A 41,073-nucleotide genomic window follows, 5' to 3' on the forward strand; every position below is an offset into this window, starting at 1 on the left:
AAATTATTTAGAAGTTTTTAAGTTAAAATCTTTTAAATTTTTTGTTTCGCTTGAGGTGTTTACCCCGAAGCGGAGGCGCATTTTACAGTGTTTCGATTTACTGTCAACACTTTGTTTTTACTTAATTTTTTTCAGTTTTCACTGTCTAAAAACCAAGCACCTTTCCGGGATTTTCTTTGGCCTATTTCTAGATAAAGAAAACGCGCTTCCCGTTGAGGAGGCGCGCATTATAGGGAGATATTATTATGGGTCAATAGCTGTTTCGAATTCTTTTTATTGCCTAGACAATTTCAAACAGGTGGTGCTTCTTTTTACCCAGTTTTGTGATGAAAAAACGACCATATAGGGCGTTTTCTTTGCTGAATATTTGTTTTGCATCCATTAATGAATCCATCCCATAGGCCTGGCCGTTCACCACGACCGCATTGCGACCTAACGCATCTTTAATTTGCTTACCCTGACCAAGGCCTGCATCAGATAAAAGCTGAGTTAAAGGCGCTTCACCTAAACCACTGGTATCAAGATCACTTGATGGTAGGCCATCCAGTTTAATTTGCTCTAAATCTTGCTCGCTAAGTTTGGTGGCATCCCCAGAGAATAAGGCTTCTGTAATGCGCTCAGCCGCCGCTAAACCTTCTTCACCGTGCAATAGCTGGGTGACTTCTCTGGCTAATATAGGTTGAGCTGTTTTACGCCCTTGAATTTCTGCATCTTCTGCTTCAATGGCGCTAATGGCTTCAACACTTAGAAAGGTGAAGTATTTTAAGAATTTATAAGCATCGGCATCCGCTGTGTTCAACCAAAACTGGTAGAACGCATAAGGAGAGGTTTTCTTAGCGTCTAACCAAATGGTACCGCTTTCTGTTTTACCAAATTTGGTGCCGTCTGATTTTGTCACCAATGGCAATGTAAGTCCGAATACTTGATTGCCATTCATGCGGCGGGTTAATTCTGTTCCCCCTGTAATATTTCCCCATTGATCCGAACCGCCTATTTGCAATATGCAGTTTTCGATTTCGTTTAATTTAGCAAAGTCATAGCTTTGTAGAATCATATAGGTGAATTCGGTGAAGCTGATACCTGCGCCATCACGATCAAGGCGCTGCTTAACGGATTCTTTTTGTATCATTTGATTCACAGAGAAGTACTTACCCACATCACGCAGAAAGTCGAGCATGGTGAACTCGCCAACCCAATCTAGGTTGTTTACTACCTTGGCGCTGTTTTCACCCTTTTCACCATTCGAGTCAAAGTCCACAAAACGACTAACCTGAGCTTTTAACTTCTCAACCCATTGACCAACAACTTCAGGGCCATTTAGTTTACGTTCAGCCGCTTTAAAACTAGGGTCGCCAATGAGGCCTGTTGCACCGCCTACTAAGGCCAGCGGTTTATGTCCTGCCATTTGGAATCGCTTCAATACTAGTAATGGTACTAATGACCCTATATGTAGGCTGTCTGCAGTGGGATCAAAACCACAATATAAAGTCTGACAGCCTGATTCTAGGCGCTCAACTAATTCTGCTTCGCCTGTGCAATCGTTGTATAGGCCACGGGCCTTTAGATCTTCTATTAATGCTGCTGTCATGGAGCTACCCAGTGTTCTTGATTCCTAAATAAGGAGGGCAAATTAACGGATTTGTACAGATTTGCAAGTTGTAACAGCAATTTAGCTGCCAACTACCTCCTAAAGCCATAAAACGGGTCTACTATTTAAAATAGGGAATGTTATGCTTGGCCCACTCGAAGTACAGGCAATACTATGATTAACAAGGATTTATCCACCATTGAGTTTTTACCAAAGCGCCATTGGATTGCGCTTGGTTTAACCTGTTTATTTGTGGTGGCACTGCTGATATTGATTCCCGTCAAACAAGAATTAGAACGCCGCACGTTTGCTTACCAATTACCCCTACCCGATTCAGATATAAAAGTAGCGACCAGCGAATCTAGCTCAGTTTGGGATATGCAGGATATTAAACCCGGTGATACTTTGGCTCAATTATTTTCTAATGAAGGCTTATCCCCACAAGCCCTTTATCAATTAACCCAAACGGAGCATGGTTCTAGCCTCAACCAACTACACCCTGGGGATAAAGTCGGTTTCAATCTGGAAGAGAAAACATTGCAAAGTTTTCGCTTAGAAAAATCACTGTTTGAAAGCTATGTATTCAATCGCACAGAAAGCGGCTTTGTCAGCCAGCAAGTTTTGTTAGAGCCCGATGTGGTTGAGACCTTTTCTCAAGGCACGATTGATTCCTCACTGTTTGAAACTGGAATGGATGCCGGCATGAGCAATAACATCATCATGCAATTGGCCACCATTTTTGGCTGGGATGTGGACTTTGCTTTGGATATTCGTCAAGGGGACAATTTCAGCTTAATTTACGAAGAAAAATACCTAGACGGTAAACGAGTAGGAGACGGCGATATCTTAGTGGCTCGCTTTGAAAACCAAGGCAAGACGTATACAGCTGTTCGTTATATTGATAGCAAAGGATACCCTCAGTATTTCACTCCAACCGGTCTTAGTATGCGTAAAGCATTCTTACGTACCCCTGTGGACTTCACTCGTATTAGCTCTCGTTTCAATTTATCTCGTAAGCACCCTATTTTGCATAAAATTCGCGCCCACAAAGGGGTGGACTATGCCGCGCGCAGAGGCACCCCCATTCGCGCCGCTGGCGATGGTAAGGTGATCTTTGCTGGTCGAAAAGGTGGTTACGGAAAGGTTCTTATTTTGCAACATGGTGCCAGTTACACCACATTGTACGCGCACTTAAATGCATTTGGCCGTGGAGTAAAAGTAGGAAGACGAGTTAAGCAAGGGCAAACTGTGGCATATGTGGGCAGCTCAGGATTGGCCTCTGGCCCTCATTTACATTACGAATTCCGCGTTAATGGCGTTCACCGCGACCCATTACGAGTGCGCCTGCCTCACGCCAAGCCAATTGCTCCTGAACAAAAAGACACCTTTATGCATCACGCAGAGATCATGGTTATGCGTTTAGAAAGTCACATTTATGGTGATTATTTTGCATCAAGATGATCCTTGTTATTACATTGGACAAATGTCCGGTACCAGCCTTGATGGCATAGATACGGTACTAATTAGAATTAGCGGGGGCAATATTGAGCTCATTGACTCACTTCATCAGCAATTCCCTAACACCATTCAACAAAACATAATGGCCCTATGCCATGGCACTCAAGATGAGTTAGACCTAAGCGCACGTGTAAGCAAACAATTAAGCGAACTATACGCCAAGGGCGTCAATGAATTACTAATACACAGCGGTGTTAAAGCTAACCAAATAAGCGCCATAGGTTGTCACGGACAAACCGTTCGGCACATGCCTCCTCATTATACGGTGCAACTTATCAATGGATCCGTATTAGCAGAGCTTACTGGGATTAATGTGGTGTGTGATTTTCGCGCACGGGATATGGCCGCAGGAGGTCAAGGGGCCCCGCTGGTTCCGGCATTTCATCAGCAGGTTTTCCAGCAGTCTGATAAAGATACGGTTGTGGTGAATATTGGAGGCATGGCCAATATTACGTTTCTACCTCAAACAGGCAAAGTGGGAGGATTTGATACCGGCCCAGGCAATGTTTTGATGGATGCGTGGTTCCTAAAACACCATAAGGGTCATTATGATCATAATGGGCAATGGGCACAAAGCGGCTCAGTGAACAAAACCCTTCTACAACAACTGTTAGACGACCCTTATTTTAAGCTGCCCGCACCTAAAAGCACGGGACGAGAACACTTTAACCTGCAATGGTTAATGCAATTCCCAATCTCTAGTATCGCCAATGAAGACGTTCAAGCCACGTTATTGCAACTTACCAGCCGCAGTATCGTTCAGGAAATTAAACGCCTAACCCCTTCAGCCGAAGTGGTGATTTGTGGCGGTGGCGCTTTTAATGGGCAACTATTGAAATGCCTAAGCCACGATCTAGGCGCCGATTACCATGTGTGTCGCAGCGCTAAAATGGGCATTGATCCGCAGTGGGTAGAGGCCATGGCATTTGCATGGCTGGCTCAGCAAAATATGTTAGGACTTGGCGGAAATGTGCCAGATGTTACTGGTGCAAAAGGTATGAGAGTACTGGGGGCGCTATACCCTGCTTAGAATTGCTGGTATCCAGCTTCGATCAGGCGCTTTTCTTCACTTAGACCAAGCGGCACCGTTTCAACAAATGGCGGCAGTTGGTCACGTGTAATGCCATTAGAACCCATCCACGTTTCGCAGATTTTAATATCCACCACTTTGAAGGCATCTAGCTTTGCAGCTTTATCAACTAATGCTTGATGTTGCTTATAGTTTTGTTTGATAAACGGCTTGGCTTCATCACCATGTAGAACAATGGCAATGGGCTGCTGTTGATAGGATTTTGATTGATTCGACCATGCTTCTGCTTCATCTAGGATTCCCGACAACTCTTGCGCGGTATGGGCATGCAATATAGCCACATATGGCTGAATTTCAGCCCATGTTAAAGAACTAAAACCAAGCAATAGAATCAGTGATAAAACACTAGATCGTAAATGACGAGCCACAACCACAGGTTGCAGAGGCTTGCGGATTAGTAACCACAAAGCGAGATCCTTCTAAGCTTTCTTGATAATCCAAACTGGCGCCATCTAAGTATGGGTAACTTAATGAATCCACCAGCACCTTTACGCCTTCTTGCTCTACTTGAGCATCATCTTCGGCTACTTCGGTATCGAATGTGAATCCATACTGAAAACCGGAGCAGCCACCGCCTGTCACGAACACCCTTAAACAAAGGGTGTCGTCACCTTCATCTTCCATAAGTAATTGTACTTTCTGTACGGCCGATTGGGTCAGTGAAAGAACACTCATACTACAAAACCTTAACTGAATATGCGGCCATTATGGAATTAACCGAGTATTTTAGTCAACTTTAGTTTCAGTGCCTTCTGAGCCAACCGCTGACTCTTTGGACTTACGCCCTTTACCGTTTTTGTCTTTGCCTTGGTGAATTAAGCTTCCATTCACTTGAGCGCCCATGACCATTTCCATCATATTGTAATGAACATCGCCATTTACTAGGGCTTTTTTCGCAAGCTCTACATGTTGGCCAGAATAAACATTACCCACCACCGTGCCGTTTATGATGATATTGGGCACGCGGATTTCGCCTTCTACGACACCGGTTTCACTAATGCGGACCACTGCACCGCTTTGCTCGTCAGCAATTAAGTTGCCCTTAATGCGACCATCAATGTGTAAGCCACCACTGAAGTGTAAATCTCCAATGAACTCAGACTTATTAGAAACTAATGTATCGTAATGACCTGTCGCTTTATTCTTATTACCCAACATCTTTACTCCTTACCCGGCCAAGGGAATGATTGCTCTACCCGGTTGGCCTTTGAACCATTTGTTTGTAAAACTACTTCGATTGACTCAGCCACAAAGCCTTCTGGCAATACTAATTCCCCTTCAATTTCTTGGAAGTAACGGAATTTATACTTAATGCCATAATCTTGTACGTCATCAGATATATCGCGTAAACCGTAAATCACTTGTTTACCGTCTAACACACCAATCACATTGACAGCTGCCAAACCAGATACAAAGCGTTGATTCGTGCCCACTTGGGTGACAACAACTTTGTAGCGATAACGTCTGTCCTCTAGGCTTGGAGTGATATCTACCTTTTGAATTCGTAAATCTTGTTTACGGGTAGAAGGGGCCATAATCCCTTTATAAAACGCCACCTCTTCTTGCAATGTGGCGATTTGATTACGCAAATCTACTAGGTTTTGGCGCAGACCTTCTGTGGAGCGGCGATCTACTTCTCCCCCTTTTTCAAGCATGATGACTCGCTGACTATAGCTGGCCATTTCTTCTTGGGCGATTTGTAGATCTTGCTGTAATTGGTCACGATCAGCAAACGCTTGTGCTTGTGTCTCTAGTGCTTCATATCGGCCAAATAAATAAGACGCGCCAGCCAAAGCCGCAATAATCAACAAGACAAAAAAGCGTCTAAAAAAACGTGTCCATGGGTCATAGCTGACCACCATTAGTTTTTCTTGCTTGCTGCCTTTAACTACTGTCATAGCATGCAGTCCTTGTGTTTTTATCTTATTTTATGGAAGCATAGCCGGTTGTGTCATGCCAGTTGTTTCATCAAAACCAAACATAATGTTCATGTTTTGCACTGCTTGACCCGCCGCCCCTTTTACAAGGTTATCGATAACAGACAGAATAATCACAGTATCACCACCTTGTTGACGATGAACCGCTATTTGATTGTAGTTACTGCCTTTCACATTGCGCGTTGCAGGGTGAGAACCAGCTGGCATCACATCTACAAACGGCTCATCTGCGAAGCGTTCTTCAAATATCTTCTGTAAGTCGACACTTGTGTCTTTTAATTTTGCATACATGGTGGCATGAATGCCACGAATCATAGGCAATAAGTGTGGCACAAAAGTTAGGCCCACTTCTTTGTTCTTGTTGGCGTTTTGAAAACCTTGTTTAATTTCTGGTAAATGACGATGACCACTCACGCCGTATGCACTAAAGCTTTCACTGGCTTCACAAAGCAATGTGCCTATTTTTGCCTGACGACCAGCGCCACTGACACCCGATTTACAGTCGGCAACGATATGATCAACTTCAATCAAGTTTTGTTCTAATAAAGGTAATAGTCCCAGCTGCGCCGCCGTTGGATAACAACCTGGATTAGCAATCACTTTTGCTGTTTTGATTTGCTCACGATATACCTCAGGCAAACCGTATACAGATTGCTCAACAATGTCAGGGCACGTGTGTTCCATGCCGTACCATTTTGACCATTCCTTCACATCTTTAATTCTAAAATCTGCACCTAAATCGATAACACGCACGCCGTTTTTCACTAATTCTGGCGTCATATCCATGGCGACGCCGTGTGGCGTGGCAAAAAATACTAAATCGCACTCACACAGAGTTTTAACATCCGGTACACTGAAGGTGATATTCGTGAAAGGTCGTAAGTTGGGAAACATATCCGATACTGGTGTTCCGTCTTCACCACGAGACGTTACAACTTTTAAATTAACGTGCGGGTGTTGTACAAGAATGCGTAATAATTCAACACCGGTATAACCTGTACCGCCCACAATACCTACGTTAATCACAATATCACCTACTTTTTTGATTAATCTCGAAAGGCCTTATAATAGCGCCTTTAGTGAAAAGTGATAGAGCAATCATGGCATCTTTGATACATCAGTTGAGATTAAGCTTAGCCCAAGGGGATGCATTACCTCAATTGGCCATTCTTGGTGTGATTGCCGGCCTCATTACCAGTGGTACCATCTTGTTGTTTCGTTATGCTATTGAAGCACCGTTGGCAGCCTATCTTGCAAACGGGGATCATGAAAACTTTGAATCCCTTGCGCCATGGATCCGTTTTTTCCTACCTTTAAGTGGTGCGTTACTTGTGGCGTTTATCTTCGCCAAACTCAGCACTCAAAGCCGAATGGTGGGCGTGAGCCATGTGCTTGAACGAATCAAACATCATCAAGGGCACATGCCGTTAACCAATTTTTTTGCTCAGTTTTTTGCTGGCATCATTTGCATCTTAAGCGGGCAAAGCTCTGGACGAGAAGGGCCTGCGGTACACCTTGGCGCGGCCAGTGGTAGTGTCATGGGCCGTCAATTTGAATTACCCAGTCGACACATTCAATTACTGTTAGCCAGTGGAGTGGCCGCCGCCATTAGTGCATCGTTCAACACCCCTATAGCAGGGGTTATTTTTGCCATGGAAGTCATTGTTATGGGGTTTAACTTTGTCAGTTTAATTCCTGTGATTTTGGCCTCTGTAACCGGTGCATTAGTGACACGCTGGGTCTACGGCACTGAACCTGCTTTCGAAGTTCCACCACTTGAGATGAGGTCATTACTGGAGTTTCCATTTTTAGTCTTTGAAGGGCTTTTAATGGGTGCACTGGCTGCCTTGTTTATTTGGATTTGTGTACGCACGGCCAAACTTGCCCCTAAAAGTATATGGACGCGCTTTCTCATTATTGGATTATTAAATGGATCACTAGCACTGGCTTTACCTGCCATGATGGGAATCGGTTACGACACAGTAAACCAAGCCATTACCGGACACTTACCTTGGGTAATTTTACTAACTTACGCCCTAGCCAAGCTATGTATCACGAGTTTAAACCTAGGGCTAGGCCAGCCCGCTGGAGCCATTGGCCCCATGTTATTTATTGGCGCATGTGCTGGTGGTGCATTGGGAGAACTGGGGAATTTCTTTGCACCTGATGTGGCCAGTGCTAACGGTTATTACGCAATGCTAGGAATGGCAGCAATGATGAGCGCCTGCTTGCAAGCACCGCTGACTGCACTCATGACGCTGCTTGAGTTAACCAATAACCCGAATATCATATTGCCAGCTATGTTGGTGGTGGTCATTGCAAACTTAACCGCCAGCGAGCTATTTAAGCAAAAGAGTTTATTCCCCCGACTATTACAACTACGAGGCTTATCAACCGACACCAGTCCTGTTGAACAAATGTTAAGGCAAAATAGCGTACTAACCGTAGCCGAGAAAAATATAAAAGTTGTCCCCAAACACGCCACCATAGATACCTTAAGGCTCGCACTTAACGGCAACCCAACTTGGTTAGTCATTCATGGCGAAAAGGGGATTCTCGGTGCATTGACCGCCGCCGATTTAGCCAATTTATTAATGGATGAAGATCGCTTATCTGAGTGGCTAGAAAAAGATGAAGAAGGGAATCATGTCATTAATTTAATGGCCATCCCTGCACAACGACTCACCTGCAAAAGTATTTCCATGCGCGCAAATTTACAAGAAGCATTGGATATCATGATTGATGAAAAAGTGGAGTGCCTCACTATCCATTATGGAAAAGAAGTCAACACCGCCTCTGTCATGGGTATCATCGAACATGATAAAATCCACAACTATTATCGATACACTCATTAGAGTTTAAGGATGTTCATGCTTTGGATTAAAGCGTTTCACATTATTGCGGTTGTCTGTTGGTTTGCAGCGCTATTTTATTTACCGCGATTATTTGTATATCACGCCATGAGTGAAGACCAAGCCAGCAAAGAGCGCTTTAAAATTATGGAGCGTAAGCTCTATCGCGGCATAATGACCCCTTCAATGATTGCCGTGATTATTTTGGGTGGTTGGTTATTAGCGCTCAATCCAAGTTATTACTTTAGCCAAGGCTGGGTACACGCCAAACTGACTCTTGTATTGGTATTAATTGGCTATCACCACTACTGTGGTTATTTACTCAAGCAATTTAAAAGCGACATTAACACCAAAAGCCATGTGTTCTATCGCTGGTTTAATGAAGCACCCGTTCTTATTTTAATCGCAGTGGTTATTCTTGCTGTGGTTCGCCCGTTTTAATTTTAGTAGGTTTTATTCATGGATATTTCGCGTTCTGAATCGTTATTCTCTCTGGCTCAAAAACATATTCCCGGAGGCGTTAACTCCCCTGTACGTGCGTTTAATGGCGTAGGTGGTAGTCCTATTTTCTTCCAACGGGGTGAAGGGGCTTACCTATATGATGAAGATGGTAACCGCTACATTGATTATGTGAACTCTTGGGGGCCACTGATTTTAGGTCACGGCGCACCTCAAGTGATTGAAGCGGTACAAAAACAATTGCTCAATGGTTTAAGTTTTGGCGCACCAACCGAAATTGAAATCACCATGGCAGAAAAAGTATGTGAAATTTATCCAAGCATGGACATGGTTCGCATGGTGTCCAGTGGAACAGAAGCCACCATGAGTGCTATTCGTTTGGCTCGTGGTTACACAGGCCGTGACAAGATGGTGAAATTCGAAGGCTGTTATCATGGACATGCGGATTCTTTATTAGTAAAAGCGGGTTCTGGTTTATTGACCCTTGGCGTGCCGAGTTCACCGGGTGTACCCAAAGCGGTTGCCGATTTAACCATCACCCTTACCCATAACGATTTAGACAGCGTGCGGGAATGTTTTGCGCAAATGGGCAGTGAAATCGCCTGTGTCATTGTGGAGCCAATTGCAGGCAACATGAACTGCGTACCGCCTGAAGGCGGCTTTTTGCAAGGCTTACGTGAGCTATGTGATGTTCATGGCATTGTGCTGATTTTTGATGAGGTAATGTGTGGGTTCCGTGCAGCAAAAGGCGGCGCTCAAGAAGTATATGGCGTCACCCCAGACATGACTACACTAGGTAAAGTCATCGGTGGCGGCATGCCTGTAGGAGCATTTGGCGGTAAAAAAGAGATCATGTCTCACCTTGCACCACTTGGCCCTGTTTACCAAGCGGGCACGTTATCAGGCAATCCAATTGCCATGGCCGCTGGTCTTGCCATGCTTGAAGCCATTAGCCAACCCGGTTTTTACGATGATTTAACCACACGAACCACCAAACTATGTGAAGGCTTAGAAACCCTAGGGCAAAAGCACGGTATTCCAATAAGCACCAACCAAGTGGGCAGTATGTTTGGTTATTTTTTCAGTGAAGAGAAAAACATCAGTCGCTTTGCGCAGGTGCAAAAGTGCGATCAAGAGCGCTTCAAAAAATTCTACCATGGCATGTTAGACGAAGGGGTTTATCTAGCACCTTCATCTTTCGAAGCGGGTTTCATGTGCGCAGCCATTACCGATGCAGATATTGAGTTTACCTTACAGGCAGCCGATACCGTCTTTGCTACATTGTAAGCCATCCATAAACGCCCAGAACATTCTGGGCGTTTATCTTTTAAATATGCCTTCTAGCACAGATTTCCTAAAAGATTATAGATTGTAAAGAAACAATCCTTTCGAGGACTTTCACAACATAATTGCGCAAGCTATGGCATCATTACCCAATTACTGACCCTCCATAAGAATGTTTACATAATGGTCTCTGATCTTACCCAAGGCTCCATATCTAAATGGTTATATCGCCTCACTGCACCTATGGTATTGGGCATATTGGCTATTTTCTTTTTTAACATAGTGGATACCTATTTCATTGGTTTGTTAGGCACCGAACCTTTGGCCGCCGTTAGCTTTACCTTTCCTGTAACCATGATCGTGATGAACTTAGCCATTGGTATTAGTATCGCAACCGGCGCTGTTGTCGCCCGAGCCTTGGGACAAAAAGAAGAAGCCCAAGCCCGTGCTTGGGTTACGGCCAGTTTGTATTTATCGGCACTAGTGAGTTTAACCTTGTCACTGATTGGCCTTTTAAATCAAGATCGCATTTTCACTTGGTTAGGTGCACCCGACAACATTCTGCATTTAATCAAAAGTTTCATGACATTGTGGCTAATGGGCTGCGTGTTTTTAATTTTGATGATTGTGATTAACGCCAGTATTCGGGCATCTGGTAACACCAAATTACCCAGCTTACTCATGTTAGGCAGTGCCACATTAAATGGCATATTAGACCCATTACTAATTTTTGGTATTGGCCCGTTCCCTGAAATGGGCATTCAAGGGGCGGCTTTGGCCACTGTGATTAGCTGGGGAGTAGCCTTCGTATTGGTGATGCGCTATATCCTAAAGCACAACTTAGTCACCCTTGCTTGGCCTGATGAGCTATTGGATAAATGGCGACTACTCATTAAGCTGGCCATTCCTGCATCTATTACTAATATGCTCACGCCATTGGCCAACGGAATATTAATAGCTTGGATTGCCACCTACGGCACTCATGCCGTTGCTGCATATGGTGTGGGCAGTCGACTAGAACCACTTGCCATGATTGTGGTGCTGGCATTTACCTCTAGCCTGACACCCTTTGTAGGACAAAACCACGGTGCCGGCGAGCATCAGCGCATCGAACAAGCTTTATTAAAATGCATGCAGTTTGTGTTTGTTTGGCAGTTGATCATTTATGCCTTATTAAGTTTGTTTGCCCACCCTATTAGCGCCGCTTTTAGTGATGAACCCGAAGTTCAAAATATCATCCGTACATTTATTTATATTGTACCAATGAGTTACTTTGCAATTGGATTCACCCTTGTGAGTACCGCCACTATGAACGCATTGCATAAGACGCAAATTTCACTGAATTTAAACCTCATGCGGTTATTTATGTTTTATTTACCTTGCGCTGCTATAGGCCAGTATTTAGGCGGACTAGAAGGAATATTTTGGGGCTGTATGGTTGGTAATCTCATTATGGGCATGTTGGTATTAGTGCTGTTTTTAAAAGTCCGCGCTAACCCTCACATGCAAGAACGATTACTGAAGGTTTAAAAACCCAAATAAACATGCACTTGGTTATTCGATATTTCCACATTTTTTAGTGTGGTCTTAATGAGTGACTGACGCATGTCTTGATCATCTAACTGATAAATCGGTTGTCGTTGTAAACTTTGCGCTAAGAGATCTTGAACTAAGGGCTGAATTTGCTCAACGACATCTGGGTTAATTTTATCTATGTGCAATTGTGTAATTCGAGGGCGGCTTAAATAAAACGCTCCCTTTTCGCTTTTGTAGACCAAGCTTCCTCGAATAGTGACATTCCCTGTACCGTGCATCCCTCCTAGAGCCGTTACATCTAGAAATGCCGTCACCTCTAACTGATTAGCACTTTCTAATAAATTAATATTGGCATCCGTCATTACAATATTGGCAAATAAGGTTTGTTTTTGTAATGGCGTTACCTGATTCAACTGTGTTTGTAACTCTTCTTCAGTGAATACCAAGGTTTGGGTAAACCCCAATGCGAAACTCGGTACACTACAAATAAGCACCAGCAACCATATTTTTAATACGCTGTTTTTAATCTTCAATTGACCTTCCCCCTACCATTTTCATCCATAGACACTCATTTAGAGCCTCTAGATAGCCTAAATCCGCCATCACAATCGAATTTTTAAGGCTATACTCTTTAGGTAATTCATGGAAGTACTACTGCACGAACCAAATAGCTAAGTTAAGCCCCATAATGAAATTGACTAACATAAAGCTTAAGGCAAAAAAGTCTTCCAAACGCTCTTCCATGAGACGCCAAGTATTGTCCATTGTTCTGATGTTTATCACTTCTAGTTTCGTACTCATCAGTTTAGGTTATGTACAATCCGAAACTTTTAATAGTGTAAGAGCCTTTGTGCGCGGCGAAGGACTTTGGGGGAAGGCTCAAAAAGACGCTTCCTTCCAGTTAGAGCAATACGCCGTAACCCGATCACACATATACTATAAAAAATTCCAAGAATCACTCAGCGTAAATCTTGGTGGTAAACAAGCCCGCTTAGCTCTGTTAGAACCTGAACCTAATATTGAATTAGCCAGAAAAGGCTTCTTGCAAGGAGGAAATCATCCTTTAGACATTGATAGCCTGATTCACTTTTTTCTGCGCTTTGAAGATTTTCATTACATGAAACAAGCCAAGCAAGTGTGGGCCCTTGGAGATGAAAAAATCTCTGATCTCATTACCCTTGGGGAACACATCCATACATGTATTCAATTAAATGATACCCAATGCCTACCACCACTATTAAAAGAACTTGAGACATTGAATGCTCAGCTTAATCAGATCGCCATAGAGTTCTCATTGGTCTTAAGCGAAGGAGCTCGCTGGATAAAAAATACCTTCATGACCATCAGTGTCATTGTTATTTTTTTACTAGCACTGGGTATGTTCTTCTACACTCGTAGAATTTTAATTGTCATAGATAAAAATGAACAAGAGCTGATAATCAGTGAAAATAGATTTTTATCTTTATATAACGCTAATGTCATTGGCATGATGGAATGGGATGTAGATGGTCGTATATTGGCCGCTAATGATGCATTTTTAAGCATGCTTGGCTATTCACGTAACGACTTAGCAACTGATTTATTAAATTGGAAAAACATCACACTCTATGATGATTCCCAAAAAGATAAACAAGCCGCTAAAGAACTTGCTGAATCAGGTTATTGCCAAGCTTATGAAAAAGTATTCATTCACAAAGACGGCCATCATGTTCCGGTATATATTGGCTCTGCGCTGTTACAAGGAGTAAATAATCAAGGGATTTGTTTTGTCATTGATCAAACCTTACAAAAAGAAAGTGAAACGCAATTAAAGCTCTCTGCTACTGTGTTTGATGCCAGTAGTGATGCCATGATCATTATGGATCAAAACAAACATGTTATTGCTGCAAATAAAGCTTATTGCCAATTAAAAGAAGTGTCTGAAAAAGAATTACTTGGTCGCACGCCCCCGATATTAAACTCAAATAAAATGCCCAAAGATTTTTATGATGATGTATCCAAAGCACTAATTGAAGATGGTTTTTGGAAAGGTGATATTTACAGTGAAACCAAACAAGGCACTGCACTTAGTTTATATTTAAGTATCAACACCGTTCGCGATAGTAGCTATCGAATCAGTCATTATGTCGCCAGTATGGCTGATATAAGCAAACGAAAAAATATGGAAGAACAGCTGAAAAAACTAGCACATTTTGATTTTTTAACTGGGCTTGCCAATCGAAGCTTATATCATGACCGACTCAATCATGCCCTATCTCGTGCTAAACGGCACCATACTCAATGTGCACTACTGTTTTTTGATTTAGACCGATTCAAGCCCGTAAACGATCAATATGGGCATGAAGTGGGGGATCTACTATTACAAGAAGTGGCTAAAAGAGTTCGCTTGCAAACCCGTAGTAGTGATACGGTAGCCCGCTTAGGTGGTGATGAATTTGCCATCATTTTAGAAGATATTGAAAACATGAAGCATGTAGAACTGTGCGCTACAAAGCTCATCCAAAGCATTTCCACACCTTTTGAGATTAAAGGCCAGAGTTTGCAAATTGGCTGCAGCATCGGTATCAGCCTCTACCCTAGTGATGGTTTTGATGGCACCACCCTAACACGCAACGCAGATATTGCCATGTATACAGCCAAAGGCTCGGGGCGTAATTGCTATTATTTTTACAACCCCGCTAACAAAAGCACTGCCTAATTCTCAGCCAGCTGTTAATTAGTACCCCATTGAAAGTCCCATGTATCAATTCAACTAGCGAATTATTTTTTAAAACGAAAAAAAACCGCTCGTTTTACGGAGCGGCCACGTCAAATTAGACAACTGAAGCCTGATGAGGCAGACATGTGCGTCAACTCAACTTACTACTGATTAGTTTAAACGAAAAAGAACCGCCCGTTTTACGGGGCGGCCACGTCAAATTAGACAACTGAAGCCTGATGAGGCAGACATGTGCGCCAACTCAACTTACTACTGATTAGTTTAAACGAAAAAAACCGCCCGTTTTACGGGGCGGCCACGTCAAATTAGACAATGTGATTAGCTTGATGAGAGAGAGTGTCACTCAACTTACTGCTACCCCTAGATCAAGGTAATGTGCGTTTCATGACAACAAGTAAATAATACTCATTATCATTTGAGTTATCAAGAACTATTCTCAATTAATTTCAAAAAGAATCTTAAACTGCCACTTCTTCTGTTAGTTGTTCATTTAATGATTGAATGCGACGGGACATATTCTCAAGTAAAGTCACCGCCACTTCAGGCTGGGCCTTAATCAAGTTAACAAACTCCACCTTAGGAATGGCTAATAATTGAGATTCCTCTCGCGCAATCACTGTCGCCGTGCGTTTTTCACCCGTAAAGGCGGCCATTGCTCCAAAGATTTCCCCTGATAGCACCTCGCCAACGGTGACGCCTTTAACAGTTACATCAGCACTACCTGATATCAACTGATACACAGTGTCAGCAAAATCACCTTCGCTAATCATTACGCCGCCCTTGGCGACGTTTTGAAAGCCAGTAGGAGCTTGAACATGGCTTTGTCTATGATAATGAGACAACATAACCTCATAGAAACCCATGCATGTGAGTAAGTAATTGCTAAAACGGTGTTGTCGATGAGGGTCGCTATTAATGTACTCCATGAAATCATCCCGGTGCACAAGCTCTATCTCCACCGTGTCATCTGCTCGAAGCCGCCCACAAGGTAAGCCAAATACACGGTGCAAACCAATAATATCTCCGGGCTCAAAACAGGCCACGTCCACATCATCATTTATGACCGTCACTAAGCCTGAGCGGATCAAGCCAAGTTGCTCCACATCAAGTTGATCCAACAAGTTATCTTGAGGTGCCAAACGACGGGTTTGAGTTTCCATTGTGTGGTCTTTAAAGATAAGCGCAGTCAAAGATGCTAGGCGCTCAAGCAATTTAAGGGCGGACACTGGCGCCTTGCCTAAAAACAACATAATACGGGCCACTAAAGAAAAAGAGGACCTATTTTTATCACAACTTGCGTACTATTTCCTAACAAATGAGTTAAAAAACGTCATTTTTTACCAGTTGACTAGGACTTAATGGATGGATGCCTTAGACGGGTGCCCTGCTGCATGGACATGAGGATTTCCTGTGCCGATATTTCACTAGGAAAAAAGCAGCCACTTATCTTAGCATCGGCTAAACTCGCGCCATTAAGCTTACAACCACGAAAATCCAACGATCTAAGGTCAGCTCCGCGGAAATAAGCATTGCTCAGATCCAAACCGCGAACGTCTAAGTTTCTAAGATCCAGCCCACGAAAGTCGCAGCCAGTTAAATCACAGCTACTACCTTGAGCCTTAAGCTTGTTAAACTCAGCTATTTTTTCATCCCTGAGCAATTGATACATAGGTTCAGGGGATATACGCGGCTTCATTACTCTCTCCTTAATGAGACATACTATAATTGAAGCCCAAAACCCCATAAGGTCAAACGTGCACGGTTTTATCCTTTCGCAAAAATGGCAAGACATCGAAGGTCAATTAGAACTCAGCTATTGGGTAACAACGGACCAAGGTGCCAAACTGATCACTATGTCAGCGCAAGAAAGCGTATGCTTTTGCCCTAGTTCTCACATGGATCAGATACCTGAATTGTCAGGCCTAAGGGTACAAACAGTTGAATTAAAACATTTTAATCAAAAGCCAGTTTGTGCCATTTACTGCAATAGTCATCAACTGCATTTAACCTTACGTAAATACTGTCAGCAAAATAACATCCCAATATGGGAGGCAGATATTAAACCTTCTCACCGGTATTTAATGGAGCGATTCATTAAAGGTAGCTTGCAGTGGCAAGGCCAGCACTTAGCTGACAACCCAAACCATTGGCAAAACCCCAAACTAAAACCCAGCCAATACCAACCTAATTTAAAGGTAATGAGCATGGACATTGAAACGTCTATGCCAACAAAAGAGAAAAAAGAAAAGCTCTATAGCATTGGTTTTGTTACTCAATGGCAAGATGAAAACGGCCAAATGTGCAACGAAAAACAGGTCTACATGCTAGGGCATAAGCAGGATGAACTCCCTGCTTGGTTAAACCTGTTTAAGACTGTTCGCGAATTACTTAATGCAGCAAATCAATACGTTCAAAAGGTAGACCCCGATGTAATCATCGGCTGGAACGTGATCAATTTCGACTTTAAAGTCCTACAGCGGATATACCATGAACATGGTGTTCCTTTCCACTGGACCCGTGATGGCTCACAAGTCAGCATTCGTGAAGGGCAAAACAACTTAAACTTTGTGGATATCGCTGGGCGGGTCATAGTAGATGGCATCGACGCGTTGCGAAACGCCACCTATCATTTTGAAAGCTTCTCTCTGGATTTTGTTGGCCACGAACTATTAGGAAAAGGAAAAAACCTCCAAGGACACCAAGGCCCAATTGAAGACCGCGGCAAAGCCATCTCTGACTTATTTGAAACAGACAAAATAGCACTAGCCACCTACAACGCAAACGACTGCCAGTTAGTACTGGATATATTTGAACATACACAAATTTTGCAGTATTTAATTCAACGCAGCTTTTTAACCGGCCATCTTCTAGATCGAGTAGGCGGCTCCGTTGCGGCGTTTGAATATCTCTATTTACCCATGCTGCATCGCGCAGGCTATATTGCTCCAAATTTAGGCGAAGGGTTTGATGGCTTTAAAGCCCCCGGTGGCTTTGTTATGGATAGTCGCCCCGGACTCTACAAAGATGTATTAGTTCTCGATTTTAAAAGCCTATACCCAAGTATCATTCGCACATTCAAAATTGATCCAATGGGGTTAATAGAGGGACTAAACGCCCATAAAAACCAGCAACCTGATGACACGATCAGTGGTTTCCATGATGCCTATTTCCATCGTAAGAAACACTTTCTACCCGACATTATCACTCAATTATGGGCCGAAAGGGATGAAGCCAAAAAGCAAAATAACGCCGCAACCAGTCAAGCGATTAAAATCATCATGAACAGTTTTTATGGAATTTTAGGCAGTACGGGGTGTCGTTTTTTTGATGCACGCCTAGCAAGCGCTATTACAGAGCGAGGTCATGACATCATTCAAACCAGTGCTAAATGGATCGAACAGCAAGGCTATGAAGTCATCTATGGGGATACTGACAGCGTGTTTGTAAGCTTACATACAGGCAAAACAGCAACGAACAAGCCTCTTTTAAGCCATCAAGCAAGTACCATAGGCCAAACTTTACAAGCAGGCTTAAATACATTTTGGCAGAACAAATTACATATTGACCATGGGATTCAAAGCCAATTAGAAATAGAATTTGAAAGCCATTATCAAACCTTTTTAATGCCCACCATTCGTGGCAGTGAGCAAGGCAGCAAGAAACGCTACGCAGGGATGACCGAAGGTAATAAGCTTATTTTTAAAGGACTAGAAGCGGTTCGTAGTGACTGGACTGCGCTGGCTAAAGATATTCAAACCCAACTATATACACGAATATTCAAAGATCTACCGTATAAGGATTATTTGAAATCCCTCGTCATGCAATTGCACAATGGTAACCGTGATGAAGAATTGATCTACAAAAAACGTATCCGCAAGCCTTTAAGTACCTACGTAAAAAACATCCCTCCACAAATTCAAGCGGCAAAACACGCTGATCACTACTATAAAGAAAAAGGCCTGAACAATCCTTATGAAAACGGCGGCTGGATTAAATACACAATGACAAAACAAGGGCCCATAGCCATTGAGTGCTTAAGTGAAGAGGCTTTTCAAATTGATTATAATCACTACCTTGAAAAACAAATAACGCCGGTTGTTGATGGTATTTTATATTTTCTCAATGAGCGCTTTTGCGACTTAATTAGCCCACAACAAGACATTTTTTCTTAACGTTATTCAAAGGCCCGTAATGCAATCGTTAAACACTTTAATTAAAACCATGTTGCCAGACGCACAGGTCAGCGTACAAGCATTACCCCAATGCCCTGCTATTTCACTTTATTTAGTTGATCCAATCACAATGACACGGCCTTTTACCATGGATGAAATACGTAGCATCTGGGAAAACACCGCGTATTGGGCATTTTGCTGGGCAAGTGGGCAGGTGTTAGCCAAATACATCTTAGATAACCCACACATAGTTCAAGGAAAAACTATTCTCGATTTTGGTGCAGGTTCAGGCGTTGTCGCCATTGCCGCCATGAAAGCAGGTGCTAAAAAAGTGATTGCATGTGATATTGATCAAGACGCTCTGATAAGCTGTGTAGAGAACGCCAAGTTAAATCAAGTTGAGCTTGAAATAAGTGAAGACTTATTCGCAATAAGCGATACTGACATTGACCTACTGATTGCCGCAGACGTGCTTTATGACAGGGAAAATCTCTCATTCTTAGACACTTTTTTTAATTACGCCCCACACGTGCTATTAGCGGATTCACGCATAAAAAACTTTCGACATTCGTGTTATCAGCACCTTAATAAAATCGAATCATTCACCGTACCCGATCTTGACGAATTAGATGAATTTCGCTACGTAAACCTCTATACAGGGCAGCGCACCTAAAACTAAGATAAAAGGCGTAGACATAAGGCACATGCATAACCTTTTATACTAGAAGTCAGGAACTCAAGGGCTATACTAAACGGACCAATATGTGATTCCCTAGGCCGCCATGCATTTTAATCCTAAACTATCCATTAAACGACTATATCTTATCTGTATAGGTGCTTGGTTAGTGATGATTAGCTCTCTGTTAATATCCTCTTATCAGGCGGACAAAGTAGATGCCTTTCACCGTTTGAGTTTTAAAGCTGAAGCCGCTTTCACCCAGTTTGAAAGACACTGGTTAGACTTAGAAAGTACAAGTCCCGCCATGAAGAATGATTACTTGCATCAACTGGCTCATAATTTCAAACCCACATTACATTTTTCAGCCTTAACGACACACGGCAAAGTAATCGCATCAAGCCTAAATAATCTCACCCAGCTATCTTATGGACCGGTAATCAAACAATTTGAAATGGCTATCGACCATGGCCAATCCTGTTTATTAATACTAAACGGATTACAACAACGCTCTGTAAGTGGCTGTGGTTTTTTACATGACAATATTTTTTTTATCGCAAGCCTTCAAAACAGCGATATATTCAAATACTGGATTAAAAAAGAAATATATTTTATATGTTTTTCATTCCTTAGTTTGCTTTTATTGTTAACCATTATTTTCTTAAATCACCGACAAAAACAAAACTCTCAAAAAGATTACAATCAGCTTAAAAGCAATATAAGTAAACAAGATGATGACTTCAAACGCTTGGTTAGTAATCTCCCCGGGGTTCTTTATCGTCTAAAACTCAGCGATCAATCTCTTGATTATTTAAGCCACGGAAGCGCTCAATTATTAGGCTACCCCCCTGAATACTTTTTAAAAAATCAAATAACCCCTTTTGATCTTATTGATAAAGACGATCAATCATCTTTTAAGCAGGAAAGTAAATCTGCGCACTTCTCATTAAAACCTTTTGAAATGGTATACCGCGTACTAACTGCCCAAAAAGAACACAAGTGGATTTTAGATAGAGGTCGCTGCTATGAACTCACTCCCGGCGATTACTACGTTGAAGGGGTTATGTTAGATATAACAGAGCGTGAACTTGTACGCCAACAAATAGAGTATCTAGCGGTTCAAGATCCACTCACTGAACTCTTCAACCGCTTTCGCTTTAATGATGAATTGGTACAAGCCGTGAGTCATGCAAAAATGACTAACGAAGTGTTAGCCATGTTATTCATTGACTTAGACCGATTTAAAACAATTAATGATTCCCTTGGTCACCAATTAGGCGACCGATTATTACAAAAAGTTGCACAGCGCTTGCAAACCATTTTGCCTGAGCACCACTTTTTAGCTCGAATGGGTGGTGATGAATTTGTCATATTAATGCGTAATGTGAAAAAGACGTCTGATATTGAAACCCTTGCCAATGGAATTAATCAACACCTAAGGCGTGTATTTAGAATTGATACCTATGAACTGCATACCAGCTGCTCTATTGGTATTAGTATTTGCCCTGAGCACAGCGAACACAGCCATATACTTTGGCGCTATGCCGATACTGCCATGTACCAAGTTAAAAACCGCGGCGGTGATGGTTTTCAGTTTTTTACACAAGAAATGGGCGATATGGTTCAACACCGTATCAATATTGAGCACAGCTTTATTCCTTCCTTTGAAAACCGGTATTTCGAGCTTTATTATCAGCCTCAGGTGGATATCAATACAAATGAACTACTAGGTTGTGAAGCTCTTATACGCTGGTTTCACCCTGAAATGGGCAGTATATCTCCAGTTGAGTTCATCCCTATTGCTGAAGAAACTGGCTTTATTCAAACATTGGGCAATTGGATTTTAGAGCAGTGTTTTGCTCAGTTAAAAATTTGGCACCAGTTTAAATCGGACTTTGTCATGTGTATCAATATCTCAGCGGCGCAAATCACACCTGATTTGCCAAACCGGTTACATAAACTCCTACAAGACAATGCTATTCCAGCTACTAGTATTGAATTAGAAATCACCGAAAGCCTATTAATGGAGAATATTGATTATATTCTTCCTATCCTTAATGAAATTCAAGATATTGGTATTCGATTCGCGATAGATGACTTTGGTACAGGCTATTCAAGTTTAAGTTATTTACGTTATTTACCCATCAATAAATTAAAAATTGACCGCGCATTTGTGATGAATATAGAAAATAATCAAGACGATATCGCCATGGTAAAAGCCATCGTCGCCATGGCAAAAAGCCTTAATTTAATTACTCTTGCAGAAGGCATCGAAACGGAATCACAATTGAAGCTTCTACAGTCCTTACATTGCGAACGCTATCAGGGTTACTATTTTAATAAGCCATTAGACTCTGACACATTTGAATCTCTATACATGAACGAATATTAACCTGTACAATATTTCATATTACCTTCATATATACTTGATATAGTATTTTTTGAATGCGCGTAAGGAAAGGCTGTGTCTAATTTAGAATCCATAATGAGTTTTGCTTCCGATATTGCATCACAAGCAGGCGATTTAATTGTATCTCTGCGCGCGCAGAATCGTTTACGCCATGACTATAAACAAGGTATAGAATTAGTAACCGACGCCGATATAGCAGCCGACAAACTCATTGCTGATGCCATTCGTCTTAAATTCCCAAATCATCAAATTTTAGCGGAAGAATCCAACCCAAACATGGACGCTATCGTTCATGACGATACACCCCTTTGGGTTATAGACCCTATAGATGGTACGGTTAATTATGCCCACCATCATCAAATGGTTGCGATTAGTATTGCCTATGTAGTGAAAGGCAAAATACAGGTGGCAGTGGTTTACAATCCGTTTTTGTCTGAGATGTTTAGCGCGATTCGTAAGCAAGGTGCTTGGTTGAACGACCAACCCATACGATGCAGCCAAACCAAAGACTTAAATCGTGCCATTTTTGCAACGGGTTTTCCTTACGACAAATCAACGCAACTGCCTCAGCTTATTACTCGATTACAAAGTATGTTAGAGCAATGCGCAGATGTGCGCCGCTTAGGCAGCGCGGCACTGGATATATGTTGGGTTGCGTTAGGTCGATTGGATGCTTACTACGAAACTGTTAGTCCGTGGGACTGTGCAGCAGGTTGGTTAATCGCAAAAGAATCAGGGGCTAAGTGCGGATACTTTATTCAACCTAACGATTCAATTACTCACGAATTACATAGTGAGAATTTATTAATTTGCACCCCAGCCTTATTTGAGCCAATTAAAACTATTCTTCAAAAGGCACAACTATAATTCGGTTATTCAGTTTTCATTAGTTCGTAGGCTTTTAAGCGTTTTCTTTCGTGATCATCAAACTCAGTAAGTAAGTCATTAAGTGCATTTTGCTTTTCACTCTCACTTTGGCTTTCGTCATTAAAAATCGCATATTTATTGGCAATAAATTGATTAACTTTGTTTTCCCATTGTGACCGCTTGCGATCAACCTCTTGTAACCGCTGAGCCGCTTCTTGACCAAATTCTTGTGTATTTAACTGGTAAATATCCTCTTCGCTGGCACCTTGGGTTTTCATCTTTTCACTTAGCTGAAACACTCTACCCACTTTTTCAGTTTCAGCACGCATCTGCTGAATATTAACGGGTAAAGTTTGTTCTAATGAATCTATTTGTGCTTGTTTTTCATTATCTGTTAATTGGTTATTGCTTTGTATTTCAAGCCGAGTAAGCATGAAGTCGTCATATACTTCGTCAAAACCGAAAAAAGCATCAACCGTTTCCTGATTAAAGTATTCGCGGCGCTTATCTCTTAATTGTTGTATCTGAAAACGCATATGGGTTAAATCTCCAATCTCATAGTCTTGTGGCGTTTGTAGAGACTGCTCTAAATCTGCCAATGCGTATTTATATCCAATATAGTCGTTAAATAACTGATGAGCTTGGCTACGAGCCGGTTCTTGTAAATTTAAATTAATGTCATCAGCAACCATATTTTTCACGTCATCAACGCTGAACTCCCCCATGGTTGATAAAAAATATTCAAAGCGATTTTTAATTGATTCGTTAAGTATTAAATATCCACTGTCATCAACAGGGTACAATCCGTCAATCGTTGTGCCTTTTAAAGAGCTATTCATTAACGCCTGCGGTAATGTATTTATCATGTGAGATGTCATCTCCCCCATTGAGGGTGGTGCACCTTTCAACATCACGCCCGGTCTAGCGGTTTCAATCTGATCAGTTACCATGATATTTGATGGAAACCATAATCCAAAAATCAAGTAGCTCACTACACTTAAAATTAATACATACTTCAACATAAATGACTTCTAATTTTTTAAGTAACAATTTTTATTGGTTATTGAACTAACATGCATGAATTTTAGCCTAAAAAAAGCGAAGCTAAGCTTCGCTTTTTAAAATTGGCTTATTTATAAACCCGCATTTTTTAAGCGGTTTGCATGGTTACGGTATGTGGTAATTGGGTCGGTTTCAAATAAATGGTGAATGCCAAATACTTGATTTACTTCATCAAGATGATTCATCCGATAGTCATCACGGATAACTTGGCCTAAATGGCTATCACACGATCCCACTAGGCCATCATTTTGCTCTGAGCCAAATGTCAGTGCGGTTAGCCCCATGGCCACGTCAGAGATATCCAGTACGTTAGTTAATGGGCTTGCACCACTCCAAGAATAATAGCGAATACCATTTACTAGGTAGTCTCCTTCGCCACAGGCTGTAGTGGGAACCCCTTGTGGATGCTGAGCGTTAAACGCTAATGCACCTTCTGTTGAAAGGGACGTCAACGCACCCAACGCATCAGGGGTATAGCCTCCACCACTTAGAAAATCCAATACCGTAGAAAAACCATTTACAATACCTAAAGCCAATCCTTCAAGTGCAGAATCTTCTGGAATTTTACGTAAAAAGTCAGCCGTATTTGAGCCTTTATTGACCCCAGCAACCGTAGTTACAGAGGCCACAAGGTCTGGCCGCACACTGGCTACATAGCGAATAGTGGGCCCACCATGACTATGACCGATTAAGTTCACTTTATCGGCACCACTTACGGCGATAATGTTTTCGATTTGCGTTATGAGCTGCTCACCACGTACTTCTGTGTAATTGGTATTACTCACTTGAGTCACGTACACAGTGGCGCCGTCATTACGTAAGTCTTGTGGAATTTTGTACCAGTATTCAACCCCTAGAAGTTCATCAAAGCCCAATAGACCGTGGGCCAATACAATTGGGTATTTAGTTTTTGTATAAGTGGATTGGAACCAGGAATCCCAGAACCAAGCTTGGCTTTGCATAGCAAACGTCATCGTTACCAACAAAGTCAGGCGCGTTATTATTTTTTTCATAGCCTTTCCTTATTATTTAGCACTGCTTATGAGTGCCTGAGAATGCGGCGACTTAAGCAACCAATGGTCGCTTTAGGGCCTCAAAGCAGTATAGGGTAAGGTAATGCTTGACCATCAGTCCGTTTCAGCCTTTGTGTATGAATTTATGCTAAAAAATAACCAATTCAAATAAATGACTTAATTTTGCAAAACCGGCGTACCAGCTAGATTATTTATTAACCGAGTCATGTATTAATATGTGCATAACTTTGTGGATATACAGTAGATATACAGAGGTATAAAAATAACATGGCTTATCTTTGTGTATAAAACCAACAAAATTTATTAAAAAACAGTGTAAATTCAGCGAGTTAAGTGTTTTCAACCGGTCTTAATAAGTGTTTGTATAAAGTTATATTTGCCCACAGAATCTGTGCATAACTTTGTGGATGAGTTGAAGATAGATGTCTACAGCAGGCATCAGCTCAGAGGAAAAGTCAGATTGACTAGAAAACAAACGTTTGTTTTAAATAAGAAAAAAGCGTTCTAAAAACAATCAGTTAGCGCGCTTGAAGTAGTTACTATTTAACCTTTACTCAAGCAATTATAGCCTTCACATCCACATCAACTGACAAGGTTCCATAGTAGTATCCGCCATATTGATTAAGCCTTGGATGGACATAGCCATAAGCCACTGCTTTATCCCCAAGTTGAATTAGGGTGCTGCCTTGCCATGATAAGGCCAGTTTTTCCACAGCCTGCGTGCGCGGTATTCCTAATGGGAAAACTCAGCTAATTCAGATTGAATAGGACTTAAATTTAGATTTGTATTTGTTAGCAGCAAACCCAGCTTCAACAGGACCACTGCTAACACGCTGGCCAAATTCACTTAATGATGGGGAGAGGTAATTACCTTGAAAGGTTTTCACCCAATGCCTAAGAGGCTGGTCAGCATCATAGACATTGTATGAATCTAGCACGGTGGGTTGGTGAAACACCTCGTGTGTTTCACCAAGACTTACGCTTGCAATAATGTGGATGGGTCTTTTTGAACATACGGCTTACCCCAAGGGCAAGTTACACCCTACCCGCCACTGCGCGTAATGCTAGTGATTTAATTTCACGAATCAAGGTCAGCTTTTCTTCTTCAGATAGAGCCTCTCGTTGACCTACTTGCTCTTCATAAGTAACCATTTGTGGTGCCAATGGTCCAACAAGCGCTTCAGATAACATCCCTACTAATGATGCCGCGGTGACGGTGGCGTTTTGCACCACAAACTCTCCAACACTGATGCCTTCGTTAACTACATCTTCGAAGGCCTCCGCATAAGCTAAGCGATAGCTTAAACGCTCTTTTTCCACTAGCTGATCCACAGGCTCGGCAATCAATGCATACGCTAAACGCGGTGATTGTAATGCGCGCTCAGCAAATGTTTCGATGGCATATATCAAACGATCCTGACAATTACCACTTTGCTGTGAAGCCTTGGTTACAGCCTCTAGCTCATGTTCCGTAGCATGGCGAAAAACCTCTGCCACTAATTCCCCTTTTGAAGGAAAATGCCGATAAATTGTGCCCGTTGCGATATCGCTTCTTTTTGCGACCTCAGCCACTGCCACTGTTTGAAAGCCGCCTTCTGCGACTAATAATCTCGATTCCTTGAGTATACGGTTGCGTGTCCCTGCCTTTTTTGCCTTGGTATGTTCAGTAGCTCTGTAAGCCATTGGTGTTTTCCCACGCAGAATAAGCGAATCAATATCCACTTCTTAGGTCAAATTAAATTGATTTCTAATATTAGGCAGTGAACCGGATTCACTCAAACATTTAGTACTAAAAAAACAAATAAATATAAGATTTAATTTTAAAAATACGATTAAAGTGCTAATAGAGTATAAAACATACATAATACAACCTCATATATAGGCCTGTAATGCGCATTTTACTTTTAAGTGCTTATGACACCGACAGTCATAAATCATGGTGTGAGGGGCTAATGAAGCACCTTTCACATCATCAATGGTGTTATTTAACCCTCCCTGGTCGCTTTTTTAGCTGGCGTATCCGAGGCAATGCACTTAGTTTTGCCTATGGTGATCAAGCAAAAGCCTTGCATCAACCATTTGATTTGATCATTGCTACATCTATGGTGGATTTGGCCACCTTGAAGGGGGTTGTACCTAATCTCGCTAATATTCCAAGTTTACTGTATTTCCATGAGAATCAATTTGCCTACCCTAAAAGCAAATCTCAGCACGCCAGTATTGAACCCCAAATGGTCAATTTATACAGTGCCTTAAGCGCTAGTAAGGTGTTATTTAACAGCCACTACAACCAGCAAAGTTTTATACAAGGGGTGGAAACCCTACTCAAAAAATTACCTGATCATGCCCCAACTCAAGCCGTTGAAGCCATCAAGCAAAAGTCTCAGGTATTATCTGTGCCGATTTTGAATCCTTACGCACCTGAGACCTCTATATTTGAGTCAGGCAAGCCTTTAAAAGTCATCTGGAATCACAGATGGGAGTACGATAAGGGACCGGATACATTAGCAAACACCGTCAAACTTGCTGAGCAACTTGGGCTCAATGTGTTGTTCACTATTTGCGGCATGTCTTTCAGACAAATTCCTGAATCGTTTAAGGCACTTAAACAAGATATGCCAAGCAACATTACCCACATGGGGACCTTTAAAAGCCGAGCTGATTATCTGCAACAATTAAGTCAGCATCATGTGGTGCTCTCAACCGCCATCCATGAGTTTCAAGGTTTAGCCGTTCTTGAGGGGGCCGCAAATGGCTGTATACCCTTAGCCCCCAACCGACTTGCTTATCCAGAATGGATACCTACAGACTACTTATATTCAAATACGAATGCAGAGCACATTCAAATTTGCCAACAACTGGAACACTGGCAACAACATGGCCTGCCCCCTGTTATTTCAGTTACTAAATATGACTGGCAAAAAATGATTCATGACTATGAATCCATTATTCAAGAACTTGGAAAGCACTAAATCAAAATGACAGCAAAAGTTTCATTGTTTTGGTGCTCAAATCCGTTTAGATTAGGCCCGCTTTTTTGATAGAGACACCAAAGCCGCACCAAAAGAAACACTCTATTAAATTTAATGCGCACTAATAATACGCATTTTGATACAATAGTATTGGTAAGAGGCCGCCAAGGCCCATAAACACTGCTATTATTAAGTTGGCAAGGTTTGTGCTTTATCGCTTGCACTGATATGCGAATCCCGCATTAAGTCTGCAAAGGTTTCACAAGAACCCAAGCCCTGCAAAACCACCACCCAAGTGGTTTTGCAAACTAATCTCCCTGAATCACGCTTAATGGAGCCATCATGGCGCAGATTATAAAAACAGAAATGACCGAACTGGTCACCCCATCCATGGCCAATTTCTCCGGTAACATGCATGGCGGCGAATTACTCAAATTATTAGATAAAGTGGCTTATACCTGTGCCATGCGTTACAGCGGCCATTATGCAGTAACCCTCTCCGTTGATAATGTACTATTCAAAGAGCCAATCCATATTGGTGAAATGGTTACCTGCCTTGCTACAGTCAACTATACGGGTCGCAGCTCCATGGAAATTGGTATAAAGGTAGTAGCAGAAGACATTCAAGCAAAAACCGTTCGCCACACTCACACTTGTTTTTTCACTATGGTTGCCATGAACGAAGGCAAAACTACTCCGGTTCCTGAATTAATAATTGAAGATGATGTTCAACGTCGTCGCTGGAATAAAGCAGTAAAACGCCGTGAAGCAAGAAAGCGTTTACAAGACATGATGAAGGCCATTGAAAACGAGGATGACGAAGCTCTAGCTAAATCACTAAAATAAATGGCTATTATTGGCGCAAAAAAAACCGAGCTCTAGGCTCGGTTTTTTGATTGCGGATCTTAGTTATGGAGTACCCGCAATTTCCTCTATGCTAGTAATAATATTCACCACTTCATCAATGATGCTTTTCTGCCTTTCAAAAAACGCTAACACATACAAAGCATTGCCATTTATTTCACGTCCCCCTGCCAACTTGCATACCTCAACGCCATCGTAGGCATAACATATCTCATTTAAGCTGCCTTGCTGTGCCTTGGTAAATTTAGACAATTCAAATTGAGAGGCTTCCTTATTGATCTGACTAAGGATTTCTCCAAGATGCTGTTGTGCATATTGCTGAGTATCAACCTTAGTATTTACGTCTAATTGCATAGTAATAAATGCTTTGCCGTCTTTGCGAACAAGCACTAAGTCATCCGTATACTCTTTATTTGGTGAGACTTGCTGCCAATCATTGTTCGGCGACATCAGTCTATAAGTTTCTGATTTAGGGATCACTGCACCACCAATATACAAAGGGGACTTTTTGCCCAGTGAGCTTAGCGTTAATACTTCACAAATATGATAAGGGTGTACTTTTAAACAAGCATCACTATCAAATCGAGCCGATTGAATAATTGTTTTTGTTTTTTCCTGTATTAACTCATTAAATGTTTGAGCGGCATTTGAAAGTGAATAACCCAAAGCAGAGGTGATAGTATTAATAAAATATTCAGCCCCAGCAGTTTGATAGTAACTCACCAACTGATCGAGCTCTTCACGGTTTAGTTTCGAATACGTGTAATAATGTGCATCCTTCATCGCACTAACTGCCATCGGAATCGCCACGGCAATATATTCATCTATTTTTTTATCTAGCAGTGCTTGATCGACGCTTTTACCTGCGTTTTCAATCATTGCACTGCCGTATACAAGCGGCCTTAGTAGAACATCTTTCAGTAAAACAAAAACCTCATCTTCCAGCTTCATCAGCACAAACAATTGATCTAACTTAGCCTGTAATTCAGGGTTATTTTTAACCAGTTGAACTTGGCTTTTAAAATCAGGTTCTTGATCTGGTTCTTTATACTGCCCTTCTAGTGCGGTTATTTTTCTCTGGAACTTTGATGAATATTCAGACGTCCACGCTTGAATATTAGTATTTGGAACATTTATTAAAAGGTATTCACGAAAATCTCTCTGAATCTTCTCACCATTAAATGCTTCAATAAATTCAACTTGAATACTAGGATCAATATCATCTTGTGCACTTTCAGTAATCTCAACCCCTAAACGATCCAGCGTAGTAATGCTTAATAACGCATCAACCGACTCCGGCTCACTTAGATAAACCGCTTGTTGCACCGTATTTGAGGCACAACCACTTAACAATATCAGGACAACTAACGTACAAAATAATTTATTCATAATCCCTCAAAAAAAAAGGCCGACAAGCGACCTTTTTATTATGCTTGTAATTGAATTAGATATATAACACTTCATCTATTTCGTATTCAATTTCGCCACTAGGTACTTTAACTACAACCACGTCGCCTTCTTCTTTACCTAATAAAGCGCGGGCAATAGGAGACCCTGAGCTGATCTTTCCTTTAGGAACATCGGCTTCGTCTTCACCTACGATTTGGTATTGCTTTTCTTCTTCGGTATCCACATCAATCAGTTTCACAGTGGTGCCAAAAATCACCTTGCCGTTTTGTGGCATGGTGGAAATATCAATCACCTGTACGTTGGACAGTTTGCCTTCGATATCTTGAATACGGCCTTCAATGAATCCTTGCTGCTCACGGGCGGCATGGTATTCGGCGTTTTCTTTTAAATCACCGTGCTCACGAGCTTCGGCGATTTCTTTAATCACTTTTGGGCGATCAACTTTTTTCAGTTGCTCTAGTTCATCACGAAGGGTTTTTTCACCTTCTACAGTCATTGGTACTTTTTGCATAATCTTTCCTCGAAAGACTCCTTGCCAACCTTTATTGTTAACGATTTAAACATAACTGTTTTCGTTGCAAAAGGCGTATTATTTTTCATTAGCCTGTAACGAGAATAAGGGCCATTAGGCCCCTATTCAACATATTAAAGCTCAAATTTACTTAATAGTAGCGTGTAGCTCTTGTAAACGACGCACCGTTTGTAAGCCTTCTGATTCCAACGCTTTAAACACCGCCTCTGCACCGGCCAATGTGGTGGTGTAGTAAACTTTATGTTGTAGCGCGCTGCGACGAATCTCAGCAGAATCCGCAATGGCTTTTGGCCCTTCTGTGGTGTTCAGTGTCATGGCGATTTCATCGTTTTTAATCATATCTACAATATGAGGACGACCTTCACCCACTTTATTAACACGTTCCACTTCAACGCCAGCATCATTCAATGCGGTGTAAGTTCCAGATGTTGCAACAAGATCAAAGCCTAATGATTTAAGACCTTTAGCAACGGGAATAACACCGGTTTTATCCGCATCACGTACAGAGATAAATACTTTACCTTCTGTTGGTAGTTTTTCACCTGCACCCAGCTGAGCTTTAAAGAAAGCTTCGCCGAAGGTTTCCCCTGCTCCCATTACTTCACCAGTGGATTTCATTTCTGGCCCAAGGATTGGATCAACCCCTTGGAATTTATTAAATGGGAACACCGCTTCTTTAACCGAGTAATAAGAAGGAATGATTTCTTTAGTAAAGCCAAGTTCGGCAAGTGATTTACCCATCATCACTTTAGCAGCAACCGCCGCAAGTGAAGTACCAATGCACTTAGAAACAAATGGCACAGTACGAGATGCACGAGGGTTTACTTCGATGACGTAAATTTCACCGTCTTGCCAAGCAAGCTGAGTATTCATCAAGCCAACTACGCCAAGCTCAAGTGCCATTGCCGCCACTTGTTTACGCATTTCATCTTGAACATCTTCTGGCAAGCTGTAAGGCGGTAACGAACATGCAGAGTCACCTGAGTGAATACCGGCTTGTTCAATGTGCTGCATGATGGCACCAATGACCACTTGCTCGCCGTCACAGATGGCATCGATATCCACTTCAACCGCACGGTTTAAGAAGTAATCCAGCAATACAGGTGAGTCGTTAGACACTTTAACCGCTGTGGTCATGTAACGACGAAGGGCTTCTTCGTTGTTCACAATTTCCATTGCGCGGCCACCTAATACATAAGATGGACGAACCACTAACGGATAACCAATTTCAACGGCTTTGGCTACGGCTTCTTCGGTAGATGTAACTGTAGCATTCACCGGCTGTTTAAGACCTAAGCGCTGAATCATTTGCTGGAAGCGTTCACGGTCTTCCGCGCGGTCAATGGCTTCTGGTGAGGTACCAATAATTGGCACGCCAGCCGCTTCTAATTCTTCGGCCAATTTAAGTGGGGTTTGACCACCGTATTGTACGATTACGCCTTTTGGTTTTTCTTTATCAACGATTTCTAACACGTCTTCTAACGTAACAGGTTCGAAGAATAAACGATCAGAGGTATCGTAATCCGTAGAAACGGTTTCAGGGTTACAGTTCACCATAATGGCTTCGTAACCTAATTCTTTAGCGGCAAAGGCTGCGTGTACACAGCAGTAATCGAATTCGATACCTTGCCCGATACGGTTAGGGCCACCACCTAATACGATGATTTTATCGCGATCAGTTGGGTTAGCTTCGCACTCTTCTTCGTACGTTGAGTACATGTACGCAGTGTCTGTTGCAAATTCAGCCGCACAAGTATCCACGCGCTTATAAACAGGGCGAATATTTAATTTTTGGCGATGCTTACGTAACGCTTTTTCTTTAACACCTAACAAGGTTGCTAAACGAGCATCAGAGAAACCTTTACGTTTTAGGCGATAAATGCGATCAGCATCTAAAGCCGTTAAAGCACTTTCTGCTACTTTGGCTTCTTCTTTAATGATGTCTTCAATTTGCACTAAGAACCAAGGGTCTACCGCGCAGCAATTGAAAATCTCTTCAATGCTCATACCAATACGGAACGCATCTGCAATGTACCAAATACGCTCCGCCCCTGGGGTGTTTAGCTCAGAGATGATTTTCTCTTTTGCGCCTTCCGATTGAATATCGATAATCGGATCAAAACCTGTGGCACCCACTTCTAAGCCGCGCAGTGCTTTTTGTAGCGACTCTTGCTGGGTACGGCCAATGGCCATCACTTCACCCACCGATTTCATCTGGGTGGTTAAACGTGCATCCGCTTGTGGGAATTTCTCAAACGTAAAACGAGGAATCTTAGTCACAACGTAATCGATTGAAGGCTCAAACGAGGCAGGGGTACGACCACCTGTAATGTCGTTTTGCAGTTCATCTAACGTGTAACCAATGGCCAGCTTAGCGGCGATTTTAGCAATCGGGAAGCCCGTGGCTTTAGACGCCAGAGCTGATGAACGTGATACACGCGGGTTCATCTCGATCACAACCATACGGCCATCAACTGGGTTGATACCAAACTGTACGTTTGAGCCGCCAGTTTCTACGCCGATTTCACGCAGTACCGCTAACGACGCGTTACGCATGATTTGCAGTTCTTTGTCGGAAAGGGTTTGCGCAGGTGCCACAGTGATAGAGTCACCTGTGTGTACGCCCATTGGGTCAAAGTTTTCGATAGAGCAAACAATGATGCAATTGTCGTTTTTGTCACGCACCACTTCCATCTCGTACTCTTTCCAACCGATTAATGATTCATCGATTAACAATTCGCTGGTTGGGGATAAATCCAAACCACGAGTACAGATTTCTTCAAATTCTTCTTTGTTGTATGCAATACCGCCGCCGGTGCCACCCATGGTGAAAGACGGACGAATAATACAAGGGAAGCCTAAACCTTTTTGTACGTCCCATGCTTCTGCCATGGAGTGTGCAATACCAGCACGAGGACACTCTAGGCCAATTTTTTTCATGGCTTTATCAAAACGATCACGATCTTCAGCTTTGTCGATAACGTCGGCATTAGCACCGATCATCTCTACGCCAAATTCTTTTAATACGCCTGCTGCCTCTAAACCTAGTGCACAGTTCAGTGCCGTTTGACCACCCATAGTAGGCAGTAAAACGTCTGGGCGTTCTTTTTCAATGATTTTTGCAACTGACTCAACCGTGATTGGTTCGATGTAGGTGGCATCGGCCATGGACGGGTCGGTCATGATGGTGGCTGGGTTAGAGTTCACCAGAATAACTTTGTAGCCTTCTTCACGAAGGGCTTTACAGGCTTGGGCGCCAGAGTAGTCAAACTCACAGGCTTGACCGATCACAATAGGGCCCGCGCCGATAATTAGAATGCTTTCTATGTCCGTGCGTTTTGGCATGGCTCTCTCTCCAATTAAGCTTTACGGGCTGTCATCAATTCAATGAAATGGTCAAACAATGGCGCTGCATCGTGAGGACCAGGGCTGGCTTCAGGGTGACCTTGGAAGCTAAACGCAGGTTTATCTGTACGATGAATACCTTGCGTTGTGCCATCAAACAGTGACTTATGGGTCACACGTAAGTTGGCTGGCAATCCGTCTTCGCTTACCGCAAAGCCGTGGTTTTGCGCGGTAATCAGTACCGTTTTGTCATCTAAATTTTGCACTGGGTGGTTACCACCGTGGTGGCCGTGACCCATTTTTACGGTTTTCGCACCGCTGGCTAACGCCAGTAATTGATGCCCTAGACAAATACCAAATACAGGTATGTCGGTTTCTAGAATTTCAGTAATGGCAGCAATGGCATAATCACATGGCTCAGGATCGCCCGGGCCATTGGATAAAAAGATACCATCTGGATTCATGGCTAATACTTCACTTGCAGGGGTTTGTGCAGGCACCACGGTTAAATCACAACCACGATCCGCCAACATACGCAGAATGTTGCGCTTAACGCCATAATCGTAGGCCACCACTTTAAATGGTGTCTCGGTTACGTCTTTGTGGCCAACACCTAGCTGCCAGCTGCCTTCTTTCCATGGGAAAGTCGTATCAGTGGTCACCACTTTTGCTAGATCCATGCCTTTTAAGCCAGCAAAGCCTTTGGCAAGTTCCAGTGCACGGGCTTCGTCAATGTCATCGCCCGCCATCACACAGCCGTTTAAGCTGCCTTTTTCACGCAAAATGCGCGTTAAACGACGCGTGTCGATATCAGCAATACCCACCACGTTACGTTCAATTAAATAGTCATCCAAAGCTTGAGTGCTTCTAAAGTTACTGGCTACCAATGGTAGATCGCGGATTACTAATCCAGCGGCCCAAATGCTATTGCATTCGGCATCTTCATCCGTGGTACCGTAGTTACCGATGTGAGGATAAGTCAGGGTTACAATTTGGCGGCAGTATGAAGGGTCGGTCAGGATCTCTTGGTAACCGGTCATTGAAGTGTTAAAAACCACTTCACCAACAGATTCACCATCAGCACCTATGGCGGTGCCTTTAAAGATACTTCCGTCTTCGAGCGCAAGAATAGCTGGCTTAGACAAGGCTTCTTCCTCGTGACATTACAAATGATTATTCGCAAAAAAGCGGGACTAAGGTTTAACCCTATCCCGCTTTTTAAAATTATATCTTTGGCTGGAGGTTAGGCGCTGAATTGAGCATCGGCCTACCTGTGCAAATTAGGAGCGCATTGTACGTTACACGGCCAATGAAGTCCACGCGTTTTAGCCTAGTTCAGAGCCTTAATTAAGCTAATGAAATGACTGTACAAAAAACGGTCACATTCTTGCATAAAGTCACTAAGTGTGGTTTTTTTGACCAGTCGCCAAAGGAGGCTCAACATGGCAGACAGCTTACACCAAGTCATCATCGAGGCCAGCCCTGTCACGGTGTATGACGCCATTACTCAAACGAAAGGTATTAAAGGCTGGTGGACAGATAGTTGTGAAACCGCTGACCACGAAGGTGGCCTGTGTACGTTTTGGTTTGACGACAAACAAACTCATTTCACCATGGAGGCCACTCGCTTATTGCCTAATCAGCGCGTGTTTTGGCTGTGTATAGACGGCCCAGAGCAATGGATTGGCACTGAGCTTTGGTGGGAAATTAGCCTTGGCGAAGATAACCAGTGCATTCTCGACTTCAAACATATGAATTGGCAACGAGACGATGGCTTATTTCCCTTGTGCAATAGTACATGGGGCAGCCTGATGACGCAGCTCAAGCAGTATTGTGAAACCGGTGAGCCGAATCCGTACTTTCAGAACTTAACGTCTCCGGCAACTGCTTAATCGTTAGCAGTTACTTGCCTGCCAAGTAATATCCAGAGTCACTGAGATGGTTTTCTCATTGGCTACCGGAGCAGATTTCGCTTCCATCATCATGGTACGAGGAAAGGTAGGTGCGGATGACTGCTCTTGCATGCTTACCACTTGCGGATGACACAAATCAGCGGCTTTCAACATTAGATTCACTTTTTGCTCGTTCGCTTTAAACGCTTGGTCATAAGCGCGCTTTAATGCCCCTTGTTGCTTATCGGCGCTTACCCCTACTTCTCCTTGATTTAAACTCTGCGGATTAAATTCACTGATTTTTGTCATTGCTTTTGTGTACTGCTGTAAATCAAGGGCTTGAACCTGAAAACGATGAACCGCTTGATAACCACTTAGCGTTCTTTTACCTTGTTTTGGATAATGATACTGAGGGTTAACCGACTGATATTGGGTAACGACCTTTTGCTTAGAATCGTCTTTCCATTTTAAAAAGCCTTGCTGCGCTTGAGTGAGTTTACTTAGCGCTTGTTCACTGGTTTGACCCTGCGCTGCAAAATTCACAAGAATACTGTATTGATCCGCTTGCAAGGGGATTTCTGCACGCCCTTGCGTGGTTAATTGGGTCGTGACGTTTTCAGAGCATCCTGTGAATAAAAAAATAACCGCAATTACCCAATTCCAAGCTTTTATCTGTTTCATGATCATCCCTTTAACATACTTAAAGATTACAGCGGCCAACTAAATTGAGAACTCCAATTATTTAAACCTTGCCCATTTCAACACACTTAGTCACTATTTGTGTATTCAAATCACAAACACTAAAGGTTTCAACATGGCTTTGGCAATTAGCTTACATATTTTATCCGCCTGTATCTGGATAGGCGGTATGTTTTTCGCCTATGTTTGCCTACGTCCAGTGGCGGCACAAGTACTAGAGCCACCTCAGCGTTTAACTGTTTGGCGTGATGTGTTTCAGGTGTTTTTCAAGTTTGTATTTGTGTGCATTGGGCTTTTACTGATTAGTGGGCACTTTATGATTGCACAATACGGTGGCATGAAGGGTCTTGGTATACATGTCCATATCATGCTGCTACTTGGTTACATTATGTTTGCTATTTTTGGCCATGTATTCTTTGCCCCTTTTAAACGCTTAAAAGCAGCCGTAGATGCTAAAGACTGGCCGACAGGGGCTGCCCAGCTAAATACCATTCGTAAAATGGTAGGTATTAATTTATTACTGGGCTTGGCAACAATTATTGTAGCCAGTGCCGGTCGTTTCATTTAAGTACAAACAATAAGTTAATAGTATGTGTGAACTTTTAGGCATGAGTGCCAACACCCCCACTGACCTGTGCTTTAGCTTTACAGGTTTAACTCAACGTGGCGGCAACACAGGGCCCCACAGTGACGGCTGGGGGGTTGCATTTTTTGAAGGTAAGGGCATACGCAGCTTTCATGATTCAGCAGCCAGCAGTGCATCTAAAATTGCCAACTTGGTACAAACCCTACCGATAAAAAGCCAAACCGCCATTTGCCATATTCGCCAAGCGAACGTGGGGAATATTTGTTTAGCCAACACCCATCCTTTTGTGCGTGAACTTTGGGGAAAAAATTGGGTGTTTGCTCACAACGGTCAAATTGAAAATTTTTCAGGACTAAAAACGATTTTTGAACCCATAGGCGATACCGACAGCGAAGCCATTTTTTGTGATGTGATGAACCACATACGCACCACCCTTACACGGGATGCCAACCTAGAGCAATTCACAGCGCTACTCACACAGCTTGCCAACCAATACGCAAGCAAAGGGGTGTTTAATTGTTTATTAAGTAATGGCGATTGGTTGTTTACGTTTTGCAGCACCAAACTTGCCAGCATCACCCGCCGCGCACCATTTGGTGATGCACAATTAAAAGATGCCGATGTGACAGTAGACTTTGCAGGAGAAACCACACCCAATGACGTGGTGAGCATTATCGCCACCGAACCCCTGACTACAGATGAGGATTGGAAAATTTATGAAAAAGGGGAATGGAAATTATGGCAACTGGGCGAGGTTATCAAGCACGGGAAGGTGGATTTATAGCAAACCCTGATCTTGAGCTTTCTTGAAGATAATGATGGATTTATCCCACAACATTAGACGCTCAGTTCCCGTATCAAGTTCATGCTTAGTTTGAATCTGCTGTAAAAAGTCCCCCGCTTCTACCCACACCCAACTTGCCCGCTCTGAATAAACCTTGCCTTCACAATTCGGGGGGTCGCTTTTTTGATTTAAAATCACTTCATCTATGAATGGCACGTGCACCACAAAACTCACAAATTTTTTATTGCTCACATATCCTTTAAATACGAATTGAATTTTACCTATACCCCATGTTTTCAATTTAATAAAATTACAGACACAAAAAAACCGAAGTCCCACTTTTTTGTAAGACTTCGGTTTTTATTTTGTAGTTTAAACCCTCGCGTACCTCTTTAATATATTACCGATTAGACCATCTTCGAGGACGATAACCCGTCAGTAAAAATAATAAGAGCATGCAGATCCATATGGCACCACCTGAACTGTCTTTTTCCGCTGAGGTCTCAGCTTCTTGTTCTTGATCTTCTCGCTGTAACGGCAAGACGGTGATCACCAGTTCAGCGGTACCAGATAGTGGGTTAATACCATTATCGGTAACCTCTATGTTTAAAGTGTACTCCCCTACTGATAGATTTTGCGGGTCAAACGTCACCGAGACTTCGTTAGTATCTGCAATACCAATGGCAATTAACCCCCAACTAATGGTGTGAGTGTCGTTACCATTGCCATCAACTATGCTTGCGGTAATCGTCGCATCACCGCCATCTTGGGCAATCTCTGTTACTACCTCTCCGCCTTGCTGAACGGTCAACGTGACAACTGGAGCAAGGTTAATATCAGTGATGGTCAACCCGTGCTGATTGTGGTTTTCGTCAATGGTGTAGAACACATCTTGCACTTCTGGGTTTACGATGGATTGCAGTAATATATTAAGCTGTTCATCGTTTTCACTTTCACCATCATCCACCACTGGGATTTCTAAATAGCCAAGGCGGTTAGGTGTGTTACCTTCACCCCGTCCAATGGAAATGGAATGCAAAACTTCAAGGTCAAACTCTTCGCCTACATCCGAAGCGTCCGCGTCGCTTAGCTCATCAAAATCCACCATGACCTGTACCGGATACTCAGGGGCATCACCTGTTAGCTCAATTATAATGTTCGCTGTACTTGGCTCACCTGTTTCAGAAACTGCCATGCTGAACTTAACGCGCGGGAACACTTTAATCACCTGAATTACCACATTACTGCGATTACCAGCTTCATCAATGGCTGTCCATTCCACGCTGTTTAGGCCTGCAGGCAATTGGTATTGATCGTTCTCATTTAACGTGAGATCAACACCATTTAAAGCGGGCGTAAATTCAAGGTGACTACTTACAAGATCGGTAGCGATAAACCCTTGATAGAAGACACTATCAAATGACACTTCAGCCAGAGAACCAGACTCATTAGTAACCGTAAACGACTGATTGGCAGGCACTTCCATTAAAGTAGGTGCACCGTTATCGGCTCCATTATTAGGGTCTTCTGCATCCACCACGCCATCATTATCGGTGTCGTTTAATGATACATCTAACACTAGGCCTGATTCGCTTTGACAAGTTACATCACAGTTATCTGCCCAAGCATCTGGGAAACCATCTTGGTCAGTGTCAACTGACGCAGCTGCATTGTCGAAGAATGCATCTACGTCGTTTGTTGACCCATCATTATCAGTATCATTTAACGCCACGTCTAACACCAAGCCAGATTCTGTTTGGCACGTTATATCACAACCTAGAGCCCAAATATCTGGTCTACCATCTTGGTCAGCATCAACAAAGGCCGCCGCATTCGATGGGAACGCATCTAAAGTATTCACTATGCCATCATTGTCGTTATCATTATCTAACTCTAAGCCAGAACTTTGCTGGCACTCAATTCCACAGAAAGGCGACCAGCTATCGGGCATACCATCTGAATCAGAGTCCATATAGGCCGCGATATTGTGTGGAAACATATCTAATATTAAGCCAGAATCGGCGTGGCATTGTGCATCACAGCCTAACGTCCAAGCATCTGGAGCGCCGTCTTGATCGCTGTCTGTGCTGGCAGCAAAATTTAAGGGGTAAACATCAATATCATCTGCCACCCCATCGCCATCACTGTCACGGTGAATGATGCCATTTAAGTTCAGCGCAGGTAATTGCTGATTAGAGCCAAAATCCCAATAGGGTTGAAATACACCATTAGTGTCGGTAACGCCATAGGTATCCCAGTCGTTAAATACCGTAACAGGGCCGCTTAGACCTTCGGCTGCACCATCTTCACTAACACAGTTGCTATTGGCATAATCAGTATTGGCCATCACACCACAGCGTAAAGTGGCCAGCTCTAACCCAACATAGCTATTCGCTTCGCTGCTTCGATGACTGGTTAATTGCCCAGAAGCATCCGTGGCCCAATAGTTGTTTTGTAAGGTATTAAATAAATAGTCCACATTACCTAGCAATCCCCCTACAAGTGATGAATTTATAGAGCCTTCTACCCAAACGCTGCTCAGATTACCTTCTACTCTGTTGGATAAAACAGTCTCACCAATCAAACCACCCACATTATCGCCTTCAGCCGCCACTCGGCCACTGACGAAATTGGCGCGAATAATGTTTCTAAAATTCACAAACCCAACCAACCCGCCTGTATTGGCATCCCCTGAATATATACTTTCTACCGACCCCATCATCGTATTAGCTTCTAAGGTATTATTTGAACGAGCATATCCCGCTAAACCACCTACATAAGATCC

Annotated in this window: 37 protein-coding genes; 16 read left to right on the forward strand and 21 right to left on the reverse strand. The window is 42.7% G+C overall.

What is annotated here, in order from left to right; all coding sequences use genetic code 11:
- Window positions 1-280 precede the first annotated feature (280 nt).
- Complete coding sequence (gene tyrS, locus ABWV45_RS14720; protein WP_353352481.1) at window positions 281-1,588, reverse strand: tyrosine--tRNA ligase; 1,308 nt, start codon at window positions 1,586-1,588, stop codon at window positions 281-283.
- Between the two features lie 174 nt (window positions 1,589-1,762).
- Here tyrS and ABWV45_RS14725 point away from each other — a divergent pair, with 174 nt between their 5' ends.
- Together ABWV45_RS14725 and ABWV45_RS14730 are read left to right on the forward strand one after the other, a co-directional pair.
- Window positions 1,763-3,049: an OapA family protein gene (locus ABWV45_RS14725; RefSeq protein WP_353352482.1), complete on the forward strand. Its 1,287-nt coding sequence runs from the start codon at window positions 1,763-1,765 to the stop codon at window positions 3,047-3,049.
- The gene (locus ABWV45_RS14730; protein ID WP_353352483.1) at window positions 3,024-4,136 is read left to right on the forward strand and encodes an anhydro-N-acetylmuramic acid kinase; all 1,113 of its coding nucleotides are present in this window, start codon (window positions 3,024-3,026) and stop codon (window positions 4,134-4,136) included. The genes ABWV45_RS14725 and ABWV45_RS14730 overlap by 26 nt, the downstream gene beginning before the upstream one ends.
- On the opposite strand, the gene ABWV45_RS14735 is transcribed toward ABWV45_RS14730, so the two are convergent.
- From ABWV45_RS14735 to argC, 5 genes are read right to left on the reverse strand one after another with little or no spacing between them, the layout of a single operon-like run.
- Complete coding sequence (locus ABWV45_RS14735; protein WP_353352484.1) at window positions 4,133-4,603, reverse strand: DsrE family protein; 471 nt, start codon at window positions 4,601-4,603, stop codon at window positions 4,133-4,135. The genes ABWV45_RS14730 and ABWV45_RS14735 overlap by 4 nt on opposite strands.
- Window positions 4,542-4,871, reverse strand: coding sequence for an iron-sulfur cluster insertion protein ErpA (erpA, locus tag ABWV45_RS14740; protein ID WP_353352485.1), 330 nt, complete (start codon window positions 4,869-4,871; stop codon window positions 4,542-4,544). The genes ABWV45_RS14735 and erpA overlap by 62 nt, the downstream gene beginning before the upstream one ends.
- 51 nt (window positions 4,872-4,922) lie before the next feature.
- Window positions 4,923-5,354 carry a bactofilin family protein gene (locus ABWV45_RS14745; protein WP_353352486.1) on the reverse strand — a complete coding sequence of 144 codons (432 nt, stop codon included), beginning with the start codon at window positions 5,352-5,354 and terminating at the stop codon, window positions 4,923-4,925.
- 2 nt (window positions 5,355-5,356) lie between these two features.
- A complete protein-coding gene (locus tag ABWV45_RS14750; RefSeq protein ID WP_353352487.1) occupies window positions 5,357-6,094 on the reverse strand; it encodes a DUF6776 family protein in 738 nt (245 codons plus the stop codon).
- A 30-nt stretch (window positions 6,095-6,124) separates the two neighbouring features.
- Window positions 6,125-7,159 (reverse strand): N-acetyl-gamma-glutamyl-phosphate reductase, encoded by a 1,035-nt coding sequence (gene argC, locus ABWV45_RS14755; protein ID WP_353352488.1) that lies wholly within the window; start codon window positions 7,157-7,159, stop codon window positions 6,125-6,127.
- Window positions 7,160-7,233: 74 nt separating this feature from the next.
- Here argC and ABWV45_RS14760 point away from each other — a divergent pair, with 74 nt between their 5' ends.
- The 4 genes from ABWV45_RS14760 to ABWV45_RS14775 all read left to right on the forward strand — a co-directional run bounded on the left by ABWV45_RS14760 (window position 7,234) and on the right by ABWV45_RS14775 (window position 12,258).
- Entirely contained in the window at window positions 7,234-8,988 is a 1,755-nt protein-coding gene (locus ABWV45_RS14760) for a chloride channel protein (RefSeq protein WP_353352489.1), read from the forward strand.
- A gap of 15 nt (window positions 8,989-9,003) precedes the next feature.
- Window positions 9,004-9,426, forward strand: coding sequence for a CopD family protein (gene hemJ, locus ABWV45_RS14765; RefSeq protein ID WP_502914687.1), 423 nt, complete (start codon window positions 9,004-9,006; stop codon window positions 9,424-9,426).
- Window positions 9,427-9,450: 24 nt separating this feature from the next.
- Window positions 9,451-10,731: a glutamate-1-semialdehyde 2,1-aminomutase gene (gene hemL / locus ABWV45_RS14770; RefSeq protein WP_353352516.1), complete on the forward strand. Its 1,281-nt coding sequence runs from the start codon at window positions 9,451-9,453 to the stop codon at window positions 10,729-10,731.
- 180 nt (window positions 10,732-10,911) lie between these two features.
- Window positions 10,912-12,258, forward strand: a complete 1,347-nt coding sequence (locus ABWV45_RS14775; protein WP_353352491.1) for an MATE family efflux transporter — start codon at window positions 10,912-10,914, stop codon at window positions 12,256-12,258.
- On the opposite strand, the gene ABWV45_RS14780 is transcribed toward ABWV45_RS14775, so the two are convergent.
- Entirely contained in the window at window positions 12,255-12,797 is a 543-nt protein-coding gene (locus ABWV45_RS14780; protein ID WP_353352492.1) for a YceB family lipoprotein, read from the reverse strand. The two genes, ABWV45_RS14775 and ABWV45_RS14780, sit on opposite strands and share 4 nt — an antisense overlap.
- 209 nt (window positions 12,798-13,006) lie before the next feature.
- On the opposite strand from ABWV45_RS14780, the gene ABWV45_RS14785 reads away from it, so the two are divergent.
- The gene (locus ABWV45_RS14785) at window positions 13,007-14,962 is read left to right on the forward strand and encodes a sensor domain-containing protein (RefSeq protein WP_353352493.1); all 1,956 of its coding nucleotides are present in this window, start codon (window positions 13,007-13,009) and stop codon (window positions 14,960-14,962) included.
- 479 nt (window positions 14,963-15,441) lie between these two features.
- Here ABWV45_RS14785 and ABWV45_RS14790 read toward each other — a convergent pair whose 3' ends face one another.
- On the reverse strand, window positions 15,442-16,143 hold the full coding sequence (locus tag ABWV45_RS14790; protein ID WP_353352494.1) for a cyclic nucleotide-binding domain-containing protein: 702 nt from the start codon (window positions 16,141-16,143) through the stop codon (window positions 15,442-15,444).
- Between the two features lie 188 nt (window positions 16,144-16,331).
- Window positions 16,332-16,679, reverse strand: coding sequence for a pentapeptide repeat-containing protein (locus ABWV45_RS14795; RefSeq protein WP_353352495.1), 348 nt, complete (start codon window positions 16,677-16,679; stop codon window positions 16,332-16,334).
- A gap of 58 nt (window positions 16,680-16,737) precedes the next feature.
- On the opposite strand from ABWV45_RS14795, the gene ABWV45_RS14800 reads away from it, so the two are divergent.
- The 4 genes from ABWV45_RS14800 to ABWV45_RS14815 all read left to right on the forward strand — a co-directional run bounded on the left by ABWV45_RS14800 (window position 16,738) and on the right by ABWV45_RS14815 (window position 23,108).
- Complete coding sequence (locus tag ABWV45_RS14800) at window positions 16,738-19,155, forward strand: DNA polymerase II (protein ID WP_353352496.1); 2,418 nt, start codon at window positions 16,738-16,740, stop codon at window positions 19,153-19,155.
- Window positions 19,156-19,174: 19 nt separating this feature from the next.
- Window positions 19,175-19,828, forward strand: a complete 654-nt coding sequence (locus ABWV45_RS14805) for a class I SAM-dependent methyltransferase (RefSeq protein WP_353352497.1) — start codon at window positions 19,175-19,177, stop codon at window positions 19,826-19,828.
- 109 nt (window positions 19,829-19,937) lie between these two features.
- Window positions 19,938-22,223: a putative bifunctional diguanylate cyclase/phosphodiesterase gene (locus ABWV45_RS14810; RefSeq protein WP_353352498.1), complete on the forward strand. Its 2,286-nt coding sequence runs from the start codon at window positions 19,938-19,940 to the stop codon at window positions 22,221-22,223.
- A gap of 72 nt (window positions 22,224-22,295) precedes the next feature.
- Window positions 22,296-23,108 (forward strand): inositol monophosphatase family protein, encoded by an 813-nt coding sequence (locus ABWV45_RS14815; protein ID WP_353352499.1) that lies wholly within the window; start codon window positions 22,296-22,298, stop codon window positions 23,106-23,108.
- Between the two features lie 5 nt (window positions 23,109-23,113).
- On the opposite strand, the gene ABWV45_RS14820 is transcribed toward ABWV45_RS14815, so the two are convergent.
- From ABWV45_RS14820 to ABWV45_RS14840, 5 genes are all read right to left on the reverse strand, one after another.
- Window positions 23,114-24,130, reverse strand: coding sequence for a lipase secretion chaperone (locus ABWV45_RS14820; RefSeq protein WP_353352500.1), 1,017 nt, complete (start codon window positions 24,128-24,130; stop codon window positions 23,114-23,116).
- 111 nt (window positions 24,131-24,241) lie between these two features.
- A complete protein-coding gene (locus tag ABWV45_RS14825; RefSeq protein ID WP_353352501.1) occupies window positions 24,242-25,183 on the reverse strand; it encodes a lipase family alpha/beta hydrolase in 942 nt (313 codons plus the stop codon).
- A 575-nt stretch (window positions 25,184-25,758) separates the two neighbouring features.
- Window positions 25,759-25,917: a hypothetical protein gene (locus ABWV45_RS14830; RefSeq protein ID WP_353352502.1), complete on the reverse strand. Its 159-nt coding sequence runs from the start codon at window positions 25,915-25,917 to the stop codon at window positions 25,759-25,761.
- 42 nt (window positions 25,918-25,959) lie between these two features.
- Window positions 25,960-26,160: a hypothetical protein gene (locus tag ABWV45_RS14835; RefSeq protein WP_353352503.1), complete on the reverse strand. Its 201-nt coding sequence runs from the start codon at window positions 26,158-26,160 to the stop codon at window positions 25,960-25,962.
- 79 nt (window positions 26,161-26,239) lie between these two features.
- Window positions 26,240-26,887, reverse strand: coding sequence for a TetR/AcrR family transcriptional regulator (locus ABWV45_RS14840; RefSeq protein WP_353352504.1), 648 nt, complete (start codon window positions 26,885-26,887; stop codon window positions 26,240-26,242).
- Between the two features lie 206 nt (window positions 26,888-27,093).
- On the opposite strand from ABWV45_RS14840, the gene ABWV45_RS14845 reads away from it, so the two are divergent.
- Both ABWV45_RS14845 and ABWV45_RS14850 read left to right on the forward strand, forming a co-directional pair.
- Window positions 27,094-28,176 (forward strand): tRNA-queuosine alpha-mannosyltransferase domain-containing protein, encoded by a 1,083-nt coding sequence (locus tag ABWV45_RS14845; protein WP_353352505.1) that lies wholly within the window; start codon window positions 27,094-27,096, stop codon window positions 28,174-28,176.
- A 342-nt stretch (window positions 28,177-28,518) separates the two neighbouring features.
- The gene (locus tag ABWV45_RS14850; RefSeq protein WP_353352506.1) at window positions 28,519-29,022 is read left to right on the forward strand and encodes an acyl-CoA thioesterase; all 504 of its coding nucleotides are present in this window, start codon (window positions 28,519-28,521) and stop codon (window positions 29,020-29,022) included.
- Between the two features lie 63 nt (window positions 29,023-29,085).
- Here ABWV45_RS14850 and ABWV45_RS14855 read toward each other — a convergent pair whose 3' ends face one another.
- The 4 genes from ABWV45_RS14855 to carA all read right to left on the reverse strand — a co-directional run bounded on the left by ABWV45_RS14855 (window position 29,086) and on the right by carA (window position 35,472).
- Window positions 29,086-30,429 carry a hypothetical protein gene (locus ABWV45_RS14855; protein ID WP_353352507.1) on the reverse strand — a complete coding sequence of 448 codons (1,344 nt, stop codon included), beginning with the start codon at window positions 30,427-30,429 and terminating at the stop codon, window positions 29,086-29,088.
- A 55-nt stretch (window positions 30,430-30,484) separates the two neighbouring features.
- Complete coding sequence (gene greA, locus ABWV45_RS14860) at window positions 30,485-30,961, reverse strand: transcription elongation factor GreA (RefSeq protein ID WP_353352508.1); 477 nt, start codon at window positions 30,959-30,961, stop codon at window positions 30,485-30,487.
- 147 nt (window positions 30,962-31,108) lie between these two features.
- Window positions 31,109-34,327 carry a carbamoyl-phosphate synthase large subunit gene (gene carB, locus ABWV45_RS14865; protein ID WP_353352509.1) on the reverse strand — a complete coding sequence of 1,073 codons (3,219 nt, stop codon included), beginning with the start codon at window positions 34,325-34,327 and terminating at the stop codon, window positions 31,109-31,111.
- 14 nt (window positions 34,328-34,341) lie between these two features.
- The gene (gene carA, locus ABWV45_RS14870; protein WP_353352510.1) at window positions 34,342-35,472 is read right to left on the reverse strand and encodes a glutamine-hydrolyzing carbamoyl-phosphate synthase small subunit; all 1,131 of its coding nucleotides are present in this window, start codon (window positions 35,470-35,472) and stop codon (window positions 34,342-34,344) included.
- A 297-nt stretch (window positions 35,473-35,769) separates the two neighbouring features.
- Here carA and ABWV45_RS14875 point away from each other — a divergent pair, with 297 nt between their 5' ends.
- A complete protein-coding gene (locus ABWV45_RS14875) occupies window positions 35,770-36,219 on the forward strand; it encodes an SRPBCC family protein (RefSeq protein ID WP_353352511.1) in 450 nt (149 codons plus the stop codon).
- Window positions 36,220-36,222: 3 nt separating this feature from the next.
- Here the strand turns inward: ABWV45_RS14875 and ABWV45_RS14880 are convergent, their stop codons facing one another.
- Window positions 36,223-36,900: an SIMPL domain-containing protein gene (locus ABWV45_RS14880; protein WP_353352512.1), complete on the reverse strand. Its 678-nt coding sequence runs from the start codon at window positions 36,898-36,900 to the stop codon at window positions 36,223-36,225.
- Window positions 36,901-37,033: 133 nt separating this feature from the next.
- On the opposite strand from ABWV45_RS14880, the gene ABWV45_RS14885 reads away from it, so the two are divergent.
- Together ABWV45_RS14885 and ABWV45_RS14890 are read left to right on the forward strand one after the other, a co-directional pair.
- Window positions 37,034-37,486, forward strand: a complete 453-nt coding sequence (locus ABWV45_RS14885) for a DUF4149 domain-containing protein (protein WP_353352513.1) — start codon at window positions 37,034-37,036, stop codon at window positions 37,484-37,486.
- Window positions 37,487-37,508: 22 nt separating this feature from the next.
- Window positions 37,509-38,288, forward strand: a complete 780-nt coding sequence (locus ABWV45_RS14890; protein WP_353352514.1) for a class II glutamine amidotransferase — start codon at window positions 37,509-37,511, stop codon at window positions 38,286-38,288.
- Here the strand turns inward: ABWV45_RS14890 and ABWV45_RS14895 are convergent.
- Both ABWV45_RS14895 and ABWV45_RS14900 read right to left on the reverse strand, forming a co-directional pair.
- On the reverse strand, window positions 38,283-38,540 hold the full coding sequence (locus ABWV45_RS14895; protein WP_353352515.1) for a hypothetical protein: 258 nt from the start codon (window positions 38,538-38,540) through the stop codon (window positions 38,283-38,285). The two genes, ABWV45_RS14890 and ABWV45_RS14895, sit on opposite strands and share 6 nt — an antisense overlap.
- 148 nt (window positions 38,541-38,688) lie before the next feature.
- A partial coding sequence (locus ABWV45_RS14900) for a cadherin repeat domain-containing protein (RefSeq protein ID WP_502914688.1) occupies window positions 38,689-41,073 on the reverse strand: 2,385 nt, incomplete at its 5' end.

Source organism: Oceaniserpentilla sp. 4NH20-0058 (genome assembly GCF_040371755.1).
Lineage (GTDB): Bacteria > Pseudomonadota > Gammaproteobacteria > Pseudomonadales > Oceanobacteraceae > Bermanella.

Bases quoted from the DNA above. Each gene is read 5' to 3' on its own strand.
- tyrS (WP_353352481.1), bottom strand. From the start codon at position 1,588: ATGACAGCAGCATTAATAGAAGATCTAAAGGCCCGTGGCCTATACAAC.
- ABWV45_RS14725 (WP_353352482.1), top strand. From the start codon at position 1,763: ATGATTAACAAGGATTTATCCACCATTGAGTTTTTACCAAAGCGCCAT.
- ABWV45_RS14730 (WP_353352483.1), top strand. From the start codon at position 3,024: ATGGTGATTATTTTGCATCAAGATGATCCTTGTTATTACATTGGACAA.
- erpA (WP_353352485.1), bottom strand. From the start codon at position 4,871: ATGAGTGTTCTTTCACTGACCCAATCGGCCGTACAGAAAGTACAATTA.
- ABWV45_RS14745 (WP_353352486.1), bottom strand. From the start codon at position 5,354: ATGTTGGGTAATAAGAATAAAGCGACAGGTCATTACGATACATTAGTT.
- ABWV45_RS14750 (WP_353352487.1), bottom strand. From the start codon at position 6,094: ATGACAGTAGTTAAAGGCAGCAAGCAAGAAAAACTAATGGTGGTCAGC.
- ABWV45_RS14760 (WP_353352489.1), top strand. From the start codon at position 7,234: ATGGCATCTTTGATACATCAGTTGAGATTAAGCTTAGCCCAAGGGGAT.
- hemJ (WP_502914687.1), top strand. From the start codon at position 9,004: ATGCTTTGGATTAAAGCGTTTCACATTATTGCGGTTGTCTGTTGGTTT.
- ABWV45_RS14775 (WP_353352491.1), top strand. From the start codon at position 10,912: ATGGTCTCTGATCTTACCCAAGGCTCCATATCTAAATGGTTATATCGC.
- ABWV45_RS14785 (WP_353352493.1), top strand. From the start codon at position 13,007: ATGAGACGCCAAGTATTGTCCATTGTTCTGATGTTTATCACTTCTAGT.
- ABWV45_RS14790 (WP_353352494.1), bottom strand. From the start codon at position 16,143: ATGGAAACTCAAACCCGTCGTTTGGCACCTCAAGATAACTTGTTGGAT.
- ABWV45_RS14795 (WP_353352495.1), bottom strand. From the start codon at position 16,679: ATGAAGCCGCGTATATCCCCTGAACCTATGTATCAATTGCTCAGGGAT.
- ABWV45_RS14805 (WP_353352497.1), top strand. From the start codon at position 19,175: ATGCAATCGTTAAACACTTTAATTAAAACCATGTTGCCAGACGCACAG.
- ABWV45_RS14810 (WP_353352498.1), top strand. From the start codon at position 19,938: ATGCATTTTAATCCTAAACTATCCATTAAACGACTATATCTTATCTGT.
- ABWV45_RS14820 (WP_353352500.1), bottom strand. From the start codon at position 24,130: ATGTTGAAGTATGTATTAATTTTAAGTGTAGTGAGCTACTTGATTTTT.
- ABWV45_RS14825 (WP_353352501.1), bottom strand. From the start codon at position 25,183: ATGAAAAAAATAATAACGCGCCTGACTTTGTTGGTAACGATGACGTTT.
- ABWV45_RS14840 (WP_353352504.1), bottom strand. From the start codon at position 26,887: ATGGCTTACAGAGCTACTGAACATACCAAGGCAAAAAAGGCAGGGACA.
- ABWV45_RS14845 (WP_353352505.1), top strand. From the start codon at position 27,094: ATGCGCATTTTACTTTTAAGTGCTTATGACACCGACAGTCATAAATCA.
- ABWV45_RS14850 (WP_353352506.1), top strand. From the start codon at position 28,519: ATGGCGCAGATTATAAAAACAGAAATGACCGAACTGGTCACCCCATCC.
- ABWV45_RS14855 (WP_353352507.1), bottom strand. From the start codon at position 30,429: ATGAATAAATTATTTTGTACGTTAGTTGTCCTGATATTGTTAAGTGGT.
- greA (WP_353352508.1), bottom strand. From the start codon at position 30,961: ATGCAAAAAGTACCAATGACTGTAGAAGGTGAAAAAACCCTTCGTGAT.
- carB (WP_353352509.1), bottom strand. From the start codon at position 34,327: ATGCCAAAACGCACGGACATAGAAAGCATTCTAATTATCGGCGCGGGC.
- ABWV45_RS14875 (WP_353352511.1), top strand. From the start codon at position 35,770: ATGGCAGACAGCTTACACCAAGTCATCATCGAGGCCAGCCCTGTCACG.
- ABWV45_RS14880 (WP_353352512.1), bottom strand. From the start codon at position 36,900: ATGAAACAGATAAAAGCTTGGAATTGGGTAATTGCGGTTATTTTTTTA.
- ABWV45_RS14885 (WP_353352513.1), top strand. From the start codon at position 37,034: ATGGCTTTGGCAATTAGCTTACATATTTTATCCGCCTGTATCTGGATA.
- ABWV45_RS14890 (WP_353352514.1), top strand. From the start codon at position 37,509: ATGTGTGAACTTTTAGGCATGAGTGCCAACACCCCCACTGACCTGTGC.